At 68.6% G+C, this 55,498-nt stretch carries 56 protein-coding genes, 2 tRNA genes, 1 other RNA gene and 1 pseudogene (1 of these 60 running past the window's edge); 21 read left to right on the top strand and 39 right to left on the bottom strand.

Going from position 1 to position 55,498, the window contains the following annotated elements; genetic code table 11:
- A protein-coding gene (locus ABFX45_RS02600) for a transglycosylase domain-containing protein (RefSeq protein ID WP_346127242.1) crosses the window boundary here: on the top strand, positions 1-1,943 show its 3' portion. It extends 508 nt beyond the left edge of the window; the window shows 1,943 of its 2,451 coding nt (coding positions 509-2,451); its start codon lies off the left edge, out of view; the stop codon is at positions 1,941-1,943.
- Positions 1,944-1,974: 31 nt separating this feature from the next.
- Positions 1,975-2,298: a hypothetical protein gene (locus ABFX45_RS02595; RefSeq protein ID WP_346127240.1), complete on the top strand. Its 324-nt coding sequence runs from the start codon at positions 1,975-1,977 to the stop codon at positions 2,296-2,298.
- A 39-nt stretch (positions 2,299-2,337) separates the two neighbouring features.
- Here ABFX45_RS02595 and ABFX45_RS02590 read toward each other — a convergent pair whose 3' ends face one another.
- Positions 2,338-2,997, bottom strand: a complete 660-nt coding sequence (locus ABFX45_RS02590) for a GntR family transcriptional regulator (protein WP_109630930.1) — start codon at positions 2,995-2,997, stop codon at positions 2,338-2,340.
- Between the two features lie 52 nt (positions 2,998-3,049).
- On the opposite strand from ABFX45_RS02590, the gene ABFX45_RS02585 reads away from it, so the two are divergent.
- Positions 3,050-3,766, top strand: a complete 717-nt coding sequence (locus ABFX45_RS02585; RefSeq protein WP_346127238.1) for a haloacid dehalogenase type II — start codon at positions 3,050-3,052, stop codon at positions 3,764-3,766.
- A gap of 42 nt (positions 3,767-3,808) precedes the next feature.
- Here ABFX45_RS02585 and ABFX45_RS02580 read toward each other — a convergent pair whose 3' ends face one another.
- The gene (locus ABFX45_RS02580) at positions 3,809-4,279 is read right to left on the bottom strand and encodes a GatB/YqeY domain-containing protein (RefSeq protein WP_109630923.1); all 471 of its coding nucleotides are present in this window, start codon (positions 4,277-4,279) and stop codon (positions 3,809-3,811) included.
- 68 nt (positions 4,280-4,347) lie between these two features.
- Here ABFX45_RS02580 and ABFX45_RS02575 point away from each other — a divergent pair, with 68 nt between their 5' ends.
- The 4 genes from ABFX45_RS02575 to ABFX45_RS02560 all read left to right on the top strand — a co-directional run bounded on the left by ABFX45_RS02575 (position 4,348) and on the right by ABFX45_RS02560 (position 6,233).
- On the top strand, positions 4,348-5,301 hold the full coding sequence (locus ABFX45_RS02575) for a metallophosphoesterase (protein WP_346127235.1): 954 nt from the start codon (positions 4,348-4,350) through the stop codon (positions 5,299-5,301).
- A gap of 19 nt (positions 5,302-5,320) precedes the next feature.
- Positions 5,321-5,394, top strand: a tRNA-Pro gene (locus ABFX45_RS02570).
- 305 nt (positions 5,395-5,699) lie between these two features.
- Positions 5,700-5,918 carry a hypothetical protein gene (locus tag ABFX45_RS02565; RefSeq protein WP_346127233.1) on the top strand — a complete coding sequence of 73 codons (219 nt, stop codon included), beginning with the start codon at positions 5,700-5,702 and terminating at the stop codon, positions 5,916-5,918.
- An 18-nt stretch (positions 5,919-5,936) separates the two neighbouring features.
- Complete coding sequence (locus ABFX45_RS02560; protein WP_109630901.1) at positions 5,937-6,233, top strand: antibiotic biosynthesis monooxygenase family protein; 297 nt, start codon at positions 5,937-5,939, stop codon at positions 6,231-6,233.
- Here the strand turns inward: ABFX45_RS02560 and ABFX45_RS02555 are convergent.
- Genes ABFX45_RS02555 through ABFX45_RS02545 form a run of 3 tightly spaced genes read right to left on the bottom strand, consistent with a single transcriptional unit; the run spans position 6,226 to position 7,331 of the window.
- Positions 6,226-6,705 (bottom strand): GAF domain-containing protein, encoded by a 480-nt coding sequence (locus ABFX45_RS02555; RefSeq protein ID WP_109630896.1) that lies wholly within the window; start codon positions 6,703-6,705, stop codon positions 6,226-6,228. The two genes, ABFX45_RS02560 and ABFX45_RS02555, sit on opposite strands and share 8 nt — an antisense overlap.
- A gap of 9 nt (positions 6,706-6,714) precedes the next feature.
- Complete coding sequence (locus tag ABFX45_RS02550) at positions 6,715-7,200, bottom strand: DUF3291 domain-containing protein (protein ID WP_109630894.1); 486 nt, start codon at positions 7,198-7,200, stop codon at positions 6,715-6,717.
- The gene (locus tag ABFX45_RS02545) at positions 7,197-7,331 is read right to left on the bottom strand and encodes a hypothetical protein (protein ID WP_346127230.1); all 135 of its coding nucleotides are present in this window, start codon (positions 7,329-7,331) and stop codon (positions 7,197-7,199) included. Before ABFX45_RS02545 ends, ABFX45_RS02550 begins: the two co-directional genes overlap by 4 nt.
- Before the next feature lie 66 nt (positions 7,332-7,397).
- Here ABFX45_RS02545 and ABFX45_RS02540 point away from each other — a divergent pair, with 66 nt between their 5' ends.
- The 4 genes from ABFX45_RS02540 to ABFX45_RS02525 all read left to right on the top strand — a co-directional run bounded on the left by ABFX45_RS02540 (position 7,398) and on the right by ABFX45_RS02525 (position 11,855).
- A complete protein-coding gene (locus tag ABFX45_RS02540) occupies positions 7,398-7,646 on the top strand; it encodes a hypothetical protein (protein ID WP_346127228.1) in 249 nt (82 codons plus the stop codon).
- 140 nt (positions 7,647-7,786) lie between these two features.
- Entirely contained in the window at positions 7,787-9,598 is a 1,812-nt protein-coding gene (locus ABFX45_RS02535; RefSeq protein WP_346127226.1) for a S9 family peptidase, read from the top strand.
- Between the two features lie 22 nt (positions 9,599-9,620).
- Positions 9,621-10,727, top strand: a complete 1,107-nt coding sequence (locus ABFX45_RS02530) for a hypothetical protein (protein WP_346127224.1) — start codon at positions 9,621-9,623, stop codon at positions 10,725-10,727.
- Between the two features lie 177 nt (positions 10,728-10,904).
- A complete protein-coding gene (locus ABFX45_RS02525) occupies positions 10,905-11,855 on the top strand; it encodes a BtrH N-terminal domain-containing protein (protein ID WP_346127222.1) in 951 nt (316 codons plus the stop codon).
- Here ABFX45_RS02525 and ABFX45_RS02520 read toward each other — a convergent pair.
- From ABFX45_RS02520 to ABFX45_RS02510, 3 genes are all read right to left on the bottom strand, one after another.
- Positions 11,852-12,328, bottom strand: coding sequence for a Dps family protein (locus ABFX45_RS02520; protein WP_109630880.1), 477 nt, complete (start codon positions 12,326-12,328; stop codon positions 11,852-11,854). The two genes, ABFX45_RS02525 and ABFX45_RS02520, sit on opposite strands and share 4 nt — an antisense overlap.
- Positions 12,329-12,344: 16 nt before the next feature.
- Entirely contained in the window at positions 12,345-12,767 is a 423-nt protein-coding gene (locus tag ABFX45_RS02515; protein WP_109630877.1) for an organic hydroperoxide resistance protein, read from the bottom strand.
- 78 nt (positions 12,768-12,845) lie between these two features.
- Positions 12,846-13,421 (bottom strand): NADPH-dependent FMN reductase, encoded by a 576-nt coding sequence (locus ABFX45_RS02510; protein WP_109630873.1) that lies wholly within the window; start codon positions 13,419-13,421, stop codon positions 12,846-12,848.
- A 65-nt stretch (positions 13,422-13,486) separates the two neighbouring features.
- Between ABFX45_RS02510 and ABFX45_RS02505 the strand changes: the two genes are divergently transcribed.
- Positions 13,487-14,539 (top strand): alpha/beta hydrolase, encoded by a 1,053-nt coding sequence (locus tag ABFX45_RS02505; RefSeq protein WP_109630870.1) that lies wholly within the window; start codon positions 13,487-13,489, stop codon positions 14,537-14,539.
- Here ABFX45_RS02505 and ABFX45_RS02500 read toward each other — a convergent pair.
- From ABFX45_RS02500 to ABFX45_RS02470, 6 genes are all read right to left on the bottom strand, one after another.
- The gene (locus ABFX45_RS02500; RefSeq protein WP_109630867.1) at positions 14,515-15,690 is read right to left on the bottom strand and encodes an MFS transporter; all 1,176 of its coding nucleotides are present in this window, start codon (positions 15,688-15,690) and stop codon (positions 14,515-14,517) included. The genes ABFX45_RS02505 and ABFX45_RS02500 overlap by 25 nt on opposite strands.
- Before the next feature lie 11 nt (positions 15,691-15,701).
- Complete coding sequence (locus tag ABFX45_RS02495) at positions 15,702-16,886, bottom strand: MFS transporter (RefSeq protein WP_346127218.1); 1,185 nt, start codon at positions 16,884-16,886, stop codon at positions 15,702-15,704.
- 195 nt (positions 16,887-17,081) lie between these two features.
- On the bottom strand, positions 17,082-18,497 hold the full coding sequence (locus ABFX45_RS02485) for a gluconokinase (RefSeq protein WP_346127216.1): 1,416 nt from the start codon (positions 18,495-18,497) through the stop codon (positions 17,082-17,084).
- Positions 18,494-19,234 (bottom strand): class I SAM-dependent methyltransferase, encoded by a 741-nt coding sequence (locus tag ABFX45_RS02480; RefSeq protein WP_109630856.1) that lies wholly within the window; start codon positions 19,232-19,234, stop codon positions 18,494-18,496. The genes ABFX45_RS02485 and ABFX45_RS02480 overlap by 4 nt, the downstream gene beginning before the upstream one ends.
- Positions 19,235-19,325: 91 nt before the next feature.
- Positions 19,326-20,417 carry an aspartate-semialdehyde dehydrogenase gene (locus tag ABFX45_RS02475; protein ID WP_109630853.1) on the bottom strand — a complete coding sequence of 364 codons (1,092 nt, stop codon included), beginning with the start codon at positions 20,415-20,417 and terminating at the stop codon, positions 19,326-19,328.
- Positions 20,414-21,679, bottom strand: coding sequence for an aspartate kinase (locus ABFX45_RS02470; RefSeq protein WP_109630850.1), 1,266 nt, complete (start codon positions 21,677-21,679; stop codon positions 20,414-20,416). The genes ABFX45_RS02475 and ABFX45_RS02470 overlap by 4 nt, the downstream gene beginning before the upstream one ends.
- A gap of 104 nt (positions 21,680-21,783) precedes the next feature.
- Between ABFX45_RS02470 and ABFX45_RS02465 the strand changes: the two genes are divergently transcribed.
- Complete coding sequence (locus ABFX45_RS02465) at positions 21,784-23,007, top strand: hypothetical protein (RefSeq protein WP_233439146.1); 1,224 nt, start codon at positions 21,784-21,786, stop codon at positions 23,005-23,007.
- Positions 23,007-23,567 carry a nitroreductase family protein gene (locus ABFX45_RS02460; protein ID WP_346127212.1) on the top strand — a complete coding sequence of 187 codons (561 nt, stop codon included), beginning with the start codon at positions 23,007-23,009 and terminating at the stop codon, positions 23,565-23,567. Before ABFX45_RS02465 ends, ABFX45_RS02460 begins: the two co-directional genes overlap by 1 nt.
- Here the strand turns inward: ABFX45_RS02460 and ABFX45_RS02455 are convergent.
- From ABFX45_RS02455 to ABFX45_RS02445, 3 genes are read right to left on the bottom strand one after another with little or no spacing between them, the layout of a single operon-like run.
- Complete coding sequence (locus ABFX45_RS02455) at positions 23,553-24,053, bottom strand: NUDIX domain-containing protein (RefSeq protein ID WP_346127210.1); 501 nt, start codon at positions 24,051-24,053, stop codon at positions 23,553-23,555. The genes ABFX45_RS02460 and ABFX45_RS02455 overlap by 15 nt on opposite strands.
- 10 nt (positions 24,054-24,063) lie before the next feature.
- Entirely contained in the window at positions 24,064-24,351 is a 288-nt protein-coding gene (locus ABFX45_RS02450) for a YggT family protein (protein WP_109630840.1), read from the bottom strand.
- Positions 24,352-24,369: 18 nt separating this feature from the next.
- On the bottom strand, positions 24,370-24,666 hold the full coding sequence (locus ABFX45_RS02445) for a hypothetical protein (RefSeq protein WP_109630837.1): 297 nt from the start codon (positions 24,664-24,666) through the stop codon (positions 24,370-24,372).
- A 218-nt stretch (positions 24,667-24,884) separates the two neighbouring features.
- Between ABFX45_RS02445 and leuA the strand changes: the two genes are divergently transcribed.
- Positions 24,885-26,675: a 2-isopropylmalate synthase gene (gene leuA, locus ABFX45_RS02440; protein WP_109630836.1), complete on the top strand. Its 1,791-nt coding sequence runs from the start codon at positions 24,885-24,887 to the stop codon at positions 26,673-26,675.
- Positions 26,676-26,734: 59 nt separating this feature from the next.
- On the opposite strand, the gene ABFX45_RS02435 is transcribed toward leuA, so the two are convergent.
- From ABFX45_RS02435 to ABFX45_RS02420, 4 genes are all read right to left on the bottom strand, one after another.
- Complete coding sequence (locus ABFX45_RS02435) at positions 26,735-27,682, bottom strand: TolB-like translocation protein (RefSeq protein WP_346127207.1); 948 nt, start codon at positions 27,680-27,682, stop codon at positions 26,735-26,737.
- A complete protein-coding gene (locus ABFX45_RS02430) occupies positions 27,679-28,812 on the bottom strand; it encodes an MFS transporter (protein ID WP_109630830.1) in 1,134 nt (377 codons plus the stop codon). The genes ABFX45_RS02435 and ABFX45_RS02430 overlap by 4 nt, the downstream gene beginning before the upstream one ends.
- A 29-nt stretch (positions 28,813-28,841) precedes the next feature.
- Positions 28,842-30,275, bottom strand: a complete 1,434-nt coding sequence (locus ABFX45_RS02425; protein WP_233439145.1) for a discoidin domain-containing protein — start codon at positions 30,273-30,275, stop codon at positions 28,842-28,844.
- Between the two features lie 289 nt (positions 30,276-30,564).
- Positions 30,565-31,260 (bottom strand): DUF4184 family protein, encoded by a 696-nt coding sequence (locus tag ABFX45_RS02420; RefSeq protein WP_346127204.1) that lies wholly within the window; start codon positions 31,258-31,260, stop codon positions 30,565-30,567.
- Between the two features lie 91 nt (positions 31,261-31,351).
- Here ABFX45_RS02420 and ABFX45_RS02415 point away from each other — a divergent pair.
- A pseudogene (locus ABFX45_RS02415) lies at positions 31,352-31,774 on the top strand (DedA family protein); the annotation flags it as partial.
- A 20-nt stretch (positions 31,775-31,794) separates the two neighbouring features.
- Here ABFX45_RS02415 and ABFX45_RS02410 read toward each other — a convergent pair.
- The 6 genes from ABFX45_RS02410 to ABFX45_RS02385 all read right to left on the bottom strand — a co-directional run bounded on the left by ABFX45_RS02410 (position 31,795) and on the right by ABFX45_RS02385 (position 38,207).
- A complete protein-coding gene (locus ABFX45_RS02410) occupies positions 31,795-32,376 on the bottom strand; it encodes a TetR/AcrR family transcriptional regulator (protein ID WP_109630823.1) in 582 nt (193 codons plus the stop codon).
- 68 nt (positions 32,377-32,444) lie between these two features.
- Positions 32,445-33,551: an ABC transporter ATP-binding protein gene (locus ABFX45_RS02405; RefSeq protein WP_346127201.1), complete on the bottom strand. Its 1,107-nt coding sequence runs from the start codon at positions 33,549-33,551 to the stop codon at positions 32,445-32,447.
- Positions 33,548-34,546, bottom strand: coding sequence for an ABC transporter ATP-binding protein (locus ABFX45_RS02400; protein WP_346127199.1), 999 nt, complete (start codon positions 34,544-34,546; stop codon positions 33,548-33,550). Before ABFX45_RS02400 ends, ABFX45_RS02405 begins: the two co-directional genes overlap by 4 nt.
- 6 nt (positions 34,547-34,552) lie before the next feature.
- On the bottom strand, positions 34,553-35,476 hold the full coding sequence (locus tag ABFX45_RS02395; protein WP_211337130.1) for an ABC transporter permease: 924 nt from the start codon (positions 35,474-35,476) through the stop codon (positions 34,553-34,555).
- 5 nt (positions 35,477-35,481) lie between these two features.
- Positions 35,482-36,486, bottom strand: coding sequence for an ABC transporter permease (locus tag ABFX45_RS02390; protein WP_109630810.1), 1,005 nt, complete (start codon positions 36,484-36,486; stop codon positions 35,482-35,484).
- A 41-nt stretch (positions 36,487-36,527) separates the two neighbouring features.
- Positions 36,528-38,207 carry an ABC transporter substrate-binding protein gene (locus ABFX45_RS02385; RefSeq protein WP_109630805.1) on the bottom strand — a complete coding sequence of 560 codons (1,680 nt, stop codon included), beginning with the start codon at positions 38,205-38,207 and terminating at the stop codon, positions 36,528-36,530.
- Positions 38,208-38,423: 216 nt separating this feature from the next.
- Here ABFX45_RS02385 and ABFX45_RS02380 point away from each other — a divergent pair, with 216 nt between their 5' ends.
- On the top strand, positions 38,424-41,702 hold the full coding sequence (locus tag ABFX45_RS02380; RefSeq protein WP_109630802.1) for an AfsR/SARP family transcriptional regulator: 3,279 nt from the start codon (positions 38,424-38,426) through the stop codon (positions 41,700-41,702).
- Here the strand turns inward: ABFX45_RS02380 and ABFX45_RS02375 are convergent.
- From ABFX45_RS02375 to ABFX45_RS02340, 8 genes are all read right to left on the bottom strand, one after another.
- Positions 41,681-42,199: a uridine kinase family protein gene (locus ABFX45_RS02375; RefSeq protein ID WP_346127195.1), complete on the bottom strand. Its 519-nt coding sequence runs from the start codon at positions 42,197-42,199 to the stop codon at positions 41,681-41,683. The two genes, ABFX45_RS02380 and ABFX45_RS02375, sit on opposite strands and share 22 nt — an antisense overlap.
- Entirely contained in the window at positions 42,196-42,804 is a 609-nt protein-coding gene (gene recR / locus ABFX45_RS02370; RefSeq protein ID WP_109630797.1) for a recombination mediator RecR, read from the bottom strand. The genes ABFX45_RS02375 and recR overlap by 4 nt, the downstream gene beginning before the upstream one ends.
- 3 nt (positions 42,805-42,807) lie before the next feature.
- Positions 42,808-43,110, bottom strand: a complete 303-nt coding sequence (locus ABFX45_RS02365; protein ID WP_109633024.1) for a YbaB/EbfC family nucleoid-associated protein — start codon at positions 43,108-43,110, stop codon at positions 42,808-42,810.
- Between the two features lie 96 nt (positions 43,111-43,206).
- Positions 43,207-45,249 (bottom strand): DNA polymerase III subunit gamma and tau, encoded by a 2,043-nt coding sequence (locus ABFX45_RS02360; RefSeq protein ID WP_346127192.1) that lies wholly within the window; start codon positions 45,247-45,249, stop codon positions 43,207-43,209.
- 180 nt (positions 45,250-45,429) lie between these two features.
- Positions 45,430-45,524: signal recognition particle sRNA small type (ffs, locus tag ABFX45_RS02355), an RNA gene on the bottom strand.
- A gap of 18 nt (positions 45,525-45,542) precedes the next feature.
- Positions 45,543-46,115: a maleylpyruvate isomerase family mycothiol-dependent enzyme gene (locus ABFX45_RS02350; RefSeq protein WP_346127190.1), complete on the bottom strand. Its 573-nt coding sequence runs from the start codon at positions 46,113-46,115 to the stop codon at positions 45,543-45,545.
- Positions 46,112-47,293 (bottom strand): RNA polymerase sigma factor, encoded by a 1,182-nt coding sequence (locus ABFX45_RS02345; protein ID WP_109630785.1) that lies wholly within the window; start codon positions 47,291-47,293, stop codon positions 46,112-46,114. Before ABFX45_RS02345 ends, ABFX45_RS02350 begins: the two co-directional genes overlap by 4 nt.
- Positions 47,293-47,625, bottom strand: coding sequence for a YciI family protein (locus ABFX45_RS02340; RefSeq protein ID WP_109630782.1), 333 nt, complete (start codon positions 47,623-47,625; stop codon positions 47,293-47,295). The genes ABFX45_RS02345 and ABFX45_RS02340 overlap by 1 nt, the downstream gene beginning before the upstream one ends.
- A 140-nt stretch (positions 47,626-47,765) precedes the next feature.
- Between ABFX45_RS02340 and ABFX45_RS02335 the strand changes: the two genes are divergently transcribed.
- The 3 genes from ABFX45_RS02335 to ABFX45_RS02325 all read left to right on the top strand — a co-directional run bounded on the left by ABFX45_RS02335 (position 47,766) and on the right by ABFX45_RS02325 (position 49,263).
- A tRNA-Ser gene (locus tag ABFX45_RS02335) sits at positions 47,766-47,850 on the top strand.
- Positions 47,851-47,972: 122 nt separating this feature from the next.
- Complete coding sequence (locus ABFX45_RS02330; RefSeq protein ID WP_346127187.1) at positions 47,973-48,626, top strand: GOLPH3/VPS74 family protein; 654 nt, start codon at positions 47,973-47,975, stop codon at positions 48,624-48,626.
- Between the two features lies 1 nt (position 48,627).
- Positions 48,628-49,263: a GOLPH3/VPS74 family protein gene (locus ABFX45_RS02325; RefSeq protein ID WP_346127185.1), complete on the top strand. Its 636-nt coding sequence runs from the start codon at positions 48,628-48,630 to the stop codon at positions 49,261-49,263.
- A gap of 19 nt (positions 49,264-49,282) precedes the next feature.
- Here the strand turns inward: ABFX45_RS02325 and ABFX45_RS02320 are convergent, their stop codons facing one another.
- The gene (locus ABFX45_RS02320) at positions 49,283-51,709 is read right to left on the bottom strand and encodes an endonuclease/exonuclease/phosphatase family protein (protein ID WP_346127183.1); all 2,427 of its coding nucleotides are present in this window, start codon (positions 51,707-51,709) and stop codon (positions 49,283-49,285) included.
- A 200-nt stretch (positions 51,710-51,909) separates the two neighbouring features.
- Between ABFX45_RS02320 and ABFX45_RS02315 the strand changes: the two genes are divergently transcribed.
- Positions 51,910-52,683: a maleylpyruvate isomerase family mycothiol-dependent enzyme gene (locus ABFX45_RS02315; protein ID WP_346127181.1), complete on the top strand. Its 774-nt coding sequence runs from the start codon at positions 51,910-51,912 to the stop codon at positions 52,681-52,683.
- Between the two features lie 7 nt (positions 52,684-52,690).
- Here the strand turns inward: ABFX45_RS02315 and ABFX45_RS02310 are convergent, their stop codons facing one another.
- From ABFX45_RS02310 to ABFX45_RS02300, 3 genes are read right to left on the bottom strand one after another with little or no spacing between them, the layout of a single operon-like run.
- Positions 52,691-53,668, bottom strand: coding sequence for an ABC transporter permease subunit (locus ABFX45_RS02310; protein ID WP_109630767.1), 978 nt, complete (start codon positions 53,666-53,668; stop codon positions 52,691-52,693).
- Complete coding sequence (locus tag ABFX45_RS02305; protein ID WP_109630762.1) at positions 53,665-54,570, bottom strand: ABC transporter ATP-binding protein; 906 nt, start codon at positions 54,568-54,570, stop codon at positions 53,665-53,667. Before ABFX45_RS02305 ends, ABFX45_RS02310 begins: the two co-directional genes overlap by 4 nt.
- Positions 54,567-54,962 (bottom strand): GntR family transcriptional regulator, encoded by a 396-nt coding sequence (locus ABFX45_RS02300; protein WP_109630758.1) that lies wholly within the window; start codon positions 54,960-54,962, stop codon positions 54,567-54,569. Before ABFX45_RS02300 ends, ABFX45_RS02305 begins: the two co-directional genes overlap by 4 nt.
- Positions 54,963-55,498 lie beyond the last annotated feature (536 nt).

Raw genomic sequence — 55,498 nt, 5'->3', positions numbered from 1 at the left:
TCTCGTTGCAGCTGGAGCGAAAGCTCGGCAAGGAGGAGATCCTCGCCAGGTACCTGAACGTCGTTCCTTTCGGGTCCACCATTTACGGCATCGCGGCGGCGGCGCAGGCTTACTTCAACACCACGCCGGACAAGTTGACGGTTCCACAAGCCGCGATGCTCGCCGGAATGGTGAACAGCCCGTCAGCGCTCGACCCCGAGGCGTATCCGGACAAAGCGCTGCAGCGACGTAATCAAGTGATCGACAGGATGGTCGAGAACGACAAGCTCTCGCACGATGCCGGTGAGGCCGCGAAGAAGGAAGGCCTCGGACTCGCGAACCCTGTTCGCACACCACCGAACGGTTGTGTCGGCGCCGGCCCGGAAAACGGTTTCTTCTGTTCGTACGTGGTGAACTACTTGCAGCGCGCGGGTTTCAGCGAAGAGCAGCTGCGCACCGGCGGCTACACCATTCAGACCACTTTGGACCGAGGGGTCACCTCGCAGGCGAAGGCGGCGGCCGAGGCGGGCGTGGCCAAGACCACCGACGGCATCGCGAACACGATGGCGATCGTCAAGCCGGGCAAGGAACGCCACGAGGTGCTCGCGTTGGTCGCGAACCGCGACTACGGCCTGAAGGCCGACCAGCGCCAGACGACGTACGACCTGCCGAGCGGCGTGGAGAACAAGTTCGGCGCGGGCTCGGTCTACAAGGTCTTCGCCGCCGCCGCCGCGATGGAGAAGGGCCTGGGGATCGAGAACGTCATCCCGACCCCGAGCTCGCACACGTCGCGGGTCTTCAAGGGTGGCGCCCAGCGCTGCCCGAGCACCGGTGAGCCCGGTACGCGCTGGTACTGCCTGAACAACTTCGACAACAGCTACCCGTCGTCGATGACGCTGCAGCAGGCCCTGCAGACCTCACCGAACACCGGTTTCGTGATCCTGGAAGAGCAGACGGGCATGGACGCGGTCGTCGACATGGCCTCGCGGCTCGGCATGCGCGAGACGATGGCGACGAACCTGCAGGGCATCCGTCCCGACCCGAAGGCCAAGGACAAGCAGAACCGGATCTCGCAGACCGAGTTCTTCAAGCAGAACGGCGGCAACGCGTCGTTCACGCTGTCGCCCGCACCGGTGTCCACTCTGGAGCTCGCGAACGTCGCCGCCACGATCGTGAGCGGCGGCAAGTGGTGCCCGCCCACGCCGATCGCCAAGGTGCTGGACCGCAACGGCAAGGCCGTCGCCGTGAACGAGGCGCCGTGCGAGCAGGTCGTCGCCGAGGGTCTCGCGAACGGCCTGGCCGCCGGCATGAGCAAGGACGACCAGGACCGCGGCACCGCGGCGGCGGCCGCCCGCGCGGTCAAGTGGAACCGGCCGATGATCGGCAAGACGGGCACCACCGAGGAGTACAAGTCGGCGGCGTTCATCGGCGCGACCCCGGACTTCGCGGGCGCCGTGCAGACGTTCAACGACGGCACCAGCCCCAGGCCGATCTGCATCGGCGGCCGACCGCGCCTGTGCCGCGACGGCGACATCTTCGGCGGCACGATCCCCGCCAAAACGTGGTTCGAGACGATGACGAAGCTGCACGCGCCGTTGCCGGTGTCGCAGCTGCCGCCGGTCGAGCAGCGGTACCTCAAGGGCGGCAAGGAGATCCAGATCCCCGACGTGGTGGGCCGCCAGATCAACGACGCGGTGCGGATCCTGGAGCAGGCCGGCTACAAGGTGAGCCAGCAGACGGTCAACTCCGACCAGCCGAAGGGGACGGTCGTGAGCCAGACGCCGCGCGGCAACGCGTTGCGCGGCACGGTCGTCACGCTGTCGGTGAGCTCTGGTTACGTGCCTCCGCCGGTGCCGAGCGAGACGCCGGGCAGCAACCCGAACGAACCGGGCAATCCCGGCAACCCGAACGAGCCACCACCGATCACGCTGCCGACCGAACCACCCGGCGTGCCCAGGAGGTAGGCCCTGGGCCGTGTCGCCAAAGGACTGAGCCGTGCCCGACCGACCTGAGATCGTCTGCATCTGCGGCTCTACCCGGTTCGTGGACGAGATGCGTGCGGCGAACCGTGATCTGACCTTCGCAGGTGTCATCGTCGTCGCGCCGGGCGTCTTCACACGCGCCGAGGATCATGAAGCAGACGAGTTGATCACCAACGAGCAGAAGACCGCGCTGCACACCCTCCACCTGCGCAAGATCGACCTCGCTGACCGGGTTCTGGTCGTCAACCCCGGCGGGTACATCGGCGAGTCCAGGAGCAGGGAGATCGCATATGCCCGCGCCACCGGCAAGCCGATCTCGTTCACCGATCCCGTCTGACCAGTAGACGCTTCGTGGTGCTCGCGGGCAACGAGTCTCCTAGCGGCGTTCGGCGAGCACCTGCTTGAGCTGCTGGACGCTCGTGTCGATGTGCGCGCGGATCTCGGCGACCGCCCGATCGCGATCGCCCGCGAGGAAGGCGTCGAGGATGCGCCTGTGGTCGGCGACGACCTCGTCCGGTGCCTCCGACTTCGTGAGCACCGTGAGGTAGAAGCGCAGCTCCTTGGTCATCGCGGCGAAGAAGTCGTCGAGCCGGGTGCTGTCCAGCACCGCCACGATCGCCTGGTGGAAGGCCAGGTCGCGGTCGACGATCGCAGGGAGGTCGCCGGTCTGCGCCGCGTCCACCAGGTCGTCGAACGCGCGGGTGATCGCGTCGAGCTGCGCGGGGCTCGGGGTCCGGGCGGCCGCGGCCGTTTCCAGGCGTTCGCGGGCGGTGTAGAGGGCCTCGACGTTCTCCGGCGTCGGGGCGATGACGACAGCGCCGCGGTTGACCTCGTACCGAACCAGCCCGGTGAGCTCGAGGATCCGCACGGCCTCGCGGATGGTGTTCCGCGCGACCCCCAGCTCGGCGGCGATGGCGCTCTCCCTGAGCCTGTCACCAGGACCGAAGGCGCCAGCCATGATCCGTTCGGAGAGGCCGTCGGCCAACTGCTGGGCCGTGGTCGTGCGGCGCACTTCGAGGCCGTCGAGGGCTGACATGCGGCCAGTTTAACCGGTTGCCCTACAGTTCAACTGTATTACAGTTCTCTTCATGGACCTGACGAAGTTCCGGGCACTCAGCTTCGACTGCTACGGCACGCTCATCGACTGGGAGACCGGTATCGCCGCGGTGCTCTCACCGTGGGCGCGCGAACAGGGGCTCGACCTCTCCGACGAGGAACTGCTGCTGGCCTACGGCGATCAGGAGGCGGCCGTCGAGGCGGAGACACCGGCCGCGCTGTACCCGGACGTGCTGGCAACCGCATTCCGCCGGACGGGAGAGGCGCTCGGGCGCGAGGTGAGCGACGAGTGGGCGCAGCGGCTCGGCTCGTCGGTGCCGGACTGGCCGGCGTTCCCCGACTCCGCCGATGCGTTGGCACGCCTGGCTTCCCACTACAAGCTGATCATTCTGTCCAACGTGCACCGCGCCGGTTTCGCCGGCAGCAACCGGCACCTGCGCGGGGACTTCTCGGCGATCATCACCGCGGAGGACGTCGGCGCGTACAAGCCGGCCGAGAACCACTTCCGGGCGCTGGACGCGAAGCTCGAAGAGCTGGGAGTGGACCGTTCGGAGCTGCTGCACGTGGCGCAGAGCCTGTTCCACGACCACGTTCCGGCCAAGCGGGAGGGACTGCCGTCGGTGTGGATCAACCGGCGGCACGACAAGCCGGGCTGGGGCGCGACGCCGCAGCCGTCCGGCGAGTTCAGCTACGGCTTGGAGTTCGGCTCGATGGGCGAGTTCGCGGACGCGGTGGACAAGGCGTTTTGAAGTTGGCGTGCCGCAGCGGGTCACCCGCTGCGGCACGTCGTGTCAGGAGGTCAGCCTGGCCTTCACCGCGGCGGCTACACGACCGCCCTCGGCACGTCCGGCGACCTCGGCGTTGACGGCTTTCATGACCTGGCCCATCTGCTTCGGCCCCGGCGCCTCACCGAGCTGCGCGGCAACGGCGTCGACCGCCTTGTCCACAATGGATGCGAGTTCGGCGTCGTCGAGCTGGGCGGGAAGGTAGGCCTCCAGCACGGCGAGCTCCTTGCGCTCCAGCTCCGCCTGCTCGGTGCGACCAGCGCCGGCGAACGCCTCGGCGGCCTCCTTGCGCTTCTTCGCCTCGCGCGTGAGGACCTTCACGACCTCGTCGTCACTGAGCTCGCGAGCCTGCTTGCCCGAGACCTCTTCGTTGGTGACCGCCGTGAGCGCCATGCGCAACGCACCGGCCGTGACGTTCTCCCTGGCCTTCATGGCCGCAGTCAGGTCGTTCTGCAGCCGCGTCTTCAACTCCGCCATGGCGCAGAACGGTACAGCCCACCCGATGCCGCGCCGATCGAGTTAACCGCCTTCCGTACCCTTGACACGTGAACAAGCTCGGCCGCGCCCTCCTCGCCACGACCGCACTCGGCACCGCGACCATCGCGTACGCGGCGGGAATCGAGAGAAGGCACTGGACCCTGCGCACCGCCACCGTGCCGGTGCTGTCGCCGGGCGCGCGCCCGATCCGTGTGCTGCACATCTCAGACCTGCACATGACGCCCAACCAGGTGTCTAAGCAGCGCTGGGTAGCGGCCCTGAACGACCTGAACCCCGACCTGGTCGTCAACACGGGCGACAACCTCGCGCACAAGGACGCCGTCCCCGCGGTGCTGCGCGCGCTCGGCCCGTTGCTCGACCGTCCGGGCGTGTTCGTGTTCGGCAGCAACGACTACTACGCCCCGAAGCCCAAGAACCCGGTGCGCTACCTCCTGCCGTCCTCCAAGACCAAGCGCATCCACGGCGTGACGCTGCCGTGGCGCGACCTCCGCGCCGGCATGATCGAGCGCGGCTGGGTCGACCTGACCCACGTCCGCCGGACGATCGAGGTGGGCGGCCAGACGATCTTCGCCGCCGGCCTCGACGACCCGCACCTGAAGCGCGACCGGTACGCGGACATCGCAGGCACGCCAGACCCGCGCGCCGCACTGCGCCTCGGCGTCACGCACTCCCCCGAACCGCGCGTTCTGGACCCCTTCGCGGCTGACGGCTACGACTTCGTGATGGCCGGGCACACCCATGGCGGACAGCTGCGCGTGCCGTTCTACGGCGCATTGGTGACCAACTGCGAACTGGATCGCGGTCGCGCTCGTGGTGTGTCGCGGTGGGGTTCGCACATGTGGATGAACGTGTCCGCCGGGATGGGCACTTCGCCGTATGCGCCGGTGCGGTTCTGCTGCCCTCCGGAGGCTTCCCTGCTGACCTTGGTTCCTCGACCTGTTACGCCTGGTCAGGGCCGGAATGAGGGGGTCCGTTTCGGAGCTGGGGCGGACATGATGTAGAGTTCTACTCGTTCCCAGCCGGGGTGTGGCGCAGCTTGGTAGCGCGCTTCGTTCGGGACGAAGAGGTCGCAGGTTCAAATCCTGTCACCCCGATTAAAAATCGGGCCGATTCCATGTTGCAGTGGAATCGGCCCGATTTTTGTTTTCCGGCAAAGGCCATGGATCGTCCAGGAAAGCCACCCGATCGTGTGACGCGACTCGACACGGGCGACCGCGGAGGTCACCGCGTCTACATGACGCAGTGCCACCGTTCCGCACCAAACAATACGGAACGCGCACGTTGCGTTAAGCCTTCCGAGTGAAGGTTGACGGTTCAACTCACGGTGCGTAACGGGCATCTAGATCCAGACGACGAAGGCTGTGGTTCGGCACTCGTTGAAAGTCGGGAGAAGCAAGTGATGGACTCCGCCGCCGCTAAACCCATCCACAGGTCGTGGATCGTCCTCGCAGCCAAGGCCGTTGTGGTGCTGCAGTCGCTTGCGATCGTCTACATGCTGACGTCGGCCTGGATGACGGCCGCGGTGTCCGCCGGCTTCGTCGTGGTCCTGACCGCGGTCAAGGCGTTGTCGCGCGCCTCGCGGCAGGCTGACCGGATCTTCGAGGAAGAGCTCCGCTGAGACTTTACGATCGGGCGCATGATCACTCGTGTGTCCGAAGCGCTCGTGAAAGCCGGGCGTGAGCAGGAGTTCGTCGAGCGGGTCCGGGATCTCGTCAAGACGTTCCCCGAGACCTACGAAGGCCTTCTCGCGCACCAGGTGCTGGTGGACCTGGACGACCCGCAGAAGGTGCAGTACGTGAGCCGGTGGCGGGACGAGCAAGCGCTCGAGGGCTACGCGGGACCCAACTGGCGCACCGATCCGGTGACCTTTCCGGATGAGGACGAGTACCTGCGGCAGCCGCTCAAGCTGCGGCACTTCCGGGACGTCAGCTGAAGAAGCCCCGTGCGGGCAGGCCCTCGGGGAAGCGTTCCAGCGCAACGCCTGCCGCCAGGGCCAGTGACTCCAGGGCCTCGGTCTCCGCGGGGGTCGCGGTGTGCGGAACGGCCCAGTAGCAGCCGATCGCGCCGATCGGTTCGGGGCGCAGGATCGGAGCCATCAGCAGACTGCGCACGAAGGTCGGCCGGTAGGCCTCCTGCGGAATCCTCGGATCGAAGCGGATGTCCCTGATCGCCACGGTTTGGCGGTTCATCATCGCCCAGCCGCTGATGCAGGTCGTCACGGGGAAGCGCTGGCCCTTCCACAGCGGACTCATCGAGTCCTCGTCCGCGTAGTAACAGAGATCGCCGTCCAGCAGCACCAGCGTGGCGCCGTGGGCTGCCAGTGAGGAACGGGCCGCGGTGCGCACGATCCGGTGGACTTCCTCCAGCGTGGCAGCCTCGGCCAGGCGATCCATCGCTTCGGCCATGCATCAACGTTAACTCTCGCGAGGCTGCAGGCCTAGGTGTTCCGGTGCGGGTGGAAATCCGGAGGTCGGCTTCAGCGTGAACACGTGCGACGACGGGCCGTGGGTGCGCAGGTGCACCAGCCGTTCCTCGGCTTCCGCGACGGACGGGCGGTGGCCGGCGGGTACCCACCACAGCGCGGTCATCGCCTCGACGGGGTGGTGGAACCACTGGCGCCGGCCGCGCAGGATCGCGCGGTGGGCGTCGCCGTAGACGAAGGCGAGCAACGCCTCGGGCGACTCCCACACGGACATGTTCACGATCAGCCAGTCATCGTCGAAGACGCGGATCGCCGTCGCGTCGCCCGCCTCGCCCTGCAGCCGCCAGCGGAAGCCCGGTGCGGCGTCCGCGACCGCGTTCACCGGGTCGAGGGCGGCGACGAACTCCTTGAGCTGCGGGCTGTCCAGCGGCGCCAGCAGTCGTGAGATGTTGACCTGGGCGAGCTCGAAGGCGCTCATCGGCGGTTCCTCGGCGCGTGGCCCTGCGCCAGCGACAGCTGGTGCTTCGCCACGATCCACTGCTTGCCGGCAGGCCGCGACGCCAGGACCAGGCTGAGGATGCACACCGCCAGCAGCACGGCCGACGCCATGGACGGCACGAGCTCGGCGACGCTCTGCTGACCGAGCGGAACAGCGCCACCGCGAGCACCAAGCCGGTGAAGACGCCCGCCAGCTGCGAGGTGACCGTGTTCGGGAAGTACGGGTGGTTGATCGACAACGCGCCCAGGGCGTTGAGCACACCGACTCCGGCGACGACGGCCGCGAGCACGATGCCGACGACCAGCGTGGCACCGGACATCAGGAAGCTCATGATCACGAACGCGGCGATGACCAGCATTCCGACGGCGAGGATCCAGTTCAGGATCGCCAGGAGCACGAGCGGCGCCGGCTTCGGCGGCAGGTAACCCGGCCAGGGCTGGTGCGGGTGCCCCTGCTGCGGATACGGCTGTTGGTACTGCGGCCGCGCAGGTGGCGGCGCTCCCCACTGTGGTGGTGTTGTCATCTCAAGTCCCCCTAGTACTGCCACTGACTCTAGTGTTGAGACGTGACGACGCACCCTGCTCCGAATGTTCCGGACCAGCTTTTCGACGATCCGGCCGCCGAGACCCGGTGGCGCGAGCGGTTCACCGCTCCCCGGATGAGCCTGCCCAGCTGGGCCGACGACGCACCGGACCGCACGCTGTACGTCTCCAACGCGAGCGGCGTGTGGGAGATCTACGCGTGGGACCGCGCGACGGACGAGCACCGCAAGGTCACGGACCGCCCGAACGGCACGTCGCACGGCACGCTGAACCCGGACGGCACCGAGATCTGGTGGTTCGACGACCACGACGGCGACGAGTTCGGCGTCTGGGTGCGCGAGCCGTTCGTCGCGGACGGCAGCAAGGCCGAGCCCGCCATCGCGGACGTCCACGCGGGCTACCCCGCAGGGCTGGAGATCGGCAGGGACGTCGTGGCGGTCGCGGCCTCGACCGACGACGGCACGACGGTCTGGTTGTCCCGCGACGGGAACACCGAGGTGATCTACCAGCACGTCAACGACGCCGGTGTGACCGCCATGTCGAAGGACGAGTCGCTGGTCGTGATCGCGCACTCCGAGCACGGCGACAACCGGCACATGGCCCTGCGCGCGCTCAACTCCGCGAACGGCGAGACGGTGGCCGAGAAGTGGGACGGCAAGGGTCTCGGCCTGGACGCCGTCTCGTTCAGCCCCGTGCGCGGCGACCAGCGGCTGCTGGTGCTGCACGAGCGCCGCGGCCGCGAGGAGCTGCTGATCTGGGACGTCGCCGCCGACACCGAGCAGGAGATCGTGCTCGACCTGCCGGGTGAGGTCGCCGCCGACTGGTACCCGGACGCGTCCGCGTTGCTGATCGTGCACACCCACCACGCCCGCAACACCGTGCACCGCTACGACCTCACGACCGGCGAACTGTCCACTCTGGACAGCGCGCCCGGCGTGATCGGCTCAGCGGGCGTGCGCCCGGACGGCACCGTCGAGTACTCGTGGTCGTCCGCCGAGAAGTCCACGGTGATCCGCGCGCTGGCCACCGACGGCACCGAGCGCGTGCTGGTCGAGCCGCAGGGCGCCCGGCCTGCCACCTCGGAGAAGCTCGAGGACGTCTTCGTCGGCGAGGTCCACGCGCTGGTCTCGAAGCCGGCGGGAGAGGGTCCGTTCCCGACGGTCTTCCTGATCCACGGCGGTCCGCACTCCTCCGACGAGGACCGCTTCTCCGCCTACCGCGCGGTGTGGCTCGACGCCGGGTTCGCCACCGTGCACGTGAACTACCGCGGTTCCAGCGGCTACGGGTCGAAGTGGCGTGACGCCATCGAGGGCAGGCCGGGCCTCACCGAGCTGGAGGACATCGCTGCCGTCCACGACTGGGCGATCGAGTCCGGGCTCACCGACCCGTCGAAGTCGGTCCTCAGCGGCGCCTCGTGGGGCGGCTACCTGACTCTGCTCGGCATCGGCGTCCAGCCGGAACGCTGGACCGTCGGCATCGCGGGCGTCCCGGTCGCGGACTACTTCGCCGCGTACGAGGACGAGATGGAGCCGCTGCGGGCGTTCGACCGGGCGCTGTTCGGCGGTTCGCCGGAGGAGCTGCCTGAGCTCTACAGGGAGTGCTCGCCGCTCACGTACGTCGAGCAGGTCACCGCTCCGGTGCTGGTGCTCGCGGGTGAGAACGACCCGCGCTGCCCGATCCGGCAGATCGACAACTACCTCGACGCGCTCGCGTCGCGCGGTCACACTTACGAGATGTACCGCTACGACGCGGGACACGGCTCGCTGGTCGTCGCCGAGACGATGCGGCAGACCGCGGCCGAGGTGGATTTCGCGAGGCGGCACCTGGCGAAGTAGGAGACAGCTGGGGGCGGCCGGATTGCGGCAGAACGTCAGTCAGGCCGGCCAGGGGTGGGTCCGGGACGCGTTGCTGGTGGCGACGTGGGCCGGACTCGCCCTGGTGGGAATCGTCGCGGTGATCGCCGGCTTCGCCGTGCACGAGATCCAGTCCAACCTGGACCCCGAGCTCGACGACTGGCCGCTGCGGGGCTCGCTGGCCGGCGACGAGGCGCTGCTCGACCGCGCCGAGCAGGCTTGGCGTGACTTCGGCGGCCTGGACGGCGACGCGCATCCGCTGTTCGCGGAACGGTCGTCGGAGCTGGCGGCAAACATGGTGCTGGTGGCCATGGCCGGACGCACCGACGACGACCGGCTGGTCGTGGCGTTCGTGACCAGCCCGGCCACGACGGGTACGCCTGCCACCGATCGGCTGTTCGTCCGTGCGGTGAGCTTCCCGAAGGAGAGGCCGCTGGCGGTCGGCTTCGTCGCCGCACGCCAGGATCCTTCCGACGCTGTCCCGGACGGGGGCAGCCTGGCCTTCGCACTGGCGGGTCCGAAGAACCCGGTCGTGTCCGTCAGGACGAACGTGATCGACCCCGGTCGTCGCGAGCCGGAACCGCCCGGCGAGACGTTCTGGCGAGTCCTGCCGCGGGGTGCCGGGGCGTGGAACACCACGATGTCCACCGGCCAGTCCCACGAGGAGCCGCTGCGACCGGCCGCCGGGGTCCGCGACCCCGCGACGACACTCGCGAAGGTGTCCACGCGGGACGGCGCGGTCGCCGCCGAGTACCGGACACCGGCAGCGGGCGACCTCGTCACCTCGTCGACCGCGATGCTCGGCGTGGTCACGGACACCAGCGGCCGGATGGAGACCACTCCCACCGCGTGGACCGCCTGGGGCTCGGTGAGCACCGAGAAGTCCGGTGTCCCCGGCACGCTCACCGCGGGATCGGGCGGCACGCTGCTCTTCACGGCGACCGGCCCCGGTGAGGTGGCCGATGACGACCGGCTCGTGTTCACCAGTGCGGCCAACGCCGGCGTGGTGGTCGAAGTGGGCAGGCTGACCAAAGCCGACGGCGGCTGGCAGGTGGAGCGAGGAGTCAACCTGAGCCAGTACCAGCTGTCGACGGTGGCCGTCACGCCCTAACATGGTGGCGGCGCTGCCGGAGCGCCTCACCTCCTGATCGGCCACCCACGCTGGCCGGCGTCGCGGAGGCAAAGGGGATTCCTGTCCTCCCGGCACCGGTCAGTCGTGTGCGCACAACACCGGACGGGCAGAGCAGGGCGTGGGGAACGGCTCCAGCGCGTCCGCGGAAGGCACGCCATGACCGAGCAGAAGTCGTTCAAGCGCCTGGTTCGCGCCCGGATGGAGCGCACCGGCGAGTCGTACACCACCGCGCGCAGGCATGTGCTCAAGGACGCGCGTCCCACCGGGCAGATGCACGACTCGTGGCTCCTCAGGGAGATCCTCGACGACGAGTGGTCCGAGGCGATGCTGGCCGGGCTCGCGGGCGGCATCGGGTTCATGTACTTCGTGTTCGAGTACAAGAGGCACACGCCCACGATGACCATCGTGGCGCGGCACCACCCCGCGCCGTTCATCCCCACCGCGTTGCAGCACGCGAACATCGCCCACGACGTCACGACGACGACCTCCGCACGCAAGGCCGAGCAACAGCTCAGGACCGCCGACGGGCCGGTGATCTGCATGCTGGGCAAGGAAAAGCACCCGGTCGGCGTGCTCGGCGTCGACAGCGACACGGTCACCGTGCACAACCACGGCACGCACACCCAGCCGCTCGCCGACTTCATGACCAGCTGGGGTCAGGGCAAGCACGAGATGATCAGCATCGGTGAGCGCACGGGCGAGCCGGACGTCGGAAGCGCCGTGCGGATGACGTGCGAGCACCTCACGGGACCGGTGCTGGGCAACAACTTCGACGTGAACTTCGGTTTCTCCGGCATGCGGAAGCTCGCGGAACAGTTGCGCGACAAGGGGAGGAAGGGCTGGACACAGCGCTGGGCCGACGACCCCGGATTCGTGAGGCAGCGACTGCACGACTGTCTCGAGGTCGAGTACACGGCACCGGGCGCGACCCGGCCGCTCTACGCCGATTTCCTCGACGAGGCGGGACTTCCCGGCGCACAGGACTTCCGGGAGTCAGGACGGCTCTGGTCGGAGATCGCCAGGGGCGGGGACTACGACGAACTGGCCGGGAAAGTCGACGAGGCCCGCTCCATCGAGGAGCGGGCCGTCCGCCGGCTCATGCTCTAGGCGGCTTGCGCCTGCCACATCCAGTGCGCCTGCTCCAGCTGCTGCGTGATGCCGATCAGCAGGTCCTGGGTGACGAGGTCCGGCTTGTCGGTCTCGTCGATGCGGGCACGCATGCGTGAGATCAGCGACGCCAGTGAGGACGTGATCGCCGTGACGACCTGCTCCTCCCTCAGCCAGCCGGTTTCGATCTCGGGCACGCCGGACGACGCGGCGATGGTCTTCGCCGTGCCGTTCGGCGTGACGCCGAGAGCTGCCGCGCGTTCGGCGACCTGGTCGGCGGCGTTGCGCGCCATGAGGACCAGTTCGTCGAGCTGAAGGTGGACGCTGCGGAAGTTCTTGCCGATCACGTTCCAGTGCGCCTGCTTCCCGATCAGGGACAGGTCGACGAGGTCGACGAGTGTGGCCTGCAGCACTGCACCGACCGCGTCGCGGTCGCCGTCAGCAAGCGGGCTGGTGATCGGGTTCTTGGCCATGGTTGAACGCGCCTCCTCAGACGGTGACGGTGACCGCCACCTCGATGTTGCCGCGCGTCGCGTTGGAGTACGGGCAGACCTGGTGGGCCTGCTCGACGAGCTTTTCCGCGACCGCCTGGTCGAATCCGGGGATGGTCACGGCGAGCTCGACGGCCAGCTGGAAGCCGCCGGTCCCGCTGGGGCCGATCCCCACCTTGGCGGTTACCTCAGAAGAAGGGAGCTGAATCTTGGATGCGCGCGCGACGACCGCGAGGGCGGAGTTGAAGCAGGCCGCGTAGCCGGCCGCGAACAGCTGCTCCGGGTTGGTCGCGTCACCGCCGGGGCCGCCCATCTCCTTCGGGATCGACAGGACCTCGTCGATCACGCCGTCGGAGGACCGGACCTCGCCGTTGCGGCCTTCGCCGTAAGCAGTCGCCTCGGCCGTGTACAGCGCTTCCATTCCGCTCTCCCTTGAGTCAGTGGTTTGTTACCTACCGGTATGAACGGATCGCGCACGACTTGTCTGCCCGATCGTGAGTCAGTTCACGTCCAGATGAGACGACTGGCGCAGCGCGAACTCGACGACCTGTCGGCCGATCATCCGCAGGTTGCGGTCCACGTCGCTGTCCGAGCAGGCGCCATCACCGTCGAACTTGACCTGCGCGGAGTTGATCGCGGCACCGAGCGGCGTCGGCCAGCCGCGCAGCGCGTGCACGATCGAGCGAACCGCCGCGAGCGTGTTCACCGCGGCCTGCCAGCCGTGCGCGGCGGTGATGGTGCCGACCGCGCGGCCGTCGAGGTACGGGCGGTCGTCGTCACGCAGGTCCTCGATGTAGTCGAGGGCGTTCTTGACCAGGCCGGACACGGTGCCGTGGTAGCCGGGCGACACGAGGATCACGCCGTCGGCCCTGCGCAGGTCCTCGACCATCTTGAGCGCGACGTCGGTCCGCTCCGGCACAGACGGGTCGTAGAACGGAAGCACCAGTTCAGGGCCGCTGTACTGGATCGTCTCCGCACCGAGCTCGCGAGCGCCCTCCAGAGCGACCCGCAGCGCCCGTTCGGACTGCGAGTCGGCCCTGATAGAGCCCCCGATGCCCACCACCATCACCGTCATGGCGTCGATCCTTCCACCTCCAGATACCTGGAGATCCAGCACTACTCGCTAGTAACGTGCACCACATGTCGAACTTCCAGGCCGGCGTACTGGCCGGTGCTCTGCGCTTCGCGTTCGGTCTGCCGGGCCCGTTGCGCCGCCTCATCGCCGGTACCCCGATCCGCCTGGACGGTCAGGACCTGCACCCGGAGGCGCAGCTGTTGCTGAAGCTGGCACACCTGTCCGGGACGGACTGGCGCACGAAGACAGCATCCGAGAGCCGCCTCGACCTGGAGTTGAGTTCGAAGCTCGTAGCGGGTCCGAAGATCACCGGAGTGGGAACCAGAGAGCTCACGATCGGCGAGTTCGCCGGCCGCCTCTACACGCCGGACGGCCTGGCGGAGGGCTCGGCGTTGCTGATCTTCTACCACGGTGGCGGCTGGGTCACCGGAGGTCTGGAGACCCACGACAACCTGTGCCGGTTCCTCGCCAGGGAGGCGGGCGTGCGGGTGCTGGCGGCCGACTACCGGCTCGCACCCGAGTACCCGTTCCCCGCGGCGGTCGAGGACGCGGCCGAGGTGCTGCGCTACGCAGTCGCGAAGGCGGAGGACCTGGGCATCGACGCGAAGCGGATCGCGCTGGGCGGCGACAGCGCCGGCGGCAACCTGGCCGCGGTGACCGCGCACCACGCCGAGACCGACATCGCGTTCCTGCTGCTCTTCTACCCCGGCGTGGACGCGTCGGTGCGCCGCCGGTCGCGCGAGATCTTCGGCAACGGGTTCTTCCTCACCGACGAAAAGATGGACTGGTTCCTCGACCAGTACAGCGCGGGCGGTGCCGACCGCCACGACCCGCGCCTGTCGATCATGCTCGCGGACGACCTCTCGAACCTGCCGCCCACCTACATCGCGACCGCGGGCTACGACCCGTTGCGCGACGAGGGCGAGGCCTTCGCGGAACGCCTGGCCGCCGAGGGCGTGCCGGTCGTGCTGCGCAGGCACGAAGGCCTCTTCCACGGCTTCGCGAACGTGCTCGGCGTCGGCGGGATCTTCCGCGAGGCCGTGTCCGAAGCCGTTGGCGCGCTCCGGACCGGTCTCGCACTGGCGAACTCCGCTCAGGACGTGGCCGAGACCGCCTGACGCTGGCGCGAGAGCACCCAGCCCAGCCCGGCGATCACCAGTCCGGCCAGACCGGCGACGACGAAGCCGAGCGGGGGTCCGCTGTGGTCCACCGCGACCCCCGCGAGCGGCTGACCGGCCGCGACGCCGAACGTGAAGGCCGAGCCCTGCAGCCCGAGCGCGAGTCCGCGCGCCGAGGCGGGCGCGAGCCTGCTGATCTGCTCGGTCGAGGCGGCGATCGTCGGCGCGCACACGAAGTTCATCGGGATGAGCGCGAGCGCCAGCAACGCCACGTTGCCGTCCCCGATGCCGACCGGCACCTCGAGCAGTGCCATGCACGCCAGCAGCACGATTCCGCTCGGCACCCGTTTCAGGCTGCCGTAGACGAGGCCGCCCAACGCCGACGCGGCGCACATCACCACGAAGACCAGGCCGAGCCAGCTCTGCTTCCCCGCGTGCTCCAGCGAAGCGATCGACGCGATCTCCATGCCGGACAACGCCGTGGTCGCCCCGAACGGGATGATCAACGCCGCGATCATCGGCCCGCGCAGCCACTCCCGCAGCTGCGGCTGCGGCCCGTCGACGACCTCGTCCTCGTGCACCAGCGGCGGGTTCACGACGAACAACAACGCGCAGGCCGCCAGGATCGCCACGCCGATCGTGACGAGCGCCGTGCCGGTGGAGAACTTCGTCGCGATCAGCACGCCCGCCGCCGGCCCGACCATGAACGACAGCTCGACCGAGATCGAGTCCAGCGAGAACGCGGGCCGCCGTTGTGATTCCGGCACGAGCGCCGTGAGCGCCTGACGTCCGATCGACATCATCGGCACCGCCACGAGTCCGTTGGCGAACGCCAGCACCAGCAGCACGTAGTAGTCCATCAGCGGCGCGGTGACCCAGAAGACGCCTTCGAGGAGGCTGAGCGCCAGCGTGATCCGCAGCCCCCTGCTGTCGATCAGCCTGCCCATCAACGGCGATCCGAGGCCGATGCCGACCATGGTCGCGAACCCCACCGTGCCCGCCGCCGCGTAGCCCTTGTCGAGCGTGGTGACGACGTGGAGCGTCACCGTGACGCCCGCCGCCGTCGGGGGAATTCTGGCGAAGAGCATCAGCAGCATCAGGGGACGAACCCCTGGCAGCGCCAGGACGTGTTTGAACGGGGCGAGATTCACGCCCCTCATCGTCACCCCACTGGCAATGGATTTACCCGCTGACGCTGCCGGGCGAGCAGCCACGCGACACCCGCCACCAGCAGGCCCGCCACGCCGACGACGGCGAACCCGAGGCGCGCGCCGCCGTGGTCGATCGCCACGCCCGCGAGCGGTGAGCCGATCGCGCTGCCGATGGTGAACGCCGATCCCTGCAGTCCGAGCGCGAGGCCGCGCGCGGTGGCCGGGGCGAGCCGGCTGATGTGCTCACCCGAGGCAGCGATCAACGGCGCACACATGAGGTTCATCGGGACGAGAAGCACGCACAGCAGGAGGACGTTGCCATCGCCCAGTCCGACCGGGATCTCGAGCAGTGCCATCAGCAGGAGGAGCACCAACACGCTCGGCGTCCTCTTCACACCGCCGTAGACCAGGCCACCGATGATCGACGCCGCGCACATCGCGAAGAACACGATGCCGAGCCAGCTCTCCTTGCCCGCGTGTTCGAGGCTGGCGATCGCCGCGACCTCCATGCCCGAGAGGCACACGGTGGCGCCGACGCAGACGACGAACACACCGACGATCCGGCCGCGGAACCACTCGAAGATCTTCGGCTGCGGCCCGTCGACGACCTCGTCCTCGTGCACCATCGGCGGGTTCGCCCAGTACAGCAGTGCTCCCGCGGCCAGGGTCGTGAGGCCGATGGCGACGAGTGCCGCGTTCGTGGAGAACTTGGTCGCGACGAAGACGCCGAGCGCGGGCCCGCCCATGAACGACAGCTCGACGGAGATCGAGTCGACGGACAGGGCCACCCTGCGCCGGGTCTCCGGCACGAGCGCGGTGATGATCTGGCGGCCGATCGACATCATCGGCACGCCGAGCAGACCGACCGCGAACGAGCAGACCAGCAGCGTCCAGTAGTTCATCAGCGGCGCGGCCAGCCAGAAGGAGGCCGACGCGGTCACGCTCACGGCGAGCATCGACCGCAGTCCCCTGCTGTCGATCAGCTTGCCCATCAGCGGAGCCCCCAGGCCCATGCCGACGGTTCCCGCCGCGCCCACCAGGCCCGCCGCCCCGTAGCCCTCGTCCAGCGTGACGGCGACGTGCAGCGTCAGGATCACGCCGGTCGCCGCCGGTGGCATCCTCGCGAAGAACATCAGCAGTGCGAGCGGACGAACCCTGGGCAGCAGGAGGACGTGTTTGAACGGGGCGAGATCCACATCGCCATCCTCACTCCGATGGCAAGATGTTTAACCCGCCGTTTTCTTGATGTGTTCAAGATTACGGGACTAGGGTGATGGCCGTGCCAGCACTGGACCACCTCGTGTGTCGCGAATGCGGCCGGGTCGAGGATGTGGACTGCGTCTTCGAGCCGGCGGTCGAACTCGCCGGGTTCCACGTCGAACGGGCAGAGGTCACGTTCTGGGGCCGGTGCCCTCGTTGTACAGCTCTTCCAGCGCCCGGTACACCTTCGCCACGAACGGTCGCGCCTTCGCGTACCTCGTGATCGCGTCCTCGTCCGGCGTGATCGTCCGAGTCGGCTGCACGAGGTCGACGGTCAGCGACTCGATCTCACCCAGCGCCCGCCACGCCAGCAGGGCCGCGCCGACAGCCGAGCCGCCGGTGTCCTCGGTCAGGTGCAGGGGCCTGCCGAGGGTGTTCGCCAGGGTCTGAGCCCAGACCGGGGCGCGGAACGCACCGCCCGTGATCCGCAGGGACTCCACGTGCGGGACGGCGTCGAGGACCAGCGCGAGCTGCTGGCAGACGCCCTCCACCAGGGCTTTGGTGATCTGCTGCGGGGTGTGCTCGCGGCGCAGGCCCAGCAACGCGGCGTGCGCGGTCGGGTCCCACCACGGCGCTCGTTCACCGAGCAGGTACGGCAGGGCGACGAGACCGTCGGAGTCGACCGGCGCGGCCTGGGCGAGCAGGTCGCCCACCGGGATGCCGAACGTCTCGGACGCCCACTGGGCCACGACGCCGCCGTTGCTGATCGCACCACCGCGCACCCAGAGGCCATCGGCGATGGCGTAGCTGAACGTGCGGCCTTCCTCGTCGACACCAGGCCCTTGCTGTGCCACGCGAAGTGCACCCGACGTACCGAGCGAGACCGCGCCGCAGCCGGGGGCGGCCGCGCCCACGCCGAGATTGCCGAGCGGGCCGTCACCACCGCCGACGATCACCGGGATGCCGGGACGCAGGCCGGGGATGGCGGCCTTCAACGGCGTCGAGTGGGTGGGTTCGACGAGCGGCGGGAGCTGGTCGGCCGTCACGCCGGCGAACTCCAGCGACGGCTCGTACCACCGCAGGGTGCGGATGTTCATCAGGCCCGTGCCGGAGCCGGACGAGTGCTCGTTGAGCAGCTCGCCGGTCAGGTGGAGGTGCACGAAGTCCTTGATCTCGCACCACTTCGCGGCACGGACACCGTTCTCGTGGAACCAGGCGAGCTTCATCAGCGGCGTGAACGAGTGGATCGGGGCGCCGGTCGCCTGGTGCAGCTCGCGGCCTTCCGGAGTCCCGCGCAGGCGTTCGGTCTGTTCGATGGCGCGGTTGTCGGCCCAGCTCAGCGACTCGGTGACCGGGTTCAGCGAGGCGTCGAGGCCCATGATCGAGTGCATGGCCCCGGTCAGCGAGATGGCTTTCACGTCCTCGGAAGCCAGCTCCGCCAGCGCGTCGAGTGCGGCGTTCAGGACCTGGTGCGGGTCGTGGGTGGCTTCCACGCCGCTGGTGCGCATCGGGTACTTGCGTTCTGTCGACGCCACCACGCGTGCCTGCGCGTCCACCGCGACGACCTTGGTGGCCGAGGTGCCGAGGTCCACCGCCAGGACGATCATGAGTCCGCTCGCTGGGCGGTGAAGACGGCGAAGCTCGGGGACTTCCGCAGCGGGCCCCAGAACTCGTCGCCGCGCTCGTCGTCAGGGGTCACGTCCGGCTGGCGCGTCACCTCGGTCAGGCCCGCCCGGGTCAGCGCGCCGTCGAACACGCCGCGCTCCCAGTAGAAGGAGTCGAAGTCGAACGGCGGATCGCCCAGCACGTGCACGCGGACCGGCTGCTTGAGGTTCATCGGGCCGGTCGGCGTGATCTCGTAGCCGTAGCGGCCGTACTGCGCGAGCAGGTCCCAGTCGGCGTCCGGGTTCGGGACCAGCACGACGAGCCGTCCGCCGGGAGCGAGGTTCGCCGTGAGGTTGCCGATCATGGCGTCGAGCGCGGTCTCGTCGTCCGCGTAGCCGAGCAGCCAGACGGCGGTCACCACGTCGAACTCGCCGAGCACTGGCAGCTCGGTCGCGTCGTGCTGCTCGTAGGTGATGCCGCGCGGCTCGCGGGCCTCGACGTGGCGGGCGTAGCTGATCATTTCCCCAGCCGCGTCGACGCCGACGACGCGGGTCGCGCCCAGGTCGTGGAAGAGCCGCGCGTAGAAACCGGTGCCGCAGGCCACGTCCAGCACCGACTTGCCGAGCAGGTCGCCGACCGCCGACAGCAGGGTGGCGCGCTCGGCCAGTCCGGTCGGGATGTGCTTGGCCCGCTCGTAGATCGCGCCCAGGGCGTCGTACTGATCGTCGCTCTCCGCCATGAACTCACCCTATGAGGGCGGACGGCGGTTGAACCACTCCTGTGCCGTCGCCGCCCGGCCCTGCCGGACCGGGCGGTGACGGACGGGTGGATCAGAGGCGCTTCGCGAGCTCTTCCGCGACCTCGTAGGTGTTCAGCGCCGCACCCTTGCGCAGGTTGTCACCGCACACGAAGAAGTCCAGCGTGTTCGGGAAGTCCAGCGCCTGACGCACGCGGCCCACGTACGTCGGGTCCTCGCCCACCATGTCGGCGGGCGTCGGGAAGCGCTTCGCGGCCGGGTCGTCGACCAGCACGACCGTCGGCTGCGACTCGAAGATCTTGTGTGCCGCCTCGACGGTGACCTCGCGGGCGAACGTCGCGTGGACGGCCAGCGAGTGGGTCGTGACGACCGGGACGCGGACGCAGGTGGCCGAGACCTTCAGGTCCGGGATGCCGAGGATCTTGCGGGCCTCGTTGCGGACCTTCAGCTCCTCGGACGTCCAGCCCTCGTCCTTGAGCGATCCCGCCCACGGCACCACGTTCAGCGCCAGCGGGGCCGGGAACGGCGACTCGGACACGGGCAGACCGGCGGCGTCCAGCGCGGCACGGACGTCGCCCGCGACCACGCCGACCTCCTTGCCGGCCAGCGCGGCGATCTCGGCATACAGGCGGTCGATCGCCGCCTGACCACCACCGGACGCGGCCTGGTAGGAGGCCACGACCAGTTCCTTCAGCTCGAACTCGCGGTGCAGGGCACCGAGCGACGCCATCATCGACAGCGTCGTGCAGTTCGGGTTCGAGATGATGCCGCGCGGGCGGTTGTCGATCTGGTCGGCGTTGACCTCGGGCACGACCAGCGGCACGTCCGGGTCCATCCGGAACGCGCCGGAGTTGTCGATCGCGATCGCGCCGCGCTCGGCGGCGATCGGGGCCCACTCGGCCGAGACCTCGTCCGGCACGTCGAACATCGCGATGTCGACGCCGTCGAACGCCTCGGGCGAGAGCGCGATGACCGTCAGCTCCTGGCCACGCACGCTGATCTTCTTGCCCGCCGAGCGCGGAGACGCGATCAGCCGGATCTCGCCCCACGGCACGGAGGAGCGGGTGTTCATGATGTCGATCATCACGGTGCCCACGGCACCGGTCGCGCCGACGAGCGCGAGCACGGCTGCATTTTGCGGGACACCCGCACCCGAGGAAGTCATCGTCCAGTCCCTGCGTAAACGACGGCCTCTTCGTCGGTACCCAGGTCGAACGCGTCGTGCAGGGCACGGACGGCGTCGTCGAGCTGGGTGTCGCGGCAGATGACCGAGATGCGGATCTCCGAGGTGGAGATGATGTCGATGTTGACGCCGGCCGTGGCCAGCGCCTCGCAGAACGTCGCCGTGACACCGGGGTGCGAGCGCATGCCCGCGCCGATCAGCGACACCTTGCCCACGTGCTCGTCGTAGAGGACCTGGTCGAAGCCGATCTCGCCGCGTGCCTTCTCCAGCGCCGCCACCGCGCGCGGGCCGTCGACCTTGGCCAGCGTGAACGTGATGTCGGTGCGACCGGACGCGGCCTGCGAGACGTTCTGCACGACCATGTCGATGTCGAGCTCGGCCTGCGCCACGACCCGGAAGATCTTGGCCGCGATGCCGGGGTGGTCGGGCACGGCGGTCACGGTGATTTTGGCCTCGGACCGGTCGTGCGCGACGCCGGTGATCATCGCCTGTTCCACGGGAAGGTCCTCCACTGAACCGGACACGATGGTTCCGGTCTTGTTGCTGAACGAAGAGCGGACATGCACGGGCACGTTGTAGCGACGGGCGTACTCCACACAGCGGAGCATCAGCACCTTCGCGCCACACGCGGCCATCTCGAGCATTTCCTCGTACGTGATCGTGTCGAGCTTCTTCGCGTTCGGCACGATGCGCGGGTCGGCGGTGTAGACGCCGTCCACATCGGTGTAGATCTCGCACACGTCGGCCTTCGTCGCCGCCGCGAGCGCCACCGCGGTGGTGTCGCTGCCGCCGCGGCCGAGCGTGGTGATCTCCTTCGAGTCCTGCGAGACGCCCTGGAAGCCCGCGACGATCGCGATGGCTCCCTCGGAGGTGGCGTCCTGGATCCGGCTCGGCGTCACGTCGATGATGCGGGCTTTGCCGTGCACCGAGGTCGTGATCACGCCCGCCTGCGAGCCCGTGTAGGAACGGGCCTCCGCGCCGAGCGTGTGGATCGCCATGGCGAGCAGGGACATCGAGATCCGCTCACCCGACGTGAGCAGCATGTCGAGCTCACGTGCTGGCGGCACCGGGGACACCTGGCGGGCGAGGTCGAGCAGCTCGTCGGTCGTGTCGCCCATGGCGGACACGACGACCACGACGTCGTTCCCCGCCTTTTTGGTCGCCACGATGCGCTCGGCCACGCGTTTGATCCGCTCGGCACTCTCAACCGATGAACCGCCGTACTTCTGGACGACGAGCGCCACCGACCTGACCTCCTTCGCGCGACTAAAACCCCACGTCGTAGGCAGCCTACCCGGACCACCTGGTGAGACTCTGGAGCCGTGACGCGCGTGACTACTCTGTCCGGGTGTCGTCGACGGTCGATGTGGTGGAGGCTCCAGCAGCCGTGCATCAGAGCAGTGCGCGCTCACGGTTGGCCGAGGCGCTCAGACATCCCGCAGCGCTGTGGTCGATTCCCGCGCTGATCTACCTGTTCGTCCGGCAGGTGGGTCTGTACGTGCTGCAGCTCGTCGTCGAGTACCAGAACAAGATCCACGGGTCGGCCAACACCGCGGTCGGCGAGCTGAAGTCGTGGGACGGCGAGTGGTTCCTCGGGATCGCGGCCGGCGGCTACAACGACGTTCCTGCCCGTTTGGCCGACGCGGCCGGCAGGCGCACGGCCGAGACGCCGCTCGCGTTCTTCCCCGGCTACCCCGCGCTGATCAGGTGGGTGGACGGCCTGCCGGGCGTGAGCCTGGAGGGTGCCGCGTTCGCGGTCAGCCTGATCAGCGGCCTGTTCTGCGCGTACGGCCTGTTCGTGCTCGGGCGTTCGGTGCGCGGCGGCTCGACGAGGACCGGCCTGATCCTGGTCACGCTGTTCTCGGCGTCCCCGATGGCCGTCGTGCTGTCGATGACCTACTCGGAGGCGACGTTCTGCGCGTTCGCCGCGTGGGCGCTGGTCGGCGTGGTGAAGAAGCGCTGGGTCCTCGCGGGCGTGTGCTGCTCGGCCGCCGGTCTGGTGCGCCCCACGGCGGGTGCGCTGATCGCCGCGGTCGGCCTCGCCGCGCTGGTGGCGGTGATCGCGGACCGGCGTGACTGGCGGGCGTGGGTCGGTGGCCTGGTCGCGCCGCTCGGCCTGGTCGGCTACCTCGGCTGGGTCGCGGTCCGCACCGGTGACCTCGACGGCTGGTTCGGCGTGCAGCAACGCGGCTGGGGGTCGAAGTTCGACGGCGGCGCGGCGACGCTGAAGTTCGCCTTCGAGCACCTCGGCAACCCGCGCTCCGAACTGGAGACCGGCACGGTGTGGCTGCTGATCCTCGCCGTCGTGCTCGTCTTCTACGCCTTCCAACGCCGCTTGGAGTGGCCGTTGGTCGTCTACGGCATCGGTGTCCTCATCATGGACATCGGCTCGAACGGCCTGATGAACTCGAAGGCCCGACTGTTGCTGCCCGCGTTCACGCTGCTGATCCCGCTGGCCCTGGTGCTGGCCCGCCGCCGGATGTCCACGGTGCTGACCGTGCTGGCCGGAGCGACCCTGTTCAGCGCCTGGTTCGGCGCCTACTCCCTCGCGGTTTGGCAGTATGCGATCTGATGAACGAGCTGATCTCGAAGCGCTGGAGCCCTCGCGCTTTCTCCGCTGAGGCAACGGTTTCCGACGACGAGCTGCGCATCCTGCTGGAGGCGGCGCGCTGGGCCCCGTCCCACGGCAACAGCCAGCCGGCCCGGTTCGTCGTCGGAAAGCGCGGCACACCCACGTTCGACGCGATCCTCGAAACGCTCCGCCCCGGCAACAAGACCTGGGCCTTCCGCGCCTCCGTGCTGCTGATCGGCTGCGTGATCACCGCCGATGCGCGCGGCGACCTGCCCAACGTCGAGTTCGGCCTGGGCCTCGCGATGGAGAACATCGCACTGCAGGCCGTCGACCTGGGCCTGATCGCACACATGATGGGCGGCTTCGACAAGACCGCCGCCCACGAGACGTTCGGCATGCCGGAAGACGTCCGCCCGGTGGTGGCGATGGCACTGGGCCGGCCAGGCAGGCTGGAGGACCTCCCCGAGGACCTCCAGGCCCGCGAGCAGCGCGAACGGCTCCGCCACCCGCTGTCCGAAACCGTCTTCACGGGCAGCTGGGGCCAGTCACTGTTCGGTTGAGAAGTACTTCGTCGCGACCTCGTTGTGCAGCGGAAACGCCAACGGCTCGCACTCGAAGATGACCTTGCGCTCGGACGCCTCGTCGTTGGGCACGAACGGCGGCATGTCCTCGGCGTTGATCGCGGGCGCCGTCGCGAACAGCAACACCGTCCCACCGTCCGGCGTCGACACGAAGTGCAACGGCCGCAGGCCGGCCGGGTCGATGCGCACGTTCGCTTCCTCTTCGAGCTCGCGCGCCGCACTCTGCTGCCACGACTCACCGCGGTCCATGAACCCGCTGACGAACGCGAGCTGCCCAACCGGCGGAATGGCCCGTCGCACGGTCAACAGCCCGGTGCGCGCCCCGTCCTTGACCGGCACGAGCAACACGACGACGGGAGACGGGTTGGCCCACACCATGTGCCCACAGCCTGCGCACTCGCGCGGGTAGCCGGACGTGTCGGCATACCGGGTGCCGCAGCTGCTGCAGAAGTCGTCGCGCGCCATGAAGCCGAACCTAGTTCAGACGCCTGACGAGTTTGAGGACGATCGCTCGAACGGCCAGCCAGAACAGCGCCGCGAGCCCGAAGTTGACCAGCACCCGCAACTTGGCGTCCTCGGGCGTGAACAAGTCCCGGAACGCGAGCGCCACGGGTTCCGCCACCGCCTTGACGGTGCTGGTGATGGGGTTGTCCGGGTTGGCCCCGCCGACGGTCAGCACGACGTGAACGACGAGCACGACCGCCAGCGCGAGGCCTGCCCAGCTGACGATTCCGGCGGCGATCCCGACCACGCGTGTACGCATGGGGCGGGAATGTACTACTCAGTAGCGGGACACCACACGGGCGAGAATGCCGGTCACGACCAGCCAGAACACAGCGGCGAGGCCGTAATTGAGCAGCACGTCGACGTTGTAGTTGCCGGTTGCGAAGAGGCCGGGGAAGAACAGTGCGAGGGGCTCGGCGAGGGACTGGATGAACTTGAAGAACGCGTTCGCCTGGTTCGCGCCGAGAACGATCATCAGGATGTAGAGGATCTCGATCAGGGCGAAGACCACACCGATGCCGCTGATCACGCGTGAAGCCGTGCCGCGGCCACTGGTCGTACGTAATCTGGACATACATGAGCTTTTCCCGGATTCACACCTGGCAAAACTTGTCGTTGTCCCACGATCCGGGCCCGCGGTTCCATCTCCGGCCGAACTGTGGCTACTCTGTCGGACGTGTGGCGTTCCCTCCTGCTTCGCTGCCGTGACGGGGTCTGATCAGACCGGCCCCCCGTCGCGGGATTCAGCGTTGCCGCCGGTCGTTCCCAAACGACCCGCAGGAGCAATCGAAAATGTCCTCCTCCGACGCCTACACCTCCGGTAACAGCCGCATCCGCCAGCCCGCGCGCCCGGCCCCGGCATCCCAGCCCTCCTGGAACCCCCAGCTCGGCAGCAGCATGCCCTTCCACCGCTACCGCCCGTTCCACGAGGTCGTAGAGGTGATCGACGTACCCGACCGCACCTGGCCGAACAAGCGGGTGGAGAAGGCACCGCTGTGGTGCGCGGTGGACCTGCGGGACGGCAACCAGGCCCTGATCGACCCGATGTCGCCGGCCCGCAAGCGCAAGATGTTCGACCTGCTGGTCCGGATGGGCTTCAAGGAGATCGAGGTCGGCTTCCCGGCGGCGTCGCAGACCGACTTCGACTTCGTCCGCGAGATCATCGAAGACGGCGCGATCCCCGACGACGTGACGATCCAGGTCCTGACCCAGTGCCGGGAAGAGCTGATCGCCAGGACCTTCGAGTCCCTGCGCGGCGCCAACAAGGCGATCGTCCACTTCTACAACTCGACGTCGATCCTGCAGCGACGGGTCGTCTTCCGCAGCGACCGCGACGGCATCAAGAAGATCGCCGTGGACGCCGCGAAGTTCGCCAAGGAGCAGGAGCGCGACTACCCGGAGACCGACTTCCGGTACGAGTACAGCCCCGAGTCGTACACCGGCACCGAGCTGACCTACGCGCTCGAGGTCTGCAACGCGGTCACCGCGGTCATCCAGCCCACCCCCGAGAAGCCGCTGATCATCAACCTGCCGGCGACGGTCGAGATGGCGACGCCGAACGTCTACGCCGACTCGATCGAGTGGATGAGCCGGAACCTGGACAACCGCGAGTCGATCATCCTCAGCCTGCACCCGCACAACGACCGCGGCACCGGGGTTGCCGCCGCCGAGCTGGGTTACCTGGCCGGCGCGGACCGCATCGAGGGCTGCCTGTTCGGCAACGGCGAGCGCACCGGCAACGTCTGCCTGGTCACGCTGGCGATGAACATGTTCAGCCAGGGCATCGACCCGCAGATCGACTTCTCCGACATCGACGAGGTTCGCCGCACCGTCGAGTACTGCAACCAGCTGCCGGTGCCCGAGCGGCACCCGTACGGCGGTGACCTGGTCTTCACCGCGTTCTCGGGCAGCCACCAGGACGCGATCAAGAAGGGCTTCGAGGCGCTGGAGGCCGACGCCAAGGACGCCGGGCAGCACGTCGACGACTTCCCGTGGGAGGTCCCGTACCTGCCGATCGACCCGAAGGACGTGGGTCGCAACTACGAGGCCGTCATCCGGGTCAACTCGCAGTCCGGCAAGGGTGGCGTGGCGTACCTGATGAAGCAGGAGCACCACCTCGACCTGCCGCGGCGCCTGCAGATCGAGTTCTCGAGGGTGATCCAGGAGGTCACCGACACGCAGGGCGGCGAGATCAACCCGAAGGAGATGTGGGACGCCTTCGCGGAGGAGTACCTCCACGGCAAGGTGCCGCTGTACCTGCTGAAGCACCGCGCGTCGTCGGACGGCAGCGGCCACGAGGAGATCACCGCGACTCTGCTGATCGACGGCGAGCAGCAGGAGATCACGGGGTCCGGCAACGGTCCGATCGCCGCGTTCGTCGACGCGCTCGCTTCCGTGGGCTACGACGTGCGGGTGCTGGACTACGCCGAGCACGCGCTGTCCGCCGGTGACGACGCCCGTGCGGCCGCCTACCTCGAGTGCGCTGTGGGCGACCGTGTGCTGTGGGGTGTGGGCATCGACAGTTCAACGGTCGCGGCTTCGTTCCGCGCCATCGTGTCGGCCGTGAACCGGGCTAACCGCTAGTGCCGTAACCGCCAGCCTTTGCCCCGTGTTCCGCCGGGCAAAGGCTGGCGGTTGCGGCGCTAGACGAGCGACGGGGAGGACGCGTGCGGCACAAGCTGCCGAGGCGCGCCCTCCCCGTTCGCTTGCACGGCCCAGATGCCCTCGCCCGGCAGGCCGTAGGCGATGGTGTCGTTGTCCAGCCACACCACCTGGTCGTCGATCCCACGCGTCTCGGCCAGGGGTGTCTCCACCATCGTGGTCAGGTCCAGCACGTGCTGACGCCACGGCCGCGCGCCGTCGCCCGGCACGCGCTTCTTGAACGCCACGCGCTTGCCGTCCGGGGACAGCGACGGGCATTCGACGTTCTCCCGCAACGGTTTCGCGAAGATGTCGACCGAGTCGCCGTTGATCAGATAGGTCTTGCCGCCGGTGGACATCGTTGCGTAGTAGGAGCGGTTGTTCTCGGTGAACGTCACGCCCCAGAAGTTCATGTCCTCCGCCCCCTTCATGCCGGCGATCCGCGTGCCCTCCATGTTGCTCTGGTACTGCAGCGTCTCCCGGTCGTAGATGCCCGTGCGGGTGGAGAACGCTCCTGTCTGGGCATACGAGTCACCCGTGACGAAGGTCGTCCAGGACGCCATCCGCCCGTCCGGCGACAGCTTCGCGCGGTTCGGCACGCCCGCGACGTCGACGCGGCTGGTCTCCGACAGCGCCTGGTCGACGAAGATCGAGGTGGATCCCGGGAACGGGCCTGCTCGGTCCGCGAGACACAGTCCCACCTTCGCCGCGGTGAAGAACCGCTTGCAGGACAACGCACTCACCCGGCGCGGGCCGCCGGGATCGGACAGCGGCACCGACGCCACCTTGCCGCTCGCGTCGTCCACGAACAGCAGACGGCCGGGGGTCAGCTCGACCGGGCCCGGCTCGACCGCGACCGGAACGGGGACCTCGTCCGGCGCGCGCAGGGCGTAGGCCGTGGCGCCGAGGCCAAGCACGATCACGGCAACGACGACGACCAGGATCCTCACCAAGCAAACCACGTCCAAAGAGCACCGAACAGCACCGAGGAAGACGCCCGAGCCAGCACCTGGCCGGTCTGGAGCAGGGCCAGACCGGACGTGCGCAGTTCGTCGGGGATGAGCGGACCCGCGACGGCCATCAACACGCCGTCCGTGCAGGCGTAGAACAACCCGTGCAGCACCAGAACGCCCACCAGCAGGGCGATTCCGGACGCACCGAAGAACAACAGGTACGCGCCGAGCAGCGCGAGGTGGCCGACGAGGAACATCCGCCACCGGCCGGCCCGGTCGGCCAGCGCGCCCATCGGCACGGCGGCGAGCAGGTACACGCCCGCCGTGCCGAGGGGCAGCAACGCGATGTAGGCGACGTCGACGTCGAGCTTCTTCTGCAGCAACAGGTAGATGAACCCGTCGCCCAGCGTCAGGAACCCGAGTCCGCACGCGACCAGGCAGACCCGCCGGAACGGCCTGGACCGCAGCAACCCGAAGGCACTTCGCAGCGACACCGCGACGCGTGGCAGCACGTCGCGGTGGTCGCGGACGAAGAGCACCAGGACCAGAACTCCCAGTGCCGCGAAGCAGAAGCTCACGACGAACACCACGTCGTAGCGAGCCGGAAGCGTCCACAGGAGACAGAACGCCACGAGCGGGCCCAGGAACGCGCCGACGGTGTCCATGGCACGGTGAACACCGAAGGCGCGTCCAAGCGCCGAAGGCTCACTGCTCAACGTGATCAGTGCGTCCCTCGGTGCGGTGCGCAGGCCCTTGCCCGTCCTGTCCCCCGCCAGAACGAACCCCATCGCGGTGGCGGAGGTCCCGGCGGCGAGCAAGCCCAGCTTGCCCACCGCCGAGATTCCGTAACCCAGGCCGGCCACGAGCTTGCGCCGTTGCCAGCGGTCAGCCGCATGACCGCCGACGACTCGAACCAGTGCCGTCACACCGGTGTAGATGCCGTCGAGCACACCGAACTGCAGCGGGGAGAACCCCAGCCCCAGCACCAGGTACAGCGGCAGGATCGCGGTCACCATCTCGGAGGAGACGTCCGTGAGCAGTGAGACCGCGCCCAGGGCGAGCACGTTCGCCGCGATCCTGCCGGTGCCACCCGCGGCGGGAGCTTGTCGAGCGGTTGCGATGTACACGACGGCCTCCGATCAACAGCCAGAACCGATCAGCGACAGGTGTAGGGACCGGCCTTGTCGCGCACCGTGCCGGCCGTGTCGATGACCTCCCACGAGTAGGAGCGGCCGGAGATGGTGAGCTTCATGACGCCGTGGCTGTCGGAGAAGTACTTCTCCACGCCCACCCGAGGGGTGCGCTCCTTGTAGAGCCAGTCACCACCGATGCCGACGACCGCCGACCGCACGCCGTTGGTCTGGTCGATCGCACCACTCTTGTTCAACGGCGCGAGCCGCTCGTAGTGGTGGTTGTGGCCACCGAGCATCAGGTCGGCCTTGACGTCCGCGAACGCGTTCCAGTACGGCGCGATCTTCGCGTTGTCGCCGTACTTGCCGGAGGTGAACCGAGGGTGGTGCATGTAGCCGACGACACAGGGTTTGGTGTTGTTGGCCAGGTCGGTCTTGAGCCAGCTGAGTTGCGCCGAGTCGGAACCGTTGTTGTCCATCGGGTCGGAGTCGACCGAGACGAAGTGGAACTCGCCTGCTTCCCAGCTGTAGTACGGCTTGCCCTGCGGGTAGGCGATGGCGCCGAAGTACGCCTTGTAACCGTTGAGGTTGTCGTACCACTCGTGGTTGCCGGGCGACGGGTGGGTGATGCTCTTGTACTTGCCCCACGACTTGTCGTAGTGGTTGCGGAACTCCGTCAGCGTTCCGCTGTCGTACTGGTTGTCACCGACCGTCAGGATGTGGTTCGGCTTGATCTGGTCGATGAGCCTCACGGTCTCGTAGTGCGCGCTGTTGTTCAGCGCCGCGATGTCACCCGCCACGACGATCGTGATGTTGTCGCCGGGTCCGGCCGGCAGGGTCGTCGCCGTCACCGCGTTGCTGACGGGCCCGAGGTTTCCGGCCGCGTCGCGAGCGCGGACGGTGTAGGTGAACGCCGTACCGGAAGCCAGGCCGCTGTCGGTGAACGTCGTGCCCGTGGGCGTGCCGACGACACTGCCGTTGCGCAGGACGTCGTAGCCGACCACGCCGCGGTCGTCGGTCGCGGCCGTCCACTGCAGACTCACCGAGCTCGACGTGGTGCCCGTGCTCGCGAGGTTCGTCGGCGCGGTCGGCGGTGAGGTGTCGCCGCCCTCGATCGAGCCGTAGACCTCCATCTCCCAGAGCGAGTAGCCGTAGGGCGTGCCGCGCTTGGTGCCGTAGATCCGCACGTAGCGGCCCGAGGTCGTCAAGTAGACGTCGTCGATGCCGCCGTTCTGGCTGTAGAGCGTCTTCTTGGTGCTCCACGACGATCCGTCGGCCGACGTCTGGATCTTGTACTCCGAGGCGTACGCGACCTCCCAGTTGAGCTTGACCCTGGAGATGGCGGCGTTGCCGCCGAGGTCGACGGCGATCCACTGCGGGTCGACGCCTTCGAGGCTCGCCCAGCGAGTGGTCGGATCTCCGTCCACGGCGTTGGCACCGCCGAAGGTCGCAGCCTCCACGGACGAGACGGTGGTGGGTTTGTTGGCGGACAGCAGGGTATCGGCCGCGTTCGCCGTGCCCGAGCCTGCGATCTGGGGTATGACCAGTGCAAACAGGGCTAACGCGACACCGGCTCTGGTGCGCTTTCTGATCACTTCGTCCTCCTGGGCAAGGGCAGCGGCTCGAAGGATTGGTAAAGAAGCTTTCCTATTGGACCTCGGAGGTTAATGACGCCCGAATGCGCAGGTCAACGACAGATTTGCCGGTTGCATCAGTGACAGATCGAATTCAGACGCGCGAATTGATCTGTCATGCCCTGTCATGGCATGACTGCTCGATGCCCCAGAAAACGGCGTTCACTGCCAGCCCGAAGCATGTGCCCTGGATCACTCCAAGCAGCAGCCTCCGCACCCAGTCATAGAGGCTCACCTGGCTGACCGGATCAGACAGCGACCAGACAGCGCCGACCACGGCCGCGAGCACGACGAGGAGCCGGAATCCGTACCGGGAAATTCCGGGACGTGACGGCCAGTCATTGCCCCTGGGGGCAGCCAAACCGATCCAGACGAGCAGCGCGACGCCGCCGACGGATGACATGTAACCGATCACGTTGTAGAGCCGGTGCGGGCTGACGACCGCGATTTTCAACCACTCCCATTGCTGGACGAACCATCCGTCGGTCTGCGTGAAGGCGTCCCAGAGCAGGTGCGTGAGCACACCGGCCACAATGGACAACGCGCGCAGGAGCGGTTGGCGGAAGTCCGCCGGACGCGACACCCGCGTCCGCACGAACTCGGGTGCCAGCGCCATCAGCGAGGGCAACAACAAACGCCCGACCAGCAACAACACCACTGCGGCGAGAGATCCACCGAGCACGTCGTGGGTCGGCAGGACCGGGAGGTAGTAGCCGAGGTCCGGTGCCATCGCGCCCGCCACCAGTCCGGGGAACCAGAGGAACCGGCGAAGCGGGAGCACCGCTGCCGGATGCGCGAGGGTGAACGGCACGACCAAGCGTAGATCGACCTGGTTCCTGTGGGTGGCCTGAAGAAACACCCTGGTCGGGATTGTTCATGTAGGTCACGTACGTTCACCGATCATGAGCGCCACAGCCGCCAGTCTCGTCGTGCTGTTCCTGGTCGCCGTCGTGCCCTTGGCACCGACGGAGGCCGTGCTCATCGGTGCCGGCGTCCTGGCCGCGTCCGGTGAGGTTCCGCTGTACCTGGTGGTGCTCGTCGCCGCTGCCGGCTGCCTGGCCAGCGACATGATCAACTTTACGATGGGCCGGCGGATGGGCATGAAGGCCCTCGACCGCGTCAACAAGAACGTGAAGGCGCGGGCCATGGTCGTGTGGACCGCTGACCAGCTGGCGTCCAAGGGCGAGACGATCCTCATCGCGGCACGGTTCCTGCCCGCGGGCGGCATCGTCGGGGCGTTGCTGGCCGGGGCGCTGAAGTGGCCGGTGAAGAGGTTCGTGCCGGTCGCGGCCGTCGGGTCGGCGCTGTGGAGCGTCTACCCCGCCACCGTCGGGTACATCGGCGGTCAGATCGTCGACGAGGTCTGGCTCGCGATGTTGCTGTCGATCGCCGTGGCCACGCTCATCTCCATCCCGGTCGGCATGGCGATCCGGGCGCGCAACGCCAGCCGCACCCTCTCGTACGCCGAGGCGTCGTCGTAGAGCACGGCGAAGCGGTCTGCGGCCGTCAGCAACGCGTCCACTTCGAACGCCAGCTGCGCGTCACCGCAAAGCCGTTCCAGCAGTGAGATCCAGCGCAGGTTGAAGAGCATCAGCGCGTCGCGCACGCGGCCGGGGCGGGCGGCGAACTCGGAGCGCGTCACGACGAAGAAGCAGCCGCCGGGGAACACGCGGCGCTTCGAGTAGTCGAGCCAGCGTCCGCACAGGTCGAGCACCGGCCCGCCGGCGACCACCACCTCGCGCGAGAAGATCTCCGCGGCGGTGTGGACGGTGGAGAGCTGCAGCTCCTCCTTGGCACCGAAGTGCGAGAACACCCCGCTCTTGCTCATGCCGAGCTCGACCGCGAGCCGCCCGATCGTGACTCCTTCGAGCCCGTCGACCGACGCGATCTCCGCAGCTCTCAGCAGAATCGCCCCACGACTGTCCATCCACCCAGGACAGCGGACGACCCTGGAGAAACGAACGGGGCCACCTCGAAAGGTGGCCCCGGATCGTCTTACGGGTTGAGCGCCTCTGTGACGGACGCCGGTCCCACGAGGGGAATGTCCGGCGAGATGCCGTCGCCCTCCTCCACCAGGATCGGCTTCACCTCGTGCGGCTGGATCTCGCCGGAGCGGATCTGCTCCGCCCAGTGGCACGCCACCTTGTGACCCGGCTTGAGCTCCCGCAGCACGGGACGCTGGGTGTCGCACTTGGTCTGCTGCCGCCACGGACACCGGGTGTGGAACCGGCAGCCCGACGGCGGGTTCGCGGGCGACGGGAGGTCGCCCGCCAGCAGGATGCGCTCACGCCGGTCCTCGACCACGGGGTCCGGCACCGGGATCGCGGACAGCAGCGCCCGCGTGTACGGGTGCAGCGGCTCGGCGTAGAGGTCCTCGGAGGTGGCCTCCTCGACCAGGCCGCCGAGGTACATCACGCCGACTCGGTCGGAGATGTGCTTCACGACCGCGAGGTCGTGCGCGATCACCAGGTAGGTCAGGCCGAACTGCTCCTGGAGTTCCTCCAGCAGGTTCACGACCTGGGCCTGCACCGACACGTCCAGCGCGGACACCGGCTCGTCGGCGACGATCAGGTCCGGGTTGAGCGCCAGTGCGCGGGCGATGCCGATGCGCTGACGCTGACCGCCCGAGAACTCGTGCGGGTACTTGCGCAGCGCCGTCGTCGGCAGGCCCACGGCGGAGAGCAGCTCGCGCAACCGCTTGCCGGTCTCCTCCTTGCTCTTGTCCAGGTCGTGCGCCCGCAGGCCCTCGATGAGGATCGACTCCACGGACTGGCGCGGGTCGAGCGAGGACAGCGGGTCCTGGAACACCATCTGGATCCGGCGCCGCATCCTGCGCAGCTCCTCGCCCTTGATGGCGGAGAAGTCCTGCCCGTCGAAGATCATCTTTCCGGCCGTCGGCTCGTTGAGCCGCAGCATCGCACGCCCGAGGGTGGACTTGCCGCAGCCCGACTCGCCGACCAGGCCGTAGGTCTCGCCGCGCTTGATCTCCAGGTCGACGCCGTCCACCGCGTAGACGTAGCCGACCGTGCGGTCCATGAACACGCCCCGCTTGATCGGGAAGTGCACCTTCATGTCCTGGACCGAGACCAGGGTCTCGCTCATACCGGCACCTCCTCGGCGGCGGGAGTTCCCGGCACCACCGGGTTGTGGCAGCGGAGCAGGCGACCCAGCTGGTCTTCTTCGGCGGGTGTGACCTGAACGCACACGTCGAGCGCGTTCGGGCAACGGGGTGCGAACGCACAGCCCTGCGCCCACGGGATGTTGTCGGAGACCGAGCCCTTGATCGGCGTCAGCTTCTCGCCGCGCGCCGCGTCCAGGCGCGGGATCGAGGCCAGCAGGCCGTGCGTGTACGGGTGGCGCGGCTCCGAGAAGAGCGGGTGCCGCATGGCCTTCTCGACCACCTTGCCGGCGTACAGCACGTTCACCTCGTCGCACAGGCCCGCGACGACACCCAGGTCGTGGGTGATCATCACGAGCGCGGTGCCGAGGTCCTGCACCAGTTCCTTCATCACCGTGAGGATCTGGGCCTGGATGGTCACGTCCAGCGCCGTCGTCGGCTCGTCCGCGATCAGCAGCTTAGGCCGGCACGCCAGCGCGATCGCGATGAGCGCGCGCTGCCGCATACCGCCGGAGAGCTGGTGCGGGTACTCCTTGAGCCGCCGGTTCGGGTCCGGGATGCCGACCTTGTCGAGCAGGTTCTTCGCCTCGACCATGGCTTCCTTGCGGGGCATGCCGCGGTGCCGTTCGAGCACCTCGGTGACCTGCAGGCCGATCGGGACGACGGGGTTGAGCGAGGACAGCGGGTCCTGGAAGACCATGCCGAGATCGCGGCCACGACGGTCGCGCATCTCCCGGTCCGACAGCTTCAGCAGGTCCGTGCCGTCGTAGGAGACAGTGCCGGTGACCTTGGCGCCGCGCTTGGGCAGCAGACCCATGATCGCCAACGATGTCACGGACTTGCCGCAGCCCGACTCGCCCACCAGACCCACGGTCTGACCGGGCTCGACGTCGAAGCTGACGCCGTCGACGGCGCGGAACGGCTCCTCGCCCTTGCGCTGGAAGACCACGGTGAGGTCACGAACTTCGAGCAGTGCCACGACGACTCACCGCCTGTTCTTCGGGTCGAGGGCTTCGCGCAGCGTCTCGCCCATGAGGGTGAAGCCGAGCGCGACGATGATGATGCAGATCGCGGGGTACGCGGCGAGGTGCGGATGCGTGTCGAAGACGTTCTGCACGTCACCGAGCATCTGCCCCCACTCCGGGATCCTGTCGTCCGGGTTGCCGAGGCCGAGGAACGACAGCGCAGCCGCCTCGATGATCGCGGTGGCCAGCACCAGCGTGGACTGCACGATCACCGGGCTGAGCGAGTTCGGCAGCATGTGCCGGAACACGATCGCGCCCTTCTTCACACCGAGCGCGGTCGCCGCCAGCACGTGGTCGCTGTGCCGTTGCGCGAGCATCGAGCCTCTGAGCAACCGCGCGAACACCGGGATCTGCACGATCGCGACCGCGAGGATCACGGTGAACTGGCTGGGCTTCGCGAACATCGCCGCGATCGAGAACGCGAGCAGCAGGCTCGGCAGCGACAGCATGACGTCGACCAGACGCATGACGGTCGAGTCGACCCAGCCGCCGAGCGCGCCCGCGAGCGTGCCGAGGATCAACCCGCCGGTCAGCCCGATCAGCGTCGCACCGACACCGACGATCAGCGTCTGCTGCGAACCGACCAGCAGACGCGACAGGAAGTCGCGGCCCTGCAGGTCACCGCCGAGGGGGTGGCCCGGCTGCGGCGGCGGGATCTCGTTGCGCGCCTTGACGACCTGGTCGATCAGCATCGGGTCGGACGGGTTGTGCGGAGCGAGCCACGGCGAGAGCAGCGAGACCACGATGAAGATGCCGATGATCACCGCGCCGATGAGGAACACCGGGCTGCGCTTCAACCGCTTCCAGGCGCTCGCGGCGAGCGAGACGCCCGCGCTCTCGGCGAGGTCGTCGATCTTTTCCTTCTTGGAGACTCCGAGTGTCACTGCGCTCACCTCGTCCTGATGCGCGGGTCGATGAGCGCGTACGAGAGGTCGACCAACAGGTTGACCACGACGTAGACGATCGTGGCCATGATGATCAGCAACAACAGCACCGGGTAGTCACGCCGTTCGAACCCGATGGCGAGCGCCTGACCGACACCGGGGATCGAGAACACCTTCTCGGTGAGCACGGCGCCGGAGAGCAGTGCGCCGGTCTGCAGACCGATCGTCGTGACCACCGGCAGCATCGCGTTGCGCAGCACGTGCCGGCGGCGGATCAGCTGTGCGGTGAGACCCTTGGCCTCGGCGGTGCGCACGAAGTCCTCGTCGAGCACGTCGAGCACGGCCGCCCTGGTGATCCGGAAGATCACGGCGAACGGAATCGTGGCGAGCGCGATCGACGGCAGGATCAGGTGTTCCAGCGCGTCCAGCGTCGCGTCCCACTCGCCGGTGAGAATGCCGTCCAGGGTGAAGAACCCGGTGACGCGGGTGGCGTTGATGTCACCCTGCCTGCCCTGCGACGGCAGGCCCAGGCCCACTGATGCCGCGTCCTTGAGCACGTAGGCGAGGAAGAACACCGGCACGGCGACGCCGATCAGCGAACCGATGACGCTGAAGTTGTCGAACCAGCCGCCGCGGCGCTTCGCGGCGAGATAGCCGAGCGGAACACCGATCGCGATCGCGATCACGATCGCGAAGAAGCTGAGCTCGATCGTCGCGGGGAACCGCTGGAGGAAGATTTCGAGGGCGGAGTCACCGGGCTGGACACCGGTGGAGACGCCGAAGTCGCCGGTCGCCGCACGACCGAGGAACTTGAAGTACTGCACAATGATCGGCTGATCGAGGCCGAGCTGCTTGGTGAGGGCCGCGCGCGACTCCGGCGTAGCGCGTTCTCCCAGGAGGGCCGAAACCGGCCCTCCTGGGAGAAGTCGCATCCACGCGAAGAGCAGCAGCGAGAGCACCAGCACCACGCCGACCAGCTGAATCAGCCGTCGAATCGTGTAGCGGAGCACTGAGCTACCCCGTTGTTCTCTTGTGGTGGGAGCTGGTCAGCTCAGCCCTTGGAGGCCGGGCCGAACTTCTCGTCGGTCAACGGGCTCGGCACGACACCCTTGATGTCCGACTTCAACACCAGAGCGGGCGGGGAGTGCGAGATCGGGATCGCGGGAAGGTACTCCTCCATGATCTTCTTGTTGATCTCTTCGTACAGCGCGGTGCGCTTGGCCTCGTCCGGCTCGGAGTCAGCCTTGGCCAGGTCGGCCGCCAGCGTGGCACCCCACGGCGACGTACCCGTGTTGAAGCGGTTGTCGGGGCGGCCGAAGAACGTGCCGACCCAGTTGTGCGCGGTGCCGTTGTCACCGGTCCAGCCGAGCAGGAACAGGTCCGGGATGCCCTGGTCGACGTCGGTCAGGTAGCCACCGTTCCACGGCTTGGTGACGACGTCGATCTTGATGCCGGCCTTCTGCAGGTCGCCGGACATCGCGCCGAACAGGTCCTTCGGGGACGGCATGTACGGACGCGTGACCTCGGACGGCCAGTAGAACTTCAGCGTCAGGTCGGTGGCACCGGCCTCGGCCAGCAGCGACTTGGCCTTCTCGAGGTCGTACTTCACCTCGGGGATCGACTTGTTGTAGCCGTTCACGGTGTCCGGCATGAACTGCGTCGCGACCTTGGCACCCTCGGGCAGCTGCGACTTGACCAGCTGCTCGCGGTTGATCGCGTACATCAGGGCCTGGCGGACCTTGAGGTCGGCGAGCTTCGGGTTGTTCTTCTGGTTGATGCCCAGGTAGAAGACGTTGAACGCCGGACGGATCGCGACGTTGAAGCCGTCGGACTTCAGACCGGCCCAGTCGGCCGCGTTCGGCAGGTCGTAACCGTCGATGTCGCCGGCCTTGAGCGCCTGCTTGCGGGCGGTCTCATCCGGGATGATCTTGAAGACGATCTTGTCCAGCTTGGCCTTCGTGCCGTGGTAGGCGTCGTTGCGCACGAGCTCCACGGTGTTGTTGGCCTTGTCGTACTTGCCGAACTTGAACGGGCCCGTGCCGGTCGGGTGCTCGTTCGCGTAGGCCGGGTAGGTGAACGCGTCACCGGCGGCCTGGACGTTGTCCGCGTCGTACTTCTTCAGCGCGTCGGGGCTGGAGATCGAGAACGACGTGAAGCCGAGGACCGACGGGAACTGCGAGGTGACCTTGGTCAGCTCGATGACCGCCGTCTTCGGGTCCTTGGCCGTGCAGGACTTGTACAGCGAGGGCTTGTCCGGCGTGTCCTTGAACCCGCCGAAGTTGTCCAGCCAGTACTGCGAGACGGCGTCGGACTGGCCGGCGCCCTTCTGGTTGTACCAGCGCTCGAAGTTGAAGCACACGGCTTCGGCGTTGAAGTCCGTACCGTCGTGGAACTTCACGCCCTCCTTGAGGGTGAAGGTCCACGTCTTGCCGTCTTCGCTGGGCTTGTACTCGGTCGCCAGCGCGGGCTCGACCTCGGCGGTACCCGGCTTGAAGCCGACCAGACCCTCGTACATCTGGCGGGCGACCCGGAAGGTCTCGCCGTCGGTCGCGTAGAACGGGTCGAAGAGCTTCGGTGCGCCGGCGGCACCGAAGGTCAGCGTGCCGCCTTCCTTGCCGCCACCACCTGAGTCGCGCTGGGATTGCGCGCAACCTGACAGGGCCAGCGCGCTGACGCTGAGGAAGCCGATCGCGGCAACCCAACGGCGGCGAGCCGTTACTGAGTGGACCATCAAACACCCCTTGGACAATCCGCACATCTCACGGTGTGGTCGCCGACCATAACCGTTGTACATACCCCTCCCGAGGTAACTCAGGTCACGATCCGGCCACTAGACCAGGCATTCTGATACGTCCGGCGCATGCCCGCTGACCCAACGTGAGCACCACAGATGCGTCGAACGCTCTCCTAGGCTGTAGAAACAACAACGACACGCGGAGGAGGACGCATGAGCAGGCAGGTCGAGTTCCGCGTCCTCGGCCCTCTCCAGGTCCTCCTCGACTCCGAACCACTGCTGGTGCGCGCAGGCCGTCAGCGGGCGCTGCTGGTGTCGTTGTTGCTGCGTGCGGGCACGTCGGTGTCGGTGGACGAGCTCGCCGCGAACGTGTGGGGCGACGAGCCGCCCGCCCGTGCCAGAGCGACCCTTCAGACGTACGTGATGCGCCTCAGACAGCTGCTCGGGCCGTCGGTGCCGATCAGGACCGTCCCGGACGGGTACCTGATCGACGTCGACGAGAAGACCATCGACCTGATGCGCTTCGAGCCGCTGATCGAACAGGGTGAGCAGGAACGCGCCGCCGGCAACCTGCAGGCCGCCTCGGCCGCGTTCGCCGCCGCTCTCGGCCTCTGGAGGGGTCCGGCGCTGGTCGACGTGCCGTCGGAGATCCTGCACCGCGACGAGGTGCCACGGCTCAACGAACGCCGCCTGCACGTGCTGGAGCGCCGGGTCGAGGTCGATCTCGAACTGGGCAGGCACGGCGAGCTGGTGGCCGAGCTCTCCCGGCTGACCAGCGAACACCCGTTGCGCGAGCGGTTCTGGGCGCAGCTGATGGTGGCGCTGTACCGGTCCGGCCGGCAGAGCGAGGCACTGGCCGCCTACCAGCGGGTTTCCCGGTTGCTGGGCGACGAGCTGGGCATCGACCCCGGTGACGAGCTGCGGCGCGTGCACAGCCAGGTGCTGTCGGGGTCGATCGACGCGGTGGCGGCGGTGTCCTCCGGCGCGCCCGTGGTCGCCGCGAAGCCGGAGCGGGTCGTGCCGTCGCAGCTGCCGGCGGACATCCCGGACTTCGTCGGCCGCGACGAGGCCGTGTCGCTGATCATCGCGCTGCTGAGGACCGCGCAGGGCGTGCCGGTGGTCACGCTGGCCGGGCCGCCGGGAGTGGGCAAGACGGCGCTGGCCGTGCACGCAGCGCACCGGATGCGGGCGGACTTCCCGGACGGCCAGCTGTACGTCAACCTGCGCGGATACGCCCCCGGTCCGCCGTTGAGCGCGGTGGACGTGCTGCCGCGGTTCCTGCGCGCGCTGGGCACCGAACCGGACCAGGTGCCGCTGGACCAGGACGAGCAGGAGGCGATGTTCCGGTCGACCCTGACCGGGCAACGAGTGCTGTTGCTGCTGGACAACGCGTCTTCCGCCGAGCAGATCCGGCCGTTGCTGCCAGGCTCGCCGGGGTGTGCGGTGCTGGTGACCTCTCGCGACACGCTGCGCGGTCTGGCCGTCTCGCACGCCGCGTCGAACGTGCGGCTGGACGTGCTCGACTGGAACGAGACCAAGGCTCTGCTCGCGGGCATCCTGGGTGCGGACGAGGTCGCCTCCCAGGAGGCGGCGGCGCTGGAGCTGGCGGCGTTGTGCGCGCATCTGCCATTGGCTTTGCGTATCGCTGCGGCGAACCTCGTGTCGCGTCCCGAGCTGTCCATCGCCGACTACGTGGAGGAGCTGCGGGCGGGCAACCGGCTGGCCGCGCTGGCTGTCGAAGGCGACGAACGCGTCGCGGTGCACGCGGCGTTCGACCTGTCCTACACGGCGCTGAAGCCCGAGCTGGCGCAGATGTTCCGGTTGCTGTCGCTGGTTCCCGGCACGGACTTCACCCCGGAGATGGCGGCTGCCCTCTCCGGACTGACCACTCAGGACGCTCGCCGGCGACTGGACCGGCTGGCGACCGCGAACCTGATCGCGAACCACGCGCCGTCCCGCTACCAGTTCCACGACCTGCTGCGCGACTACGCGGCCGAGCGCCTCGCGTTCGAGGAGGGCAGGGCGGACTCGCGGCTCGCGTTGCGGCGGCTGGTCGACTGGGCGGTCCGCTCGGTCGACAACGCCACCTCGGCGATGAAGTCCACGCTGTTCCGCTTCCCGCGCCCGGCCCCGCTGGACGGCGTGCTGCCGCGGACGTTCAGCACCAGCACCGAGGCGCTGACGTGGCTGGACGTCGAGCGCGCCAACCTGGTCGCGCTGGTGGCGAACGCGGTGGAACGCGACCCCGAGAACTCGCCGTGGCAGCTGGCGGACGCGCTGCGCGGCTACTTCTACACGCAGGGCCTGACCGCCGAGTGGCGCGAGACGGCGAAGGCGGGACTGCTGGGCGCCCGTGCGCCGAGGGACGAGCTCGGCCAGCTCGCGATGCTGTCGTCACTCGGCACGCTGTACTGGGTGACCGGGCAGCACCGCAACGCGCTGGGCTACTACCAGCAGGCCATCGCGCTGCAGGAGCACATCGACCTGCCGGAGGCCGAGGCCGCCGTGCTGTCCAACGCCGGCAGCGTCTACATCGACCTCGGCGAACTGGAGCACGCGGCCGACCACCTCGAACGCGCCCTGGTGATCACCCGCCGGATCGGTGCGCTCCAGGTGCAGGCCAACGCGCTGTTCAACCTCGGCGGCGTCTACATGCAGCTCGGCCAGCTGGACCGCGCCGCGGTGACGTTCGAGGAGGCGCTGGAGGTCGGTACGCGCCTCGACTCGTGGATCACGCAGGCGAACTCCATGCGCGCGTTGGGTGAGGTACACGCGTGGCGCGGCGTGCCGGACCTCGGCGCCTCCTATTTCGCGCGCGCGAGCGAACTGTACGAACGTGCGGCCGCCCGGAATTTCGGTCACACCATGCACGAGGGCATGGCGATCACGCTGATCATGCGCGGCCGTTACGACGAGGCGGCCGTCGAGGCAACCGCGGCCATGGAGATCGCGCAGGACCTGGAGAACGTCAAGAGCGTCTGCGACGCGATGAACCTGCTCGGCCGTGCCCTGGAGGGCGCAGGACGGCTGGAGGACGCGATCGAGCAGTTCTCGTCGGCGCTGTCGATCGCGGTGGAGACCGGCTACTCGTGGGGCATCTGCTCGGCCCGCCGCGGGCTGGCGTCGGCGTACCGCGGAGCGGGCCGGTACTCCGAGGCGCTGACGATGGCGACCTCGGCGCTGGTCGAGGCGGGCCGGTCGCAGTTCCGGCTGGCGGAGATGGAGGTGCTGCTCGTGCTCGGGCGCATCCACCTCGACACCGACGACGCCTCAGGCGCGTTGGAGTGTGCTCTGCGCGCCGCCTCGGTCGGTTCGGACTCCGGGCACCGGTGGGTGTTCGGGCGGGCGCTGCAGCTGGCGGGCGACGCGTCCGCCGCGCTGGGCGACGTGGACGGGGCTCGGGAGCACTGGGCGTCGTCGCTGGAGGTGTTCAACGCGATCGGGACGCCGGAGGCCGGCGTGGTGCGGGCTCAGCTCGAGGTGACCACGTAGTCGGCTCTGGCCTTCGTCTCGTCGACCGCGAACCAGCCTCTTTCGTACTGCTGCCAACGGATGAAGTCCGCGCGGTACTTCTCGCCGTCCCGTGCCACCGCGCGTTCCAGCCTCGTCTTCTCATCTCCGTGGTCGACGAAGATGGCGAGACTGAGACGGGTGTTCGCCTTCCTGGCCGAGGAGAACCCCTCCAAGATGATCGTCCCCTGTGGACTTACCGTGACCTCGTCGCCTTCTGCGATGCACGGAAAGCCTTGGGACCAATCGGTTTTCCGGTAGCGGCCCGGTTCGCCGGCGGCCACCGCGTCGAGGGCCTGGACGAGTCTCGGCCACCACCGGGTGGTCGGGTCGTCCCACGTCGCGAAGTGGTCGGTGCTGATGAGCTGGGCACCGAGCTGCTCGGCGAGGTTCCTCGCGAACGTCGACTTGCCCGCGCCTGACGGACCGTCCACCGCGACCAGGCGGGTGTTGCCCAGTCGCGGTGGAGCGTTGGTCACATGCTCCGGCGACCAGATAGCGCACGCCCCAGGGTGAGCTCGTCCGCGAACTCGAGGTCGCCGCCCATCGGCAGGCCGCTGGCCAGCCGCGTGACGGTCAGGCCGGGGAAGTCGCGCAGCATCCGGACCAGGTAGGTGGCCGTGGCCTCGCCCTCGGTGTTGGGGTCCGTGGCGATGATGACCTCGGAGATGTCCACGCCGTCGACGGCCGTGCCGATCCGGTTCAGCAGCTGGCGGATGCGGAGCTGGTCCGGTCCGACACCGCTGAGCGGGTCGAGCGCGCCGCCCAGGACGTGGTAGCGCCCCTTGAACTCCCTGGTGCGCTCGATCGCCTGGACGTCCTTGGGCTCCTCGACCACGCAGACCAGGCTGAGGTCGCGCTTGGGATCGCGGCAGATGCGGCACCTGGTCTCGGCGGACACGTTGCCGCAGACGTCGCAGAAGACGACGCCTTCCTTGACCTTCTGGAGTGCTTGCTGGAGCCGCTCGATGTCGGCCGGTTCCGTTGCCAGGAGGTGGAAGGCGATGCGCTGGGCGCTCTTCGGACCGACGCCCGGGAGTCTGCCCAGCTCGTCGATGAGGTCCTGTACCGGGCCCTCGTACATCTTCTAGCCGAGCAATCCGCCGAGGCCGCCCTGGGCGAGCGGGCCGAGCTTCTGCTCCACCAGCTGCTGCGCCTTCTGGTTGGCGTCCTTGATCGCGGCGACCACGAGGTCCTGGAGGGTCTCGACGTCCTCCGGGTCGACGATCTTCGGGTCGATGGCGAGGTTGACCAGCTCGCCGCCGCCGGTGACGGTGGCGGTCACCAGGCCGTTGGCCGCGTTACCGGTCACTTCGGTGTTGGCCAGCTCTTCCTGGGCGGTCGCCATCTGCTGCTGCATGTTCTGGGCCTGCTGGAGCAGGGCCTGCATGTCGAACTGACCGGGTTGCACCGCTGGTCCTCTCTCGCTGCACGGGGTTGTCTTCCAGCGTACGGCTGGTGGAGCCGCCTCTGTCGGTTGGGCTGGTCAGGCCTTTTTGAGCGGACGGGCACCCAGTTCGTCGGCGAGCAGCTTGAGCATCACCGCTTCGGGGTCCTGCTCCTTGCTCACCGAGCCCGGATCCACCGGACGGGCGGCCTCGGCCAGCATCGCCTCTTCGTCGTCCGGTTCCGGCGGGAGGGGTTCGTCCGGCTCCGGCGGTTCCGGCGGCGGCGGGACGTCGTCCGCCGGCGGGCGCGGGGCCTGGCGCTGGGGCTCCGGCTGGCGGGCGGTCTGGGCCGCCTGGCTCGGGCGGGTGGGGGCCGGGCGGGCGACCTTCGCCGGTTGAACCGCCTGGGGGCCAGCGCCAGGAGCGCCGTGGATGCACTTGACCTGCCAGGTGCCGCCGAGCACGGTGGCGAGGGCGTTGGCGATGGCCTCGGTGTTGCGGGGCTCGGCCAGGCGGCGGGCCAGCGGGGCCGAGGTGTGGGCGATGGTGACGACGTTGCCGTCCACCTCGCTGACCATGGCGTTGGTCAGCATCGCCTCGGTGCTGCGGCTGGACGAGCGGACCGCGGACAGCAGTTCGGACCAGATCCGGCGCACCGCCGTCGCGTCCATGCCGCCGGAGGCAGGAGCAACGGGCTCCGGAGCGGCGGACGGCGGTGGGACAGCGGCTGCTGGCTGAGCCGCGGCCGGGGCCTGGACTGCGGCCGGGGGCTGCGCGGGGATTGAGACCGGAGCCGCGGTGGGGGCCGGGGTCGGAGCGGGCGTCTGGGCCACGGGCGCGGCTGCCGGAGCCGGGCGGGCGGGCGCGGGCGGCTGGGGTTGCTGGGACACCTCGGTGGCAGGCGGCTGCTGGGACCTGCGGGTGAAGACCGGGGCGCCCGCAGGTGCCGCGGCGGGAGCCTCACCGGGAGCGGCGATGGCCGCCGGTGGGCGGCGTTCCAGTTGTTCCAGGCGTTGGAGCAGCGCGGCTTCCGACTGGCTCACCGACGGCAGCAGCATCCGGGAGACCAGGAGTTCCAGCAACAGACGCGGGGCGGTGGCGCCGCGCATCTCGACCAGTCCGGTGTGGACGATCTCGGCGTAGCGGGTCAGTGCTGCCGGGCCGATGCGCTCCGCCTGGGCCGACATGGTGGCCAGTTCGTCCTCCGGGGCGCTGACCAGGTTGCGGTCGGCGGCGTCGGGGACGGCGCAGAGGAGAACCAGGTCGCGCAGGCGGTCCAGGAGGTCGCTGGCGAAGCGGCGGGGGTCGTGGCCGGCTTCCACGAGGCGGTCGATGGTGCCGAAGACCGCGGCGCCGTCGCCGGCGGCCAGACCGTCCACCACGTCGTTGATCAGGGCCGAGTCGGTCACGCCCAGGAGGGTGAGGGCGCGCTCGTACTTCACGCCGTCCGGGCCCGCGCCGGAGAGGAGCTGGTCCATGACCGACTGCGTGTCGCGGGCCGAGCCACCGCCCGCCCTGATCACCAGCGGGAAGACGGCCGGGTCGACCGTCACGCCTTCCGCGGCGCAGTTGCGTTCCAGCAGGCTGCGCATCACGCCGGGCGGGATCAGGCGGAACGGGTAGTGGTGCGTGCGGGAGCGGATGGTCGGGAGGACCTTGTCCGGCTCGGTGGTGGCGAAGATGAAGATCAGGTGCTCCGGCGGCTCCTCGACGATCTTCAGCAGGGCGTTGAAGCCCTGCGTGGTGACCATGTGGGCCTCGTCGATGATGAAGACGCGGTAGCGGGACTCGGCCGGGGCGTAGAAGGCCTTGTCACGGAGTTCGCGGGTGTCTTCAACGCCACCGTGGGAGGCGGCGTCGAGCTCGACGACGTCGACGGTGCCGGAGCCGTTGGGTGCCAGGCCGATGCACGAGTTGCACTCGCCGCACGGGTCGGGAGTCGGGCCCTGCACGCAGTTGAGCGAACGGGCCAGGATGCGGGCGGACGAGGTCTTGCCGCAGCCGCGCGGGCCGCTGAACAGGTACGCGTGGTTCACCCTGCCCGCCGCCAGCGCGGTGCGCAGGGGGTCTGTCACGTGCTCCTGGCCCACGACCTCGGAGAACGTGGCAGGACGGTACTTGCGATACAGAGCGAGCGCCACGCCCGAGACAGTACCGGTGACCCCTGACAGTTCTGCGAGTCCCGCCACACGTGTGCTGGTCACGGCGCGACCGGTGTTGCTGCCCGCGCAACGAGCTCGCACCGTAGGGGGCTCGGGGGACTCGGTCCCCCAAAATGATCAGGCCTCCGGGAAGGCGCGACGGCGCCGAACTCAGGAGACAAAAGGGGACCCCGTGCACCCACCAGAGCCCGCTTATCCTTGCTGCCTTCCGGCCCTGGGGAGGTTCGCGAGATGTGTGCCGCACGAGGTCCGACGTCAGTGTAGCGAAGGGGCTAGATCGAACGTGTGTTCGAGTTGCCCACAGTGTTGTCCCCAGCTGTGGACAACTTCCGGCCGGTCGCCAGCATCAGCAGGTCGGACACCGGAAGAGCAGGCATTTCACCGCCGGGGAAACGCTTGCGCGCTCCCCAGAACGGGCTGCGCAGGACGTGCTCCAGCGCGGCCTCGGCGGGTTCGAGAGGCATCTCACGTGCGCGGCCCAGCGGGCGGGCGATGTCCTGGCCGTGGACCAGGAAGTCGACCAGCGGGTCGATCGGGGCGGCCATCGGCGCGCGCTTCGGGGAGGCTGCCGTCTCGCGGATCTGTGCGATCAACTCCGACCGGGTGAACTGTGCGGCGAACGCGCGGGTTCTGGCGTCCTCCATGCGGTTCCAGTCGAAGCGGGCCCGCACGGCGCCCTTGATCACGTCGCCCCAGCCGGTGCGGGTCGACGTGGTGAGGTGGGCGGCCATCTCCTGCACGGTCCAGCCGGTGCAGAGGGTTTCGCGCTGCCATTCGTCGTCGGTCAGGTCGTCCAGGAGGTCCGCGACGCTCAGGCGCTCGGCCTCCAGCCACTTCATGATCATGGTTGACCCTCGATGGCGGTGAGCCTGCGGCGCAGGAAGTCCCGTTCGGATTCGGTGCCCGCCAGCGCGATGGCCTCGCGGTAGGCCTGGGCGGCTTCCCCGGCACGGCCGAGGCGGTGCAACAGGCCCGCGCGGGCCACCCGGTACGGGTGGTAGTCGCGGAGCCTGGGCTCGGCGGCCAGCTCGTCCAGGAGCGCCAGGCCGGCGGACGGGCCGTCGCGCATGGCGATCGCGACGGCCCTGTTGAGCGCGATCACCGGTGACGGGGTGAGCTTGTTCAGCACGTCGTAGAGAGCGGCGATCTGCGGCCAGTCGGTGCTCGCGAAGTCCGGGGCCTCGTCGTGCAGCGCGTTGATCGCCGCCTGCACGCCGTACGGGCCGTGGCCGCCGGTCAGCGCCGCTTCGGCCAGTGCGCTGCCCTCGTCGATCATGTCGCGGTCCCAGAGCGTGCGGTCCTGGTCCTCCAGCAGCTCGGAGCGGGCGTCCCTGCGGGCGTGGACGAGCAGCATCAACGCCAGCAGGCCCGTGACCTCGCGTTCTCTCGGCAGCAGCGCGCGCAGGATCCGGGCGAGCCTGATCGCCTCGCCGGCCAGGTCGGCGCGCTGGGCCGCGTACCCCTCGGTGAAGATCGAGTAGACGGCCTGCAGCACGCCGGGCAGGCGTTCCGGGAGCTCGTGCGGGTCGGGGACGCGGAACGGGATGCGCGCTTCCCTGATCTTCTTCTTCGCGCGCACGATCCGTTGCTGCATCGTCGTCACCGGCACCAGGTACGCCCGCGCGACCTCCGGCGTGGTGAAGCCGGCCAGGCAGCGCAGGATCAGCGCACCACGATCTTCCTCGGGCAACGCGGGGTGCGCGCACGTGAAGAACAGCTCCAGCCGCTCGTCCGGCAGTGCATCCGTGGTGGCTGGATCAGCTCGATCCACCTCCACCTGCAGCAGCGCCAGCCGTGCCGCGTGGACCTGGTCGCGGCGCAGGCGGTCGACGGCCTTGCGGCGCGCGGTCGTGAGCAACCAAGCGCCGGGCCGGTCCGGCACCCCGTCCACCGGCCAGTGCCGCAGCGCCGCCTCGATCGCGTCGGAGGTGACCTCCTCGGCGAGGTCGAGATCGCCGAAACGCTTGACCAGCGTCGCGAGCAGCCTGCCGCGCTCCTCCCGGAACACCTGCTCGACGTTCATCAGAACTCGGCGATCGGCCTCACGACGACGGCGCCGCCGTCGCGCGATCCCGGACACTTCGCGGCCCACTCCAGCGCCGCATCCAGGTCGGGCACGTCGATGATCTCGTAGCCGCCCAGCACCTCACGCGTCTCGGCGAACGGGCCGTCGGTGACGGCGCGCTTGCCGTCTGGTCCAACCTGGACGGTGGTCGCTGTCACCAGATCGGCGAGCGAGTGACCGGAGACGAGCACGCCCGCGTCCCTCATCTCCTTCTCGTGGGCGATCCAGTCCTCGACAGTGCAGCTGCTCTGCTGGTCAGAGGCCGCGTAGATCAACAGCATGTACTTCACGTTTGCCCTCCTCGGTCGGTCTTACGGGATCACGACGAGCGGACCACCGCCAGATCGACACAGGCTTTGAAGATTTTTTGGTGTCCCCGGTCCCCACCCCGTTTTGGGTTGCGGAACACCCGTCCGGTAAGCTCCCCCACGGAGGATTCGCCTAGTGGCCTAGGGCGCACGACTGGAAATCGTGTTGGGTTAACACCCTCACGGGTTCAAATCCCGTATCCTCCGCGCAAAGGCGGCGAGTGCTCGCAAAGAGCACTCGCCGCCTTCTTTTGCATCTTGCGGGGACACCCCGGGCTCGAAGGGCGCCGAACTTGCAACGTTCGGCGCCCTTCTGGCGTTATGGGGTCATGCTGCCCGAAGACCTGATGCTGCTCTCCATCGACGAAGACGACGGTCGCGTGCTGATGGACACGACGTCGATCCACAACGCGCTGGCCGGCGCCGTGCTGCTGGAGCTCGTCAACGCCGGGCGGGTGGCGTTCGAGCCGGACGGCAAGAAGCTCGCGGTCGTGGACCCGGCCCCGCTGCCCAACGAGTTCCTGCAGGAGTCGCTCAGCAGGCTCAACAAGCCCATGAAGCCGCAGCGGGCGGTGGAACGGTTCCGCACCCACGTGCGGGACAACGTCATGGCGCAGCTCGAAGGCCGGGGCGTGCTGTCGGTCGAGAAGACCAAGATGCTCGGGATCTTCCCCACCAAGAGCTACGTGATCCAGGACCGGCGGGCGATCAGCGACGTGCGGGACGCGGTCGGCGACGTCGCGTTCGGACATCGGGCGCCGGACGAGCGCACCGGGGCGTTGATCTCGCTGCTGTACGCGGTGAAGGCGCTGCACAAGGTCCTCGACGGCGACAAGCGCGAGATGAACGCGCGGGCGAAGGAGAGCTCCGCCGCGAACTGGACCGGCGCGGCTGTGCAGAAGGCGATGGAGGCGGTGCAGGTCGCGGTCATGGCGGCAGTGGTGGCCTCGACCGCGGTCGCCGCGGGCGGGGGGTCGAGCTGAGATGCTGCACGAAGACCTGATGCTGCTGTGCATCAACCAGCAGAACGGCCGCATGCTGGCCAACTCCACGTCGGTCGACAACGCGCTCGCCGGTGCCGTGCTCATCGAGCTGGTCAACTCCGGGCGCGTGGCGTTCGAGCCGAACGGCAAGAAGCTCCAGGTGGTCGACCCGTCGCCGCTGAACGACAGGCTGCTGCAGGAGGCGGTGTCGCGGTTCGACAAGCCGATGAGGGCGCAACGGGCGGTGGAACGCGTCAGGAAGAAGTTGTGGGACAACGTCGTCGCACAGCTCGTGGACCGCGGTGTCGTGCGCGTGCAGCCGAGGAAGGTGCTCGGGATCTTCCCGGCGAAGAGCTACCTGATCACCGACGAGCGGGCGTACGACGAGGTGCGCAAGGCGGCCGGCGAGGTCGCGGCCGGGTACCGGGGGCCGGATGAACGCACGGGATCGTTGATCACGCTGCTCTACGCGGTGAACGCCGTGCACCACGTGTTCGAGGGTGACAAGCGCGAGCTGAAGAAGCGCGCGAAGGACATCTCCGCCGGTCACTGGGCGGGCGATGCCGTGCGCCGGGCCGTCGAGGCGGTTCAGGGCGGGGTGACCGCCGCGGCCTCTGCCGCCGCGTCAGGGGAATGACGCGGCGGCAGGGAACGCGTTACGGCTTCAGGCAGTCGAGGATGTCCTCGAGCGCGAACACGATCTTGTCGACGTTCGCGTCACCCGTGGACGGGCGGGCGCGGACGATCTGCGGGTCGTGGTCGCTCGCCTGGTCGGAGAACTCGGCGTTGATGCGCACCACGTCGTAGCCGAAGCGGGTGATGTTCCTGCTCAGCACGATGTGGTCGAGCGTCTGCGAGTTGCCCTCGAAGACGTAGCTGTACCGCTCGTTCACCGGCAGCGTCTCGATGAGCGCCTTGAGGTTGCCGTCGCCGGTCAACGCCTTCAGCGCGGGCGAGAACTGGTAGTCGTTCAGGTCGCCGGCGAGGACGACGTTGGCGCCCTTGTCGATCGCCCTGATCTGCTCGGTGAACGCCTTCAGCGCCGCGGCCTGCTTGACGCGCTGCACCTCGGAGGAGCGGTTCGGCGGCTGGATGCGGCCGTGGATGGCGTCGTCCGCGCCCTTGGAGGTGAAGTGGTTCGCGACCACGAACACCGTGCGGCCGCGGAACTTGAACTCACCGGCGAGCGGCTTGCGGCTGTCCGTCCACGCATCGTTGAGCGGGTCGATCCGGCCGGGTGACACGGAAAGCGCGGCGCGGCCGTTCTTCTTGACGACCTCGACCGGGGTCTTGAAGTCGCCACCGGGACGGTCCACGAAGGACACGCGCTGCGGGTTGAAGAAGAAGCCGACGCGGATGTTGCCGCCGGGCTGACCGCCGTCCTTGCCGTTCTCCGGGTCGATCTGCCGCCACTGGTAGCGCGGGCCACCCTTGGCGACGACCGCGTCGCTGAGCTTCTGCAACGTCTGGTCCGCGGCCACCGTGCCGTCGTTGACCGTGCCGTTGTTGTCCTGGATCTCTTCCAGCACAACGACATCCGGGCTGCGGAGGTTGGTCACCACGCCGTCCGCGAGCCGGTCGAACTTGGTCTGCGCGTCGGACGGATCGAGGTTCTCGACGTTGTAGGTCGCGACCGACAGCTCGCTCTCCTTCTGCTGCGCGGTGATCTCGCGCTGCAGGTTCGCCGACACGTGCTGGCCGAGCTTCAGCGCGGCCAGGGTGTAGCCGCCGAAGTCCGTGTACTCGATGGCACCGACGGTCGCGCCCGCGAAGACGTCGCCGACGTTCGCCTCTGGCAGCGGCGTGGCCTTGATCTTCAACCGGCCGCTGTTCGGCTGGTCGTAGCCGGTGTAGATGCTGCCGCCACGGGGAGTGGGGTTCTGGTTCGGGTTGACCGTGACCCACACCTCGCCGAAGCTGCTGCTCGGGCCGACCACGCGGACGTCGTCGACCTGGACGAGCGTGCCCTCGAGCGACTCGAGGAGGTCGAGGGCGTAGGTCTGCGGCTGCAACGGCAGCTGCTCGATGTCGCCGCCCGGCGCGGGCAGGTAGGCGTCCGGCAGGTTCTTCACGACCACCGGCGCGGGGACCGGGTTGCCCTTCGACAACGTGATCGTGGTGGCCTGGGTGATCTCGGTGAGGGTCTGCTTCGAGCCGCCACCCGGCCGGTATTCCGCGATCGTGCCGCTGACCAGCACGTTGTCACCGACTGCAACGGTCGGCACACTGCCTGCCGTGTAGACGAACACACCCTCGCTCGTGCGCGGGTCGCTGTCCTGACCGGTGACGTCCTGGATCCAGAAGCCGCGGTCACCCGTGGCGCGAGTGCCGGTGACGACGCCGGGGACGTTGGTGACCTTCTGGCCGAGCAACGGCGAGGTGCGCGTGACGCCCTGGATGTCGTGGATGCGCTTGTCGCCGGGCACCGGGTCCGGGTCGGGATCCGGGTTGCCGCCGCCCGGGGTCTCGCCCTTGGAGTTGGTCGGGCTGGGGTCGCCCACCGTGAAGTCGGCCGAGTTGTTGTCGGTGTCAGCGAGCCCGCTGGCGCGTGACGCGGACGTGGTGTTGCTCAGGGCGTTGGTCGCGGTTCCCTCGCGAACCACCGCCGTGCCGTAGCCGACGAGGTCGACGATGCGAGAGTCGGCTGCGCAGTCGGCGGCCGTCTTGCAGGTGAGCGCCGCAGTGCCGTTGACCAGCGCGATGGTGCCGTTGGTGCCGCTCATGGCGAGCGTGCCGGTGGCGTCCGGGGCCGGCAGGTCGACGGTGCCGCCGGTGCCCTTGGCCTCGGCGACGAGGAACGTCTTTCCGGGCGCGATCGACCCGCTCAGCGGGGTCACGCCCCACTGCGTGGTCGCGCCGGGGGTGGCCGAGATGTACTGGACGCTGTAGCCGTCCAGGCTGATCGCGCTCGCGCCCTTGTTGGCGAGCTCGACGAAGTCCTGCTTGAGCGTGGCGCCGGAGTTGCCGCCGCCTCCGTAGACCTCGGAGATCAGGGCGTCGGTGCTGGGTGCGGCAACTGCGGGTACGGCGGCGAACACGAGCGCCGCCACCGCTGTCCCGACGCCGGGCAGGGTGGGTCTCAAAACTTCCTCCAGGGGATGCGGCGGACCGACGCATCTTTCCTCGATCGAGTGGTCTTTGGAAGCCGTTGTTACTAACGGTTAACCGGTTGGCCCATCAATCATCACTCGAACAAGTGTTCGATCATGGTGTATGCTCCAAATCGGAACGCTGACCGGTGGGCCCCTCCCAGGCGCCGGTCGGCGTCCCTACTTTGGAGCTCATGGGGATGCTGAGCTACGAGCGCCGTTGCGCCGAGATCGTCAACCAGACCTCACTGCTCGTTTCCGCCCTCGATGGCTTTGACCTCGGAAAACAGGTGCCGTCGACGCCGGACTGGACGGTGAACCAGCTCCTGCGCCACCTCGGCCATGCCCACCGCTGGGCCGACGAGATGATCCGCGAGAAGCTGCCGGAGATCGACCTCACCCGCAACCGGGCGCAGGACGTGGCCTCCTACGCAGGTGAAACAGCCGCCGAGCTGGGGCCGTGGCTGATGGAGGGTGCCTCCTCGTTGTCCTCGGCACTGCAGGCCGTCGACCCGAACGAGATGATCGCGTCGATGGGCGGTCACCCCGGCCCGCGGATGTGGTCGCGGCGCATGGCCAACGAGACCGTGATCCACAGGTGGGACGTGGTGAACGCACTGGGCGTGCCGTTCGAGATCGCCCCGGAGGTCGCGCAGGACGCACTGCGCGAGTGGACCGATTTCGCGCTGCCGTACTCGTTCCTGCGGTGGCCCGCCGAGACCGCTCCACTGCTCGGCCCCGGCCGCACGGTGCACCTGCACGCGACGGATGTCCCGGCCGAGCTCGTGATCGACCTCACGGGGCCGCGGCCGGTCGTGCGGGAGGGGCACGAGAAGGCGGCGGTGGCGTTGCGCGGCCCCGTGGTCGAGCTGGTGCTGGCGGTCTACCGGCGGCGGCCGGTGGAAGGGCTCGAGGTGTTCGGCGACGCGGAGCTGCTCGACGAGTTCCTGGCCGGAGTGCGCTTCTGAGGCGTGCTCAGAAGACGCGGCGCTTGAACCGCCACACGACGAGGGCGAGCAGTGCCGCGGCCAGGCCACCGAAGATCGCGGCCTCCACGAGCTGGAACGTCCAGAACCGTTCGGCGGGTTGGTACTCGACCCACTGCTGGACGCCGCGCTCGTGCAGATACGCGCCGAACTTCACGCCTTCCTTCTGCGCGGCGGAGTACATCGCCACGGAGTCGTAGAACGACAGCGGACGGCCGGACGAGTCCACGTAGCCCGTGGCGATGGTCCAGTCGAGGGGGTTGCCGGTCGACATCCGCGGATTGCCGGGGTCGACGGAATCGTCCGCCCCCACGAGCTCCACGAGGCGCTGCGGTTCCTGGAAGCTCGGCCGCAGCCAGCCCGCGACCACGACGCGGACCGCGAGGAATGCGCCGAGCGCGATCGCGATCGCGGGCAGGCTGCGGCGCAACAACGCACCTGCTGCCGTGGCGGCGGCGAACGCGAACAGCGCGTACCCCGCCGGAGCGAGCCCTTCCAGGTCGAACGCGTCGGCCCCGAACCGGCCGTCGAGGACGTCCATCGGCTGCCGGTACCAAGTGATCACCGCGGAGAAGACACCGGCGAGCACCACGGTCGCCAGCCCCAGAGCACCCAGTTTGACGGCCAGCCAACGCATCCTGGGCACGGACTGGGTCCAGGCGAACTGCCAGGTGCCCGCCTCCAGCTCGCGGGCCACCAGCGGTGCGCCGAAGAACGCGCCGATCAGGAACGGCACCAGGCTGAACAGGTTCAGCATCTTGGAGGCGTAGCCGTGTTCCTCGTTCAACCGCCTGATCGCGGTCGAGCACGTCTCGGAGACGTCGACGCCCACGCACTGACCGGCGCCACCGGGGAACAGCGAGTGCATCTGCAGTCCGACCGCGAGCAGAAAGGCCCCGATCGTCGCGACCAGCAGGCCGAGCGTCAGCATCTCCGCGCGGTGTTGCCGCCACGTCAGCCAGGTCATGCCGGCACCTCCGTCCTGGCCGTGGGCGCGACCTCGGTGCCCGCCGGGCGCCGCAGGTAGGCCAGCACCAGGTCTTCCAGGCCGACCGGGCTCGACTGCCAGCCAGGAGCCGCCGGCAGGCCACCGTCGCGCACGAGCAACGTCGTGTGCCGTTCGCTGTGAGTGGCCTCCACGACGGTGCCCGCCCTGTCGAGATCCGCCGTCGTGCGCGGGCCGACGAGCAACCGGTGCTCGTCCACCAGCGAGTCGATGTCCCCGGCGAGCGTGACCCTGCTGTGGTTGAGCACGATCAGGTGGTCGCAGACGCGTTCCAGCTCTGGCACGACGTGCGAGGAAAACAACACGGTCATGCCGTCGGCGGCGACCGCGCCCATCAAGGCTTGGAGGAACTCCAAGCGGGCGACCGGGTCGAGGCTGGCCATGGGCTCGTCGAGGACGAGCAGGTCCGGCCGCTTGGCCAACGCCAGCGCCAGCGCGACCTGAGCTTGCTGACCGCCGGAGAGCGCGCCGGCCTTGCGGTCGAGCGGGATCTCCAGCTGCGCCAGCCGCCGCTCGGCCAGCCCCTGGTCGAAGCGCAGGTTGCACGACCGGCCGAGGCGGAGCAGTTCCGCGACGGTGAAGTGCTTGTAGAGCGGGTGGTCCTGGGCGAGGAACCCGATGCGGGACAACACCTGCGGCGTGTTGGTGGCAGGGGACTCGCCCAACACCTCGACGCTGCCCGTGGTGGGCGCTAGCAGACCCACGGCCAGGCGCAGGAACGTGCTCTTGCCGGCGCCGTTGGGACCCACGAGCGCCGTCACCCTGCCGGTCGGCACGGACAGGCTGCAGTCACGCAGCGCCCACGTCCGGCGGTAGCGCTTTCCCAGTCCGTCCGTCCGGAGCGCGTATTCGGTTGCTGTCATGCGATGTTCTCATTCTTGGCTTGGTTGAGAGATGCGGTGAAGAGCGCGTTGATCGCCTGCTCGTCGAGGCCGGCGGCGCGTGCCCGGCCCAACCACGCCTCCAGGCCTCGCTGCAGCGAGGTGTAGGTCGCGGGCGAGATCGTGGCGGCTGAGGTCTCGTTGACGAAGGTGCCCTGCCCGGGACGCCCGGTGACCAGGCCTTCCTGTTCCAGCTGGCGATAGGCCTTGGCCACCGTGTTCGGGTTGATCGCGACGGCCTCGGACACCTCGCGGATCAGAGGCAGTCGATCACCGGGCTTCAGGAAGCCCAGCAGCACGGCCTGCCGCACCTGGTGGACGAGCTGCAGGTAGGGCGGCACGCCCGAGCGACTGTCGATCCGGAAGACGAACATGTGGTCCCCTTTACTGCTTTACTAGTTCCCTAGTAAAGCAGTAAAGGTCAGCTCGGGACAAGAGATCGCTGAGCTACGAGGAGTTCGGTCCGACCAAGCCGAGTGAGGCAGCGGAGCAGATCGCCCGGTTGTACGGTCCATGACCGGAGAATGCCTGCGCATGGACGCGGACGATCACGCCCGGCTGTTGCGTGCCGCGGGGAGGTGGCAACTGCCACCACGAATGCCACCAAACGCCAAAGCCCCGGTTGCCATGATCGGCAACCGGGGCTCTGAGCAGCGGTGGCGGTGGGATTTGAACCCACGGAGGCTTGCACCTCACACGCTTTCGAGGTCTGCGACCGTCTGTCCGGCCAGACTCAGCGAGGTGCGTCCGCGCAGGTCAGGGCCATACTCAGACGCCCTCCGGACGCCCGCGAACAGTGGCGAACAGTGCCGTACGAACGGCAACTGAGACGGAAACTGAGACGGAGCCATCCACTGTGGACACTGTCCGAGCGCGCTTCTACGCCCCCTCGGTACCCAACACAGTGACC

The sequence above is a fragment of the Lentzea roselyniae genome, assembly GCF_039537795.1.
Taxonomy (GTDB): Bacteria; Actinomycetota; Actinomycetes; order Mycobacteriales; family Pseudonocardiaceae; genus Lentzea; species Lentzea atacamensis.
This window is presented reverse-complemented; position numbering and strand designations above follow the sequence as displayed.

Excerpts from the sequence above, each read along its gene's own strand:
- ABFX45_RS02590 (WP_109630930.1), bottom strand. The coding sequence starts at position 2,997 with ATGTCAGCCCTCGACGGCCTCGAAGTGCGCCGCACGACCACGGCCCAG.
- ABFX45_RS02585 (WP_346127238.1), top strand. The coding sequence starts at position 3,050 with ATGGACCTGACGAAGTTCCGGGCACTCAGCTTCGACTGCTACGGCACG.
- ABFX45_RS02580 (WP_109630923.1), bottom strand. The coding sequence starts at position 4,279 with ATGGCGGAGTTGAAGACGCGGCTGCAGAACGACCTGACTGCGGCCATG.
- ABFX45_RS02565 (WP_346127233.1), top strand. The coding sequence starts at position 5,700 with ATGGACTCCGCCGCCGCTAAACCCATCCACAGGTCGTGGATCGTCCTC.
- ABFX45_RS02560 (WP_109630901.1), top strand. The coding sequence starts at position 5,937 with ATGATCACTCGTGTGTCCGAAGCGCTCGTGAAAGCCGGGCGTGAGCAG.
- ABFX45_RS02555 (WP_109630896.1), bottom strand. The coding sequence starts at position 6,705 with ATGGCCGAAGCGATGGATCGCCTGGCCGAGGCTGCCACGCTGGAGGAA.
- ABFX45_RS02550 (WP_109630894.1), bottom strand. The coding sequence starts at position 7,200 with ATGAGCGCCTTCGAGCTCGCCCAGGTCAACATCTCACGACTGCTGGCG.
- ABFX45_RS02545 (WP_346127230.1), bottom strand. The coding sequence starts at position 7,331 with ATGGCGTCGGCCGTGCTGCTGGCGGTGTGCATCCTCAGCCTGGTCCTG.
- ABFX45_RS02525 (WP_346127222.1), top strand. The coding sequence starts at position 10,905 with ATGACCGAGCAGAAGTCGTTCAAGCGCCTGGTTCGCGCCCGGATGGAG.
- ABFX45_RS02520 (WP_109630880.1), bottom strand. The coding sequence starts at position 12,328 with ATGGCCAAGAACCCGATCACCAGCCCGCTTGCTGACGGCGACCGCGAC.
- ABFX45_RS02515 (WP_109630877.1), bottom strand. The coding sequence starts at position 12,767 with ATGGAAGCGCTGTACACGGCCGAGGCGACTGCTTACGGCGAAGGCCGC.
- ABFX45_RS02510 (WP_109630873.1), bottom strand. The coding sequence starts at position 13,421 with ATGACGGTGATGGTGGTGGGCATCGGGGGCTCTATCAGGGCCGACTCG.
- ABFX45_RS02505 (WP_109630870.1), top strand. The coding sequence starts at position 13,487 with ATGTCGAACTTCCAGGCCGGCGTACTGGCCGGTGCTCTGCGCTTCGCG.
- ABFX45_RS02485 (WP_346127216.1), bottom strand. The coding sequence starts at position 18,497 with ATGATCGTCCTGGCGGTGGACCTCGGCACCTCGGCCACCAAGGTCGTC.
- ABFX45_RS02480 (WP_109630856.1), bottom strand. The coding sequence starts at position 19,234 with ATGGCGGAGAGCGACGATCAGTACGACGCCCTGGGCGCGATCTACGAG.
- ABFX45_RS02475 (WP_109630853.1), bottom strand. The coding sequence starts at position 20,417 with ATGACTTCCTCGGGTGCGGGTGTCCCGCAAAATGCAGCCGTGCTCGCG.
- ABFX45_RS02460 (WP_346127212.1), top strand. The coding sequence starts at position 23,007 with ATGAACGAGCTGATCTCGAAGCGCTGGAGCCCTCGCGCTTTCTCCGCT.
- ABFX45_RS02455 (WP_346127210.1), bottom strand. The coding sequence starts at position 24,053 with ATGGCGCGCGACGACTTCTGCAGCAGCTGCGGCACCCGGTATGCCGAC.
- ABFX45_RS02450 (WP_109630840.1), bottom strand. The coding sequence starts at position 24,351 with ATGCGTACACGCGTGGTCGGGATCGCCGCCGGAATCGTCAGCTGGGCA.
- ABFX45_RS02445 (WP_109630837.1), bottom strand. The coding sequence starts at position 24,666 with ATGTCCAGATTACGTACGACCAGTGGCCGCGGCACGGCTTCACGCGTG.
- leuA (WP_109630836.1), top strand. The coding sequence starts at position 24,885 with ATGTCCTCCTCCGACGCCTACACCTCCGGTAACAGCCGCATCCGCCAG.
- ABFX45_RS02410 (WP_109630823.1), bottom strand. The coding sequence starts at position 32,376 with ATGGACAGTCGTGGGGCGATTCTGCTGAGAGCTGCGGAGATCGCGTCG.
- ABFX45_RS02405 (WP_346127201.1), bottom strand. The coding sequence starts at position 33,551 with ATGAGCGAGACCCTGGTCTCGGTCCAGGACATGAAGGTGCACTTCCCG.
- ABFX45_RS02385 (WP_109630805.1), bottom strand. The coding sequence starts at position 38,207 with ATGGTCCACTCAGTAACGGCTCGCCGCCGTTGGGTTGCCGCGATCGGC.
- ABFX45_RS02380 (WP_109630802.1), top strand. The coding sequence starts at position 38,424 with ATGAGCAGGCAGGTCGAGTTCCGCGTCCTCGGCCCTCTCCAGGTCCTC.
- recR (WP_109630797.1), bottom strand. The coding sequence starts at position 42,804 with ATGTACGAGGGCCCGGTACAGGACCTCATCGACGAGCTGGGCAGACTC.
- ABFX45_RS02365 (WP_109633024.1), bottom strand. The coding sequence starts at position 43,110 with ATGCAGGCCCTGCTCCAGCAGGCCCAGAACATGCAGCAGCAGATGGCG.
- ABFX45_RS02350 (WP_346127190.1), bottom strand. The coding sequence starts at position 46,115 with ATGATCATGAAGTGGCTGGAGGCCGAGCGCCTGAGCGTCGCGGACCTC.
- ABFX45_RS02345 (WP_109630785.1), bottom strand. The coding sequence starts at position 47,293 with ATGAACGTCGAGCAGGTGTTCCGGGAGGAGCGCGGCAGGCTGCTCGCG.
- ABFX45_RS02330 (WP_346127187.1), top strand. The coding sequence starts at position 47,973 with ATGCTGCCCGAAGACCTGATGCTGCTCTCCATCGACGAAGACGACGGT.
- ABFX45_RS02325 (WP_346127185.1), top strand. The coding sequence starts at position 48,628 with ATGCTGCACGAAGACCTGATGCTGCTGTGCATCAACCAGCAGAACGGC.
- ABFX45_RS02315 (WP_346127181.1), top strand. The coding sequence starts at position 51,910 with ATGGGGATGCTGAGCTACGAGCGCCGTTGCGCCGAGATCGTCAACCAG.
- ABFX45_RS02310 (WP_109630767.1), bottom strand. The coding sequence starts at position 53,668 with ATGACCTGGCTGACGTGGCGGCAACACCGCGCGGAGATGCTGACGCTC.
- ABFX45_RS02305 (WP_109630762.1), bottom strand. The coding sequence starts at position 54,570 with ATGACAGCAACCGAATACGCGCTCCGGACGGACGGACTGGGAAAGCGC.
- ABFX45_RS02300 (WP_109630758.1), bottom strand. The coding sequence starts at position 54,962 with ATGTTCGTCTTCCGGATCGACAGTCGCTCGGGCGTGCCGCCCTACCTG.